Genomic DNA, 56,688 nt, shown 5'->3' with positions numbered 1-56,688 from the left:
AGGCGCTCGGTGAACTCCACCACGGAGGCGTAGTGGAAGCGCGAGTTGGTGTTGAGCCGCCGCAACTGCCGGGAGACCGCCTGCTCGACGCGGGGGTGGGCGTGGCCGAGTGGGGTGACGTTGTTGACGATGTCGAGGTACGACCGGCCGTCGGTGGACAGCAGATGGTGGCGCCAACCACGTTCGATACGTGGAGGGTTGGCGTAGTAGTGCTCCTGCACGGTGGCGAACGTGGCGTCCCGCCGGTCGAGCAGGTCCCTCTCGTGCGTACGGTCGGAGCCGGCCGGGAGTCCGAGGAGCGGGGCGGGGTCGGCGGTGAGCGCGAGCCAGCCGGCGGCGTACTCGGGACGAACCAGGCGTGGGGCAGCGGGGCCGTCGGCGTCGCGCAGCGCGACGTGGACCGAGGCACCGGAGCTGAGGTGGGTGATGTCCTCGCCCGCCTGCACCGTCGCACCGGTGGTGACCACGGGCTGGACCGCGCGGGGGAAAGACAGCGTCAGAGTCTGCGCGCCGTAGGTGAGTTCCACGTGGCCCGGCGCCGCGGCGAGGACCTTCCCCGCGGCGGGCGCCTGCACCACGGCATCCCGGCCGAGCCAGAGGTCGATTCCGGTGGGCACCGTGGCGGTGGACACCGCCGACAGCGCCGGTGTCCGAGCCAGTCGCGCATGGGCGTACCGGGTGGCGACGGCGGCGGCTCCGTCCGCGAGCGCGGAGGTCACCAGCCGGGCCTCGGTGCCGGCGTCCGTCCAGGCTCCGTGGTCCATGGAATCGGCGTCGGTGGACAGGTCGAGGAGGGTGATGTCGCCGGCGGCGAGGTCCCGTAGGAGAGGGCGCAGCGACGCATCGGCCTGCGCGGTCCGAGCGGTCTGGGCGGTCTCGGCGGTCTCGGCGGTCTGGGCGGTCTCGGCAGGCACGTCGGCCATGCCGGTCGCGTCCCTGATAAGGCGGGTCATCACCGGCAGGGGCAGCCGGGTGGCCTGTTCGAAGATGCGCCATTCGCGGTCGAGCGCGTCCTTGGCGTACGCGTTGTCCTCGTCGACGGCGGCCTGCTGCCGCCCGCTGGCCACCAGGACGGCGGCGCGCAGGACCACGAGCGGCCACACCGCCTCGGCTTCCTCGGCGGAGAGCGGCCGAACGGCGTGGAAGGCGCGGACGGCCGGCAGCACATGGTGAGGCTCGACACCGTCGTGGTGGAGCATCGAGGACAGTGACACGGCGAGTTCGCCGACCGCCCAGCTTGTGGTCACGTCACCGAAGTCGATGACCCCGTCCGGCATGGGCGGACGGCTGTCGGGACGGCGGATCAGATTGTCGTCGGTGAGGTCCAGGTGCACGGCCTGCGACGGCAGCGTGGCGCCGAGCTTCTGGACATACGCCCAGGCCTCGGCGGTCGCGGCCTGGACGGCGGTGCGCCGGTCGGTTTCGTCGATGTGCCCGGCGAGCTTGGCGACGACGCGATCGGCGTGCTGCGGGTCCCACTGAAGCACGCGGTCGAGGCCCGGGTGCCGGAAGTCGCGTAGAGCGGTGCTGGCCTGTCCGGCGAGGGTGCCCATGCCCGCCACGGTGTCGGCGGACAGGTGCCGTGGTCCCGAGAGCGTCCCGCCGGGCAGGTAGCGCAGCAGGCGCGCGACGGCCGGACCGTCCTCGGTGTCCACCGTCGTACGTCGCGGGGAGCCGTCGGGGCGGCGCAGGACCGTGGCGATACGCAGTTCCGGGCGGGCCGAGGCGATCAGGTCGGCTGCCGCGTCCTGGGCGTCGATCTCCACCGTGCCGAAGGCGGGGTTGGCGATCTTCAGAATCGCCGCGGGTGTCCCGTCGTCTGTGTGCAGCAGGAAGTTGGCGTCCTGCTGGCTGCCCAGCGCCTGCGCGCGAGCGGTGATGCCGAGGTGTTCGGCAGCGATGAGCTCAGCCTCGGCCGGCGCCATGCGGGGGGCGGGAAGGGCGTCCTTGGTGAAGAAGTCGATCGTGCGGTGCTCGTACTCGTACTCGTCGGGCTGCATGCGGGATTCCTCGGCCGGTGCGGGCAGTCAGGGGGCTGGTGCGGGCGAACAGGGCTCGGACGCTGCAAACAGGGCTCGGACGGCTCGGATGCCTCAGTCGACGTGCCACAGGAAGCGGTGCGTGTGAATCCCGAAGTAGGGGAAGCTCTCCACGGATGCGACACCCTCGACGGGCCGCACGACGTCGTTGATGAAGTCCAGAAGATCCCGGGGCTGCGCGCACACCACCTCCGCGAACAGGTCGAAGCCGCCGGCCGTCAGGACCGTGTACACGACTTCGTCGTGCCGGGACAGTTCATCGGCGACCGCCCGGGAATCGCCGTCGGTGCGCAAGCCCAGGAGTGCCATCGTCTGCCGGCCCATCGTCATCGGGTCGGTCACTCCGACGACCTGGACCGCCTTGGTGTCGATCAGCCGCTGCAGCCGGAGCCGTGCGGCCGAGGGCGACAGCCCGACCTTCGGACCCAGATCGGCGTAAGGGATCCGGCCGTCGACCTGCAGCTCCCGCAGGATGGCCCGGTCGATGTCGTCCATGCAGCACCTCTCTCCTGCGTGAACGGCAGGCATTGCGCTTGTTTCAAGCACGATGCCGGACCTGTGCGCTCGATTCAAGTGTGGGGACGATGGAATCGAGCGAATCTGGGCCAACGCAGCACGCGCCACAGTGCCAACCGCGGTGCTGCGTACAACCTGGACGTGGACGTGGACTCAGGAGTCCGCGAGGAGGCTGTCGTCCAGGAACTCCCGTACGTGGCGCAGGACTTGGGCCCGGTCCGTACCCCGTAGTCCGATCGCCACATGGACGGAGAACCCGTCGAGCAGCGCCCGCAGCCGGGCGGCGAAACGGTCCGGGTCGACCGGCCGGAACTCTCCCCTCGACACCCCCTCCGCCAGCAGGGCCACCAGGTCGCGGTGCCAGGCACCCTCGATCGCGGCCTGGCGGTCGCGGGCCGCGTCGTCGGCGTTCTGCGAGCGGTTCCAGACCTCCAGCCACAGCGTCCAGTGCGGGTCTCGGTGGCCGTCGGGCACGTACAGGTCGACGTACGCGTCAAGCCGCTCACGGGCGGACGTGGTGCGGGTCAGCAGCCGACCGCGCTCGGCACCGAGTCGGCCCTCGCTCCACTCCAGGGTCTGCAGCAGCAGCTCGTCCTTGGAGTGGAAGTAATAGAGCAGATGCCCGCTGCTCATCCCGACCTCGCGTCCGAGCGCCGCCATGGTGAGCTTCTCCAGACCGCGCTCGGCGATCATGCCCATGGCGGCGGCGAGTACGTCCTCGCGGGGCGGGGCGGGGGTGCGGCGGCGGGTGGTCACTCGGCGGCCTCAACCCGTACGGCGTCGGGCAGGAAGTGGGTCTCGTACGGGACATAGCAGTCGCTGAACAGGGTCGCGACCACCGCGCCGCAGCTGCCGCACACCTGGTTGGGCCCCTTCTGGCCGGATACCCCGCAGCAGCCGACCTCTGACAACTTGGGATTGTGGGACAGCCGCCCGGCGGTGTCCTCCGGGTGTGTCACCAGGGTGTCGCGCGGCCCGGCGGACATCAGGCATCCGTCGCCGTCGGGGTCCGACATGGACAGCCCTGGGATCGCCGCTCCCTCCCACTCAGGATCCGGATGCGGCACGAAAGGCGCCCCGGACGGCTCCGGATCCACCGCGTACGTGCCGCGCGGCACCGTCGGCGGGGCGTGCCGGGAGCCGTCCGGGCCCGGCAGCCCGTCGAAATAGGGGCGCTCCGGCAGCTCGGGCAGCCGGCGCAGCGGTTCGGTGAGGGGATGGCCGCAGGCCGTGCAGAGCAGCAGTACGTTCACCCGTACGTTCTACCTGACCACGACCTTCGGCTGCTGCTGAGTAATGCAGTGGATGCCCCCACCGCCCGCGAAGATCGGCCGCGCGTCCACCAGCGTCACCGTCCGCTGCGGGAACAGCCGGCGGAAGACGTCGGCCGCGGTCTCGTCCCGGGGGTCGTCGAAGCCACACAGGACGACGCCGCCGTTGCAGAGGTAGTGGTTGATGTAGGAGTAGTCGGCCCAGTAGCCGTCGGTCTCCAGGACGGTCGGGGCGGGCACCTCGACGACCTCCAGGCGGCGGCCGCGCGCGTCGGTCTGCGCCTTCAGCAGGCCGACGACCTCCTGCGTCACCTCGTGGTCGGGGTGGGCCGGGTCCGGCTGCACATGGGCCACGACCACACCGGGCCGGGCGAACGCGGCGACGATGTCCACATGGCCGAGGGTGCCGAAGCCGTCGTAGTCGCCGGTGAGGCCGCGCGGCAGCCAGATCGCCTTGCGGGTGCCGAGGTGGGCGTGGATCTCGGCCTCCACCTGCTCGCGGGTCCAGTGCGGGTTGCGTTCCGGCCCGAGCTGGACCGTCTCCGTCAGCAGGACCGTGCCCTCGCCGTCGACGTGGATGGCACCGCCTTCGTTGACGAGTTCCGAGGTGTACGTCTTCGCCGAGCCCGCAAGGTCGGAGACGTACTCGGCGATCTTCGCGTCGTGCTCCCAGCGCGCCCAGTCCTGGGCACCCCAGCCGTTGAACGTCCAGTCCACGGCGGCGAGTTCACCGGCGCCGTCGGTGAGGAACGTGGGCCCGATGTCGCGCATCCAGGCGTCGTCGAGGTCCCGCTCGACCGTGTCGATGCCGTGCCCGAGCAGAGCGCGCGCCTCGGCCGACTGTCCGGGGCCGCACACCACCGTCACCGGCTCGAAGCGGCGCACCGTGCGGGCGACCGAGGCCCAGGCGACGCGCGCGGCGGCGAGGCCCTCGGGGTCGTCGAAGGTCGGATTCGGGCCCGGCCACGCCATCCAGGTGCGCTCGTGCGGGGCCCACTCGGCGGGCATGCGGAAGCCGTCGGCGGCAGCAGACATGAAGCGTCCTTACGTCCTCAGAGGAAGTACAGGCGGTTGAGGGAGACAGACTCGGCCGGTTCGGAGCGCAGCGGCTCTCCGTCGAGCGTGACCAGCCCCGTGCGCTGGTCCACATCGACCGCTCCGGTACGGGAGTTGAGGCGCAGGTCGGCCGGCCCGATGCCGCGCGTGCCCCGTACGGCGACCCTGCGGCGCCGGGTTGGCATCAAGTCGTTGCCCTGGTCCACGGCCGCCTGGGCGACGAAGGCGACCGAGATGTCGGCGGGCGTGGCACCGTACGCCCCGAACTGCGGGCCGAGGACGAGGGGTTCGCAGGTCTCGGTGGCGGCGTTCGGGTCGCCGACCACGCCGTACGCCGGGAAGCCGGACTTGAGCACCAGCTGCGGCTTGGCGCCGAAGTACTCCGGCCGCCACAGCACGATGTCGGCGAGCTTGCCAACCTCGATCGACCCCACCTCGTGGGCGAGACCGTGCGCGATGGCCGGGTTGATCGTCAGCTTGGCCAGGTAGCGCAGGACACGCTCGTTGTCGTGGCCGTCGTCCGGGGCGCCGAGCTCGGCCTTCATCTTCCCTGCCATCGCGAACGTACGGCGGACGGTCTCGCCGGCCCGCCCCATCCCCTGCGCGTCCGACGAGGTGATGCCGATCGCGCCCAGGTCGTGCAGCACGTCCTCGGCGCCCATGGTGCCGGCGCGGATGCGGTCGCGGGCCATGGCGGCGTCGCCGGGCAGGTCGGTCTTGAGGCCGTGGGCGGAGACGATCATGTCGTAGTGCTCGGCGACGGCGTCCCGGCCGAAGGGGAGGGTGGGGTTGGTGGAGGAGCCGATGACGTTCGGGACGCCGGCCATCTTCAGCACGTTCGGGACGTGTCCGCCGCCGCAGCCCTCGATGTGGAAGGCGTGGATGGTCCGGCCCTCCAGCACGCGCAGGGTGTCCTCGACGGAGAGGCATTCGTTCAACCCGTCGCTGTGCAGGGCGACTTGGACGTCGTGTTCCTCGGCGACACGCAAGGCGGTGTCCAGGGCGCGCGTGTGGGCGCCCATGTCCTCGTGCACCTTGAAGCCGGACGCGCCGCCCTCGGCGAGGGCCTCGATCAGGGGCGCCTCGTGGGAGGACGAACCGCGCCCGAGGAAGCCGATGTTGACCGGCCAGGCGTCGAAGGCGTTGAACGCGTGCCGCAGCGCCCACGGCGAGTTGACCCCGACGCCCCATACGGGCCCGAACTCCTGCCCGATGATCGTGGTGACGCCGGAGGCGAGCGAGGCTTCCATGATCCGCGGCGACAGCAGGTGAACGTGGGTGTCGACGGCTCCGGCGGTCGCGATGAGCCCCTCGCCGGACACGATGGAAGTCCCGGTGCCCACGACGACGTCGACTCCGTCGAGGGTGTCGGGGTTCCCGGCCCGCCCGACCGAGCAGATCCGGCCTTCCCTGATGCCGATGGAGACCTTACGGATCCCCAGCGCCGCGTCGATCACGACGACGTTGCTGATGACGAGGTCACAGGTCTCCCGGACGGCGGCCGCCTTGAGGTGCAGTCCGTCCCGGGCGGTCTTACCGAACCCGGCGAGGAACTCGTCGCCGTAGCGCTGGGAGTCGGACTCGACGCGGATCGTCAGGCCGGAGTCGCCCAGCCGGATCCGGTCACCCGCGCGCGGGCCGTGGGTGGAGGCGTACTCGTACGGGCTGAGGCGGCGGGCCTCGGCGGGGTGGCCTCCTGGACGGCTCATCGCGCGACCTCCTGATCAGGTGTTTCCGTATCAGGTGTTTCCGGTATGCCGAGGTAGCCGCAGGCGGCGGCGCGGCGGAGTGCCTCCTCGCGGGCGCCGGGCGCGTCCAGTGCCCCGTCGACCAGACCAGCGAACCCGATGGCGATCCGGTCGCCCCCGATGGGCACCAGCCCGACCTCGAGGCTCTCCCCCGGCCCGAACCGCAGGGACGATCCGGCGGGTACGGCGAGCCGCATCCCGTAGGCCCTCTCCCGAGCGAAGTCGAGCCGCGGATTGGCCTCGAAGAAGTGGAAGTGGGAGGTGACGGAGACCGGCACGGTGGCGGTGTTGGTGACCGTCAGCCGCACGACCGCCTCGGGCTCGGCGTGCTCGGGCCCCGGCAGCAGCGCGCCCGGAGCCCGCGCACCAAGACTCCCGCCGATCGGGTCACTCACGACCGCGAGCCGCGACCCGTCGTCGAACACCGCCTCGACCTGCACCTCGGTGACGACGTCCGCGACACCCGGCAGCACATCGTCCGGGCCGAGCACGGACCTGCCGCGCTCGACGGCCTCCACAAGCCGGGCACCGTCGCGGGCGGCCTCGCAGACGGCGTCCGCGATCAACGCGGTCGCCTCCGGCACATTGAGCCGCAGACCGCGCGCGCGGCGGGCGCGAGCCAACTCGGCAGCTCCGAAGAGCAGCAGCCGATCACGCTCCGTGGGAGTCAGCCTCATGCCGCGGGCACCTCCTCGCTTCACTCACGTTAGAGCAACACTCTAAGCATGGAATGCCTGGAGGAGAAGTACTGGCTCACACCAAACGGATCCCCCACATTGCACGTCACTCTAACCCTCGGGACACCTCAGGCAGCCGAGTGGTGGGCACCCGTCGGGGTTCTGCACGCGACGTGGCTCGGCCTGGTCCTGGGGTTGCTGGTCCCGCAGCTGTTCGGCACCTTCACGGCGTACGCGACGCGGTCGCCCACATGCCGCCACGCCGTCGACTCCGACCGAACGGCCATCCGCCCCCCTTGCATGTTCTATGCCATACCTCATAAGTTACCGACAGGTAGCTCGTTACGGCGGGCTGCAATCTCGTCGGAAGGTGGTGGGCAGGTGAGCCCGCGCAAGAGTGACAGCCGTGACCGGATGGTCCTCAGCGCCGCCGCCCTGCTGCGCGAGTACGGGGCGAGCGCGACCAGCATCGACCGGGTGCTGGCACACAGCGGAGCCCCTCGGGGCTCGGTGTATCACCACTTCCCCGGCGGGCGCACGCAGCTCATCGACGAAGCGGTGGCACTGGCGGGGGACTTCATCGCGGGCCTGATCGACGCCGCCATGCAGGCGGATGATCCGGTGGAGGCCGTCGACGCGTTCTTCGCGCTGTGGCGCGACCGGCTCGTGGAGAGCGGCTTCCGGGCCGGCTGCCCGATAGTGGCGGTGGCCGTCGAGACCAACGACGACGCACCCCAGCTTGTCGTCTCGGCAGCCGCTGTCTTCGCCCGCTGGCAGGAGGCCCTCGCGGCCCTGTTCGTCCGGCACGGCCTGACCGAGGAACGCAGCCGCCGGCTGGGCGCCTTCATCATCGCGGCGGTCGAAGGCGCGGTGATCATGTGCCGGGCCGAGCAGAGTACCGCCCCGGTCGAGGCAGCCGCCGCCGAGATCCACGACCTACTTCTCCACACCTTGCGCGACCGCCCCGGTGCCGCCGAATCGGAGCCCCGGCCGTAGCCCGCAGCCACTTGACCCAGTCAGTTCAGCTCGAAGGAGTCGCCATGCCCTCGCTCGACCGCCACGACAACGTCTTCGTCCTCGACCTCGGAGTCGGTGAGAACCGTTTCCACCCCGACTGGCTCACGGCCGTCGATGCCGCGCTCGATGAGGTGGAAAAGGCGGAAGGCCCCCGCGCCCTGGTCACCGCCGCGACCGGCAAGTTCTACTCCAACGGGCTCGACCTGGACTGGCTGTCCGCGCACGCCGACCAGTACCACGACTACGTCGTCTCGGTCCATGAACTGTTCGCGCGGATGCTGTCGCTGCCGGTCATCACGGTGGCCGCGCTGCAGGGGCACACCTTCGCCGCCGGCGCGATGTTCTCCCTCGCCCACGACTTCCGTGTGATGCGCGCCGACCGCGGCTACTGGTGCCTGCCCGAAGCGGACATCAACATCCCCTTCACCCCCGGCATGGCCGCGCTGATCCAGTCCCGGCTGGCTCCGCAGACCGCGCACGAGGCCATGCTCACCGCCCGCCGTTACGGCGGCACCGACGCCGCGGCCGCAGGCATCGTCGACCAGGCGGTCAGCGAGGACGCCGTGCGCTCCACCGCGATCGAGATCGCCCAGGCACAGGTGAACAAGGCCGGCGACACCCTCGGCACCATCAAGGCCCGCATGTACTCCCCGGCCCTGTCCACCCTGCGCGACACCACCGACCCGCTGGGCTGAGCCGGCACCTCGCCGACCACACACCCCCCTACCCCGGGGACTTCGCCCGGGGAGGGCTGCCCCAGCTGCCCACCGCATAAGGAGACAGGGCCAATGACAGCCGACACCGCCTGGCACAAGAGCGCCTGCATCCTGTGCGAGAACAACTGCGGCATCCAGATCCAGACCGACGGCCGCCGCTTCGCCAAGATCCGCGGCGACAAGGAGCATGTCGCCACCGCCGGCTACACCTGCAACAAAGCCCTGCGCCTGGACCACTACCAAAACGGCGGAGCCCGCCTCACGACGCCGCTGCGCCGGGAGACCGACGGCAGCTTCACCCCCATCGACTGGGACACCGCCATCGGTGAGATCGCCACCCGACTGAAGACCGTACGCGACACCCACGGCGGCAAATCGATCTTCTTCTACGGCGGCGGCGGACAGGGCAACCACCTCGGCGGCGCCTACAGCGGCGCCCTGCTACGCGCCCTCGGCGCCCGCTATCGCTCCAACCCGCTCGCCCAGGAGAAGACCGGCGAGGGCTTCGTCGACGCCCACCTCACCGGCGGCCACACCACCGGAGACTTCCAGAACGCCGAAGTCTCCCTCTTCCTCGGCAAGAACCCCTGGCAGTCCCACGGCGTCCCGCGCGCCCGCACCATATTGAAGGACATCGCCAAGGACTCCACCCGCACCATGATCGTCATCGATCCGGTGCGCACGGAGACCGCCGACCTCGCCGACATCCACCTCCAGGTGAAACCCGGCACCGATGCCTGGTGCCTGGCCGGCCTCCTCGGCGTCCTGGTTCAGGAAGACCTCCTCGACCACGCCTTCCTCACCTCCCGCACCACCGGCGCGGAGACGGTGATCGAGCATCTCAAAGGGGTGGACGTCGCCCGCTGCGCCCGCACCTGCGGTGTGGACGAGGATCTGCTGCGTCAGGCGGCCCGCAGGATCGGCACCGCCTCCAGCGTGTCGACGTACGAGGACCTGGGCGTCCAGCAGGGTCCCAACAGCACGCTGGTGTCCTACCTCAACAAGCTGACCTGGCTGCTGACGGGCAACTTCGCCAAGCCCGGCGCCATGCAGCCGCACTCGTGGATCGCCCCGCTGGCCCGCTACTCGACAAGCCCGCATCACACCCCCGTCACCGGCGCGCGGATGCCCGGCGGCCTGGTGCCCTGCAACGTCATCGCCGAGGAGATCCTCACCGACCATCCCGACCGGTTCCGAGCGATGATCATCGAGTCGTCCAATCCGGCGCACTCGCTGGCCGACTCCGCCGCCTTCGCCAAGGCGCTCGCCGCGCTCGACCTGGTCGTCGTCATCGACATCGCCCTGACCGAGACCGGCCGCCAGGCCGACTACGTGCTGCCGGCAGCCTCACAGTTCGAGAAGTGGGAAGCGACCTTCTTCACCTTCGAGTTCCCCCACAACACCTTCCACCTGCGCGCCCCGGTCCTCGACCCGCTGCCCGGCACCCTGCCCGAACCCGAGATCTACGCCCGCCTCATCCGCGAACTGAACGCCGTCCCCCGCAGCAGGCTGACACTGCTGCACGCCGCGGCCCGCCTGGGCCGTACCCCCTTCAAGTTCGCCTTCGCCGCCCTGGCCACCGTCGACAAGAGCACCCTCGCGACGGCCCCGTACCTGCTGTACGAGACCCTCGGCCCCACCCTCCCCGCAGGCGCCCGTTCCGCCGCCGTGCTGTGGGCGCTCGCCCAGCGCATCGCCAGGGAGTACCCCGCCGCCATACGCCGGGCAGGACACCCAAGCGCCGACGCCCTGTTCGACGCCATGCTGGGAGGCCGCTCCGGCATCACGTTCACGCAGGACGAGTACGCCGACGCCTGGAACTACGTGCCCCACCCCGGCCACCGCATCCCCCTGCCCATCCCCGAACTCCTCGGCCTCCTCGCCGACCTGGACACCACTCCCGCCGTGCACACCAGCGACGACTTCCCGATCGTCCTGGCCGCAGGACAGCGCCGGGCCTTCACCGCGAACACCATCTTCCGAGACAACACCTGGCGCAAGCGCGACCAACAGGGCGCCCTGCGCATCAGCCCGCACGACGCCGAACAGCTCGGCCTGTCCGACGGCGCCCTCGCCCAGATCACCACCACCCGCGGCACCGCTCAGGCAGTCGTCGAGATCGACGACCGTCTGCAAGCAGGACACGCGGCCCTGCCCAACGGCTTCGGCCTCGACCTGCCCACCGAGGACGGCGACACCGAACGCGTCGGCGTCGCCCTGAACACGCTCACAGACCTCACCTGGCGCGACCCCATCGCCGGCACCCCCTGGCACAAACACGTCCCCGCCCGCGTAGAGCCTTATCGTTCCTGACCAACACCGACCTCCCCGTGCTGGTAGGTCTCGATGGGATGCCTCCGACCTTTCGGCCCGGGGGCATCTTGCTGCGTAACCCGCGCCGTTAAAGATCTCTAGCAGTGATAACCATCAGGGCACTCAGCGAGCAGTACTCCGAAGATCCAGAAGAAGAGGACTGGCACGCTGGACACCGCTCCCATGATGGCGAAGCGCCGGCAAGCCCGCCGTCGACGCCCGACAAGCGCCACCACGGCCCCAATTGCCGGCGCGACCGCGGCACTGCTCAGAGCAGCGAGCCCAAACATCCTGCCGAACTCGTCCCGTACTTCCGCAAACCCCATCGCAAGGGCGATCGCAGGAGTCAGCAGGATGAGGGGAGTGGTCATCCACCACCACGACAGCACCGCGATTACCCGATCCACCCCGGAAGACGTCCGGCCAACAGGCAGCACATCATCGGAACGCCGGTCCGGAGCGACACTCGGGGGTGGCATGCCCAAATCATAGGCAACGGCGGCTCAGCGGCACTCAACCGCAATCAACAGCATGCCCCGTCGCGTTCAGCGCTTGGGCCTCACGGTCATCGAGAAGCCGGCGTTCAGGAGCTCCGCCGCGAGGCTTTTCCCGCCCCGTAGGCGCTGCAGGGACACAGGGCCCTCACCGCTCGTTCACCTTTGACGCATGGGAGGAGTTCGTAGACTTCGTGAGCTGAATCAGAGACATGGAGTCAGAGCCACGGGGGTGCCTGATGGTGGTCGGGTTTGTCATCGTGGGTACGTTGCTGGTGGCTGTCGGGGGCTGGGTGGGGGCCCAGTTCCAGGCTGCTGCCGGGACGGCGCTGATCGCCATGGGCGCGGTGATGGTCGCCGGCGCCATCGCCCGGCACCGGGGACAGCGCGCCCTCGAGGCGCAGCAGCGAGCACACCAGCCGCTGCTCAACCCCCTGGGCGGGCCGCCGCCCGCACCCGCGTACGAGGACGCGGGCGAACTGAGCGGCACGATGCTGGAGTTGTACGGCGGCGACCGGCCGGACCCGGGTGTTCTGGAACGCTCATTCCCTCCCCCGCGGCCGCGTGACGGGAGCCCCGAGTACCTGGCGTACACGGACGGATTGGTGGTCGCGACCGACACCGGGCGGCTCGTGATCCCCTGCGATGCCATACGAGCCGTATGGCATCGTCGGGAGTTCACCGTCCCCGGGCGGACCCTCCCCGGCGTCGGGGCACGGACCCTACCCGCCCTCTGCGAGCTGGCCCTGGAGGGCACGGAAGACCGGCTGACGCTCAGCGGGTCACCTCGGCAGGAGGAGCTGTCGGCCCTGATCGTGGACCGCACCCGCGAGCGGATCGTGCGGCGAATCCGCGAGATGTTCGACCGGGAGGGCACGGTGCGGTTGGGTGAGCTGACGCTGACGCGCGAGGGGGTGTACGACCGGGAGGGCGGGCATCTGCCGTGGAGCGGCGACTGGCGGATCGACGGACTGCCATTCCCGACGGGCGAGGGCGAGGGCCCCTGCTACAACACGGTGTACGTACACAGCACCGACAGACGGACGTTGGCCGCGCAGGTACCAGAGCTGACCGTGGCGACCGGGGTGCTGGAGGAACTCTCAGTCTCCCTCGCCTCCTAGGCGTCTCATAGACGGCCACGGTGACGTGCACTGCCGATCCTCGCCGTTCGGCCTGGTCGAGGGCCTGGGCTCCGAGAGTGGGATGTCCTGGAGAGCCTTCCGCTCACAGCACTTGGCCCCGCGGGGCAAGCCAGGTAGTAGCTCTACCTTGGTGCAGCGTTTGTTGTCCCGTGCCGTTGAACCGCAGTGGGGACGAGTCGCTGCTGGACGGCTGTTGGAGTCCCGGTCCGACGAAGGGCAGGAGCGGGGCAAGCGGCCAACCAGGGTCACTTCCCCGGTGCGGCAGCCGGCGAGTTCCGCGTCCAGCACCGCATGGCTGCCCACCTCCACCAGGGCTGCCATCCGCACCTGCACAAAGGCGCTCTTGCCGGTCCCGCGGCCATTGCCGGGACGGCCGAAGGCGGCCTGGTTGGCTTCGGTGTCCGCGACGTCCCAGCAGGTCCCGTCGACGGCCAGCAGCCGCAATCCCCGCCAGAACGCACCGGGGGTCGACTCGGTCGCCATCGGCTTCGCGGTCGCCGCGAACAGCACCTGCAGCGGCTCGGAACCCAGCCGCTGCCTGGCCCTGAACAGCGATGATTTCGCCGGAACGTGCCAGTCACCCAGCAGCCCCAGCCCTCGCAATCCCGCCACCAGGTGTCGCATGACCTCGAGATACGGAGCAGGTGAGAACAGCGCCAGCCCCAGCACGACGTACACCATCAGCCGCGCAGGAAGCAGTCGCCTACGTTGCTCGGACCGGCCGCACGCGGCCACCACCCGGTCCACCAGCCCCGGCGGATACACCCAGGTCAACAGGCCAAGACCCGATAAGTCAGACGCACTCGCAGCCACCCGCACCACCCCCGGCACCGACTCCCAACCAGCCTACGCCCACAGCGAAAGCAACGGCGTTGACCCTAGTCGGCCTTCCGCCAGCGGGCGCGCAGACTGAACGCCGCGCCCTTCGGCCGGCGTTCGCGGGTGAACACTCCCTTCTTGTTGCCGTCGACACGGAAGACACCGGGCGCCGTGGCGAAGTCGGCGAAGTTCCAGACCTGCTCGCCGACGACCGCGTCGACACGGTCGAACACCCGGTGATACACGTCGAGCAGTTCGGTCTGGTACTCCTCGGTCCACGGGCTGGGTACGACGCTGCGCAGTCCGGGGTAGGTGTCCGCTCCGTACTCGGTGATGACGATGGGCTTGTCGTGCGCGGCCCACTGCCGGAGTTCCGCCTCCAAATCCGTCTCGGCCGCCGCCAGGTCGTCGGGGCCGAAGTACCAGCCGTAGTAACGGTTGAGGAGCACGACGTCGAACAGGTCGGTGACCACGCACTCGTCCGGTTTCCCCATGAGCGCGTTGACGTAGGCGACGGGCCGTGAGGGATCCAGTCGGCGTGCCTCGGCAGCCAGTGGTGCGAAGTAGTCGCGCGCCTCCGGTTGGACGTTGTCCGGCTCGTTGGCGATGGACCACAGCACGACACTCGGATGGTTCTTGTCGCGCGCCACGAGCTCCCTCACCGCCTGCAGGTGCGTGCGAAGTGTGCTCTCACCCACGGTGTCGGGCGAGAACGTGGACGCCTTCCGGCCGGAGCCGAAAACACCTCCCGCGATGTTCAGGTTCAGGCCGACGGCCGCCGTCTCGTCGATGACCACCACACCTTGTCGGTCCGCGTAGTCCAGCACCTCCTCGGCATAGGGGTAGTGCGAGGTGCGGAACGAGTTCGCGCCGGTCCACTCCAGCAGGGCGAAGTCATGAACCATCAGGGTGTCGTCGTGAGCCCTGCCGCGCACGGCGGCGTCCTCGTGCTTGCCGAAACCCTTGAAATAGAACGGGACTCCGTTGATCAGGAATTCCTTGCCCCGTACCTCTACAGTGCGCACCCCCACGGACTGCCGGTAACTGTCGACGAGGTCGCCGGAGGTGCTCCAGAGCGTGGCCTCGAGTTCGTAGAGGTAGCCGTCTCCGGGCGCCCAGGGGTGCACGTCCTCGATCCTGAGGGTCCCCACCGCCCCGGTGGCGGCATGGACCTCGACCCCGGAGGCATCGCGCAGCGAGACACGCACCACGTGCTCTTCGGCTTGAGCGGTGCTGTCCACGCGGTAGGCGACGAGGCCGGTCGTGTCCTTCAGGCTGGTGGTCACGGTGATGTCGGTGATGTGGACGGGGGGCGTGGTGTACAGCCACACGGGCCGGTGCAGGCCCGCGTAGTTGAAGAAGTCGAAGAAGTAGTGCTGCACCCGGCGGCCGTCCTCGCGTTCCTCCACTCGGCCGGGTGGTATCGACTCCCAGGTCAGTTCGTTGTTGACCACGACGGTGACACGGTTTTCGGCACCCGGCCGCAAGTGCGCCGTGACGTCGGCCTCGAAGGGGGTGTAACCGCCTTCGTGCCGGGCGACCTCGACATCGTTGACCCAGGCGGTGGCGCGATGCGTCGCGGCGTCGAAGCGGAGTACCGTCCGTTCCCCCGCCCACCCGGCAGGAACCCATACCTGCGTCTGGTACCAGACGTCGCCGACATGGTCACGGACGGTCGTGTCCGGGAAGATGTCGTTGTAGCTGGCCGGCACAGGGATGTCCACGGCGCCCGCGAGCTGCGAGCGCCACCAGCCCTCGGCACGGCCGGCCCCCTCCGCGTCCAGGCGGAAGCTCCACAGGCCGCCGAGAGAGCGGCGTTCACGAGTGGGGCCGTCCTGGGGACGAAGCATGGTTGGTTCTCCTGTTCTGTTTACGCCTGTCGACGCGGCGGTCGAGTAGGTCGAATAGGCGGGGATGAAGGGCGCGGCGCCCAGGGGACGGTCAGCACTCCCGGGGCCGGTCAGGGCGGGCGGCAGTCCTGTCGGGGCGGGGGCGGGCGGCGGCCCGGTCTATTTGATGCCGGTGTTGGCGATGCCCTGGATGAAGTGTCGTTGCAGGGCGAGGAAGAGCAGGATGATCGGTGTGACGACCGTGACCGCCCCGGCCAGCAGCAGGCCGTAGTTGGTGCCGTTGGCTCCCGTGGAGAAGAGGGCGAGGGCGACGGGCAGCGTGTAGTGGTCCTCGGTCTGCGCGATGACGAGCGGCCACAGGAAGTTGTTCCACTGCGCGAGGAAGGTGAGGATCGCCAGTGTCGCCAGCGCCGGCCGTGTCAACGGCAGGATCACCCTGAGGAAGATCCGGGATTCGCCCGCACCGTCGAGGCGCGCCGCCTCGACGAGGGCGTCCGGGATGTCCCGGATGAACTGCCGCATGATGAACACGCCGAACGGTGTCACGAGGAAGGGCAGGATGAGCCCGAGATAGGAGTTGCCCAGGCCCATGTTGCTGACGAGCACGAACAGTGGGACGAAGGTGGTGACGCCGGGGATGATCAGCATGGTGAGGACGAGGCCGAACAGCAGACGCTTCCCCGCGAACTCGATCTTCGCGAAGGCATATCCGGCCATCGAGCAGAACAGCAGGTTTCCCAGCACACAAGCCACCGCGACGAGTGTGCTGTTCAGGAAGTACAGTCCGAAGTTCTGCTTCGACAGCAGTTGTTCGAAATTGGCGAAGGTCGGGGACCGGGGGAGCCAGGAACTCGGGTGGGCGACGATCTCACCCGTCGGTTTCACCGAGCCGAGGAACATCCAGGCAAAGGGCGCCAGGGTCGCGAGGAGTCCGATCACGAGGGCACCGTAGAGAGCGAGACGGGCCGTGGGGACTCGCCGGGACGGACGCCGGTTCTGGAAGGCTGGTCCTGTCGTTGTGGTGGTGGCGGTCATGTCAGGCCTTCGCTCGGAAGATGCGGAACTGAAGAAGGCTCAGTAGAGCGATCGCGGTGACCAGCACATAGGACGCGGCCGATGCCAGTCCGTAGTTCCCGAAGCCGAATTGCTGGTAGGCGTAATAGCTGATCGACGTCGTGCTGTCCAAGGGGCCGCCGCTCGTCATGACGAACGGTTCCTCGAAGAACTGGAGGTAGCTGATGCTGAGCAGGATGGCGACCACCAGCGTGGTGGGCCGGAGCAGCGGCAAGGTCACGCTGCGGAAGGCCCGCCAGCGGGACGCGCCGTCCACAACGGCCGCCTCGTGCAGTTCGGGCGGTATCGACTGCAGTCCCGCCAGGAAGATCACCATGGGGATTCCGAAGTGCCGCCAGACCGCCATCAGTATGAGGGCGGGCATGGACCAGTTGGGATCGTTCAGCCAGTCCGGCCCGGAGATTCCCACTACGGACAGGACCGAGTTGATCATCCCGTCGGGCTTGTAGAGGTACCTCCACACGACCGCCACCGCCACGATGCTCGTCACGACCGGGGCGAAGTAGGCGACCCGGAAGAAGCCCTTCGCACGCTGGATCCCGGAGTTGAGTGCGACGGCGACGGCGAGAGAGAGCACCATCGTCAGTGGTATGCCCACGGCGACGAAATAGAGCGTGTTCAAAGCGGAGCGGACGAAGGTGGGATCGTCGAAGAGCGCGGTGTAGTTCTCCAGGCCGACGAAGTTGACGCTGAAGGGCGTCTGCACGTCCCTGCTCGTGATGTCCGTGACGCTCATCGACAGTGACGAGAAGACCGGCCAGATGCCGAACGTGGCGAACAGCAGGACGAAGGGTGAGCAGAAGGCCCAGGCGATCAGTGTGCGCCGCAGGTGTCCGGAACCGCGCCTCGACCGTTGAGCCGGCTGCCTGGTGGAAGACCTCTCGCGTGCGGGTTTCAGCGAGGTGGCCGTGGTCATCGGGACTGTCCCGTTCCGATCGCGGACGCTTTCGCCTGAATCCGTTCCAGGGCCGCCTTCGGTGACGAGACCCCCTTGGCCACCTTCTCGATCTCGGCATCGAGGACCGCGGATATCTGCTTCCACGTGGTGACGTTCGGGCCGGGTAGCGCAGTCTCCAGCTGGGATCGGAAGACGGCCAGTGTCGGATCCGACTTGAGCTTCCCCTCACTCCAGGCCGGCTGCACGGCGGGAAGGTCTCCGGACAGTTCGTACCAGTCCTGCTGGACGTCGGGCCGGGAGAGCCACCGGATGAACTTCCAGGCACCGTCGCGGTTCTTCGCGTTCTTGAACACCGTCCAGTGCCCTCCGCCGATGAAGCTGGCGTTGGACTTCGACCCCTTCGGGAGCGGGGCGACCCCCACCTTGTCCTTGACGAAGTCCGCTCCGCCCGCGCCCTTCAGCAGTGCCGTTTCCCAGGGGCCCGAGATGAGTGCGGCGGTGGAACCGGCGACGAACTGCGGCTCGATCTCCCCCAGACTCACCGCCCCGTTGCGGGTCGCGGTCTTCGACGTGAAGAACGACTGGTAGTACTCCAGCCCCTTGAGTGCCTCGGGTGTGTCGAAGGTGAACTTGGTGTTGTCCTCGTTCATGAGACGCGCACCGGCCTGCCACATGAAGGGCAGGACGCCCTGCCAGCTCGCCGCCACGCCGGTGGGCAGCGCCAGGCCCCACTTCGCGCCCTCCTTCTGGAGGGCCTTGAGGAACGGGCCGTACTCCTTCCAGGTCTTCGGCGCGGAGACTCCGGCAGCCTGTGCCAGGTCCTTGCGGTAGAACAGGACGCGCGTGTCCACATACCAGGGGACGCCGTACGTGCCCCCGTCGTAGGTGGTGCTCTGAGCGGCGCCTCGGTAGAAGGAGGAGGTGTCGACGAGGCCGGCCGGCACCTGCTCGAGTCCGCCCGTCGAGGCGAAGTTCGTCAGGTCGGCGGATCCGACGAGCGTGGCGTCAGGCGTGTCCTGGGAGGCGATCGCCGTTTCGACCTTCTTGGCGTAGTCCTGCCACGGGATGGCCGTGACCTTCACCTTCGCGTCCGGATTGGCCTTCCGGAAGCGCGCGACCAACTCGGGCAGGCGCTCTCCCTCGGTGCCCATGGCCCATACGTTGATCTCGCCCTTGGCAGGTGAGTTGCCGACGGGAGTGCCCGTGGCGCCCCCACCGCCTTGTGTATCGGACCGGCCGCAACCGGCCAGAACCAGTGTGGCGGCCAGACCGCCGATGAGCGCTTTCGACAAATGTGAGGTGGACATCCTTGTCCGTCTCCTCTCCACCCGGTGGATGCGTGAGCGGCTCTACCGCACGTCGTGGTGTGGGTCAGCGAGACCGTACAGCGAAAACCGAACAGGTGCCACACTTTCAGCAAGGGTGATGTTGGCGGATTATCGACCGGACGCCGCCCCGCACCGCCCGCTTAGGGTTGGGGTATGACCGAGAAGACGGCGGCCCGTCCGGCCACTCGCCGAGGCCCGTATGCCAAGAGCGCACAGCGCAGAGCCGAGATCGTCGCCTCGGCGACCGCCGTGTTCGCGGCTCGCGGTTACCGTGGAGGGTCCCTGAGGGAGATCGCCAAGCAGCTCGACCTCAGCCTTACCAGCGTCGTGCACCACTTTCCCAGCAAGAGCGCGCTCCTCGTGGCCGTCCTCGAGAACGCCGATTACGCAAGCATCGACTCCTTCGAGTCGGACAGCCGGGGAAAGGGTGTGGCCTACGCGGTCCTGCGGTACGTCCGCCGCAACCTGGAACGACAGGAGATGCTGCGGCTCCTCGCCCTGATGGCCGCGGAGGCCTCGGCTCCCGACCACCCGGCGCACGAGTGGTTCCGTGACAGGTACGAGCTGGTCATCACCGCTTTCACAACCGCGGTACGCAGGGACCAGGACCTGGGTCGCATCTCGAACCGGAGGGACCCCGAGCTGATCGCGGCGGCCCTTGTCGCGATGTGGGACGGCCTCCAGCTCCAGTGGCTCATCGACCCGCGGCGTGATCTCTTGGCCGGGATATCGGCCGGCTTGGAGGATCTGCTGGGCGATCCTGCCGTCGGCGACCGGCACCCGTAGCAGCACCAGGCGCCCTTCCCGACCAAACCGCCGCGCCCGCCCATCTTGCTTCACCGGTCGGGATCGGCACGCGACCGGCCGCTGTTCGCGACTGCGAACGAGACCGGGATACGGATGGGCGAGTGCTTCTCTCAAGCACTGCGACTGGCGCGTCGGCTACGTATCTCCGTACAGACGCATCGCTTCCCCTTGAGCGCGCAGGGTGGCGACACGTGTGCGGGACGAACAGAGGTGCACTGGATACAAGACCGTGCGTCCCCATCCGTGCTGCACCTGGTCGCCCAGCTCACCACCGCCTGGGGCACCCGCCAGACAACGGAGGGCAAAACGATCTGGGCGGAACAGACCCTCCCCCCGTGCCCATCGGGTGCGTTTCTTCCTGAGTGAGGTTGGTGTGCCGCGGGCGCCATCCCTGGCCAGAGTGGCCCGGCGGTCTTCTCGGTCCAGCTCGGCATCCGTGGCCCCGCCCTCTTACTCCAGTGCCGTTTTGCCGAGCCAGGCTGGCCTGCCTGCCAGCCCGAGTGCGGCCGCCGTGATGGAGACGAACGCAAGCACGGGGAACAGCACCGGGTAACTGCTCAGCGCCTTCAGCCAACGCCCCCGGTGACAGGCGCCAGAGCTGAGGCAAATGCGGCCACCGAAGCGCCGAGAAGTCCGGAGAGGTGGCCGGCCAAGGCAATAGGACGAAGGTACGGGCGGTGACGCCGGTGTTGCGGGCGATAGTGGCGTACAGGGTGCGACCGAGGGGCTGACCTGCGTCGCTCAGGCCGAGGGCCCAGGCAACCTCACCTACTCCCCCGAACTGTTGGAGCGGATGGTCGAGCTCGGCTTCTGTTGGGGCCGTTTCCTTGGCTCCTAGGACCCTCGCCAGACGCACTCCTCGCAGGGCTACAGCCCCAGACGGTCGCCACCTGGAGCTCCTGAGCCACACGCAGACGACTCGTCGGAGAACGCCTCTCGGGTGCTCCCCCGGTACCTCCGGCCTCAGGGTGGCCTCAATACATGGCCATGTCGCAGCAGAGCCGAGCCGAATACGTCTCACCGGCTGCAGGTCTGCACGCATCCGTGCAGGCCAGAAGGGCACCAGTCGACGCAGACGCACCTGGCGCCAAACCCACGAGCAGCGGATTCAGTCCGTTCAGGCGAAGTCGACGCCCTGACACCCAAAAGTGAACGTTTCCGCAGGTCAGAGGCCTGCGCAGGTGGGGCGGGTGGGACTCGAACCCACGGCCGACGGATTATGAGTCCTTTAGGGATCTTGGCGGCCCTTGTCGATCAACGCCAATCCGTGACGTTTTCGCTGGTCAGAAGGGGTGAGCTGTGTCGGCATCCCTTTTCGTCTTTGTCGGTCTGTTCCTGTCCTTGTGTCCCGAAGGCGTCCCGAATCCGTCGCAAAGCAAAAATGGCACCGCCCCGCGAAGCAGTCGCGCCAGCTCGGAGGGGGTTCTCGAACCCCTCCGCAGCGGATTCCCCATCCAACACATAGAGGCTCCGCTCCCGGTATTCGGTGCGGAGCCTCTGCGGTCACGGTTGCAGGTCGGCCTGACCGGCGGTCATAGCTGCCTCGCGTAGGTGTCCTGGTACGCCGCCCTCCCTCCGAACACGTTGAGGCCGATGTGTCCGCTCGTGTACGTCGCGTCCGTCACGTCGATGATCCGGGTGCCGTTGAGGAAGACCCGGATGCGGTCTCCGTCGGCCAGCACCCGCACCGCGTACGTCGTGCCGCGGCGGACCAGGGCCGGGACGCGGGCGAGGGCGGCGGCGGCGTCGAACTGGCCGTCGGCCTTGGCGACCAGGCGGATCACGCGCAGGTCGGGGTCGATGTTGAGGCAGTAGGCGTCGGCGCCGTCGGAGGAGGCCCGCCAGAGGAGGGAGAGGGCGCCGCCCGTGTCGGGGTCGGGGCCGCCGAGCCGGACCAGGGTGGTGAGGTCCAGGTCCGTCGCCGTGCGCACGGACATCGCGTTGGAGTCCTTGTCGAAGGTTCCGGCGCGGCCCGCGCTGTCCGTGGACCAGTGGCCGGCAGGCGTGACCGTCAACTTGCCGAGGTCCGAGCGGAATTCACCGCCGCGCGGGGCGGCCGGCAGCGGCTTCACGCGATCCACCAGGCGGTCGGTGCTGTCCAGCTTGTGCACCTTGAGCGACTCGATGTGCGCGGTGCCGCCCTTGGCGTAGAAGGCCATGCCGTCGGCGTCCGGCGCCGGGAAGATCAGGCTGGTCACGGCTGCCTGTCCGTCCGCGCCGCATGCCTCGACCGAGGACGAGTCGACGTACACGCGCAGGGTCACGCGTCCGTCGGTCGCCCGCATCGGCGCGGTCGTACGGCCCGCGAAGTACTGCGTGAAGTCGCTCAGGCCCGCGGCCGAGCAATCCACGAACAGTTCCTGCGCCTTGGCGTCGTATCCGACCGTCGTGTGCTGGTCGTCGTCGGCCCGGAGGCGGAAACCGATCTCCGTGGCGGTGCCGAGGGTGGCTTCGGCCTCGATCTCGTACGCGATGCCCGTGACACGTGTGAGCGGGTTAGCGGAAGTCGGGCCGACGGAGAGGTCCTTGCGGGCCGTGGTGGACGTGCGCAGGGCGGTCAGTTCGCGGACCGGGCGTTGAGCGGCCCATGTTCCTCCCGCTCGTCGCCCTGCCGGTCGCGCCCCACGCCGAGTCGCCGCGCCTGCACCCCCTGCTGCAGTCATGACCTCGGATCTGCCCGGAGACTCTTCGAAACATTCGAAGTCCAGGCCCTCGGAATTTCTCCCAAGCACCCTCTGTTCGGCGACCAAAAACCCTCTATTAAACGCTTGAAGTCTTCGAAATATTTCGTAACTGATACCGAAAGTATTGACACTTGACGAGAGCAGGCCAACACTGCGACCCACCTCCCGGAGAAGAGAGAAGGACCCCTCGCATGGACCTCGTACCCGCACACCCGACGACCCGCAGGGCCGCCTGCGCCATGCTGTTGGGCGCCGCGTCGGCGCTGGCCCTACCCGGTACCGCCCGCGCCGCCACGGTCATCAACACGAACCAGACCGGCACCCACAACGGCTTCTACTATTCGTTCTGGACCGACGCGCAGGGCACGGTCTCCATGACCCTGGACTCCGGCGGCAACTACAGCACGAGCTGGAGAAACACCGGGAACTTCGTCGCCGGCAAGGGCTGGAGCAACGGCTCACGCAGGACCGTGAGGTATTCGGGCACCTTCAATCCCTCCGGCAACGGCTACCTGTGCCTCTACGGGTGGACGTCGAACCCGCTCGTCGAGTACTACGTCGTCGACAACTGGGGCACCTACCGGCCAACGGGCACGTACAAGGGCGCTGTCAGCAGCGACGGCGGCACGTACGACATCTACCAGACGACGCGGTACAACGCGCCGTCCGTCGAAGGCATCAGGACCTTCAACCAGTACTGGAGCGTGCGGCAGTCGAAGCGGACGGGCGGCACCATCACCACCGGCAACCACTTCGACGCCTGGGCCCGCGCAGGGATGCGCCTCGGCGACTTCAGGTATTACATGATCCTTGCAACCGAGGGTTACCAGAGCAGCGGTAACTCCAACATCACGGTGGCAGGATGAGCACCGCCCGACCGCGTCCGACCACACGCCCCTTGGCGACGACCCTGGCCGCGCTGGCGCTGGCCGCCACCAGTACCCTCACCGTCCACGCCAGCCCTGCGCAGGCCGCCGGCTGCAACGGATACGTCGGACTCACCTTCGACGACGGCCCCTCCGGGAACACGCCCGCCCTGCTGGGCGCGCTGCAGCGGAACGGGCTACGGGCGACCATGTTCAACGAGGGGCGGTACGCCGCCGCCTACCCGGCCCAGGTCAAGGCCCAGGCGGCGGCCGGCATGTGGGTCGGCAACCACAGTTACACCCACCCGCATCTGACCCGGCTCGGCCAGTCGCAGATCGACTCGGAGATCTCCCGAACCCAGCAGGCCATCGCGGCCGCGGGCGGCGGCACGCCGAAACTGTTCCGGCCGCCGTACGGCGAGAGCAACTCGACGGTCAAGGCGGTGGCGGCCAAGTACGGTCTGACCGAGATCATCTGGAACGTGGACTCGCAGGACTGGAACGGCGCCAGTACGGATGCGATCGTGCAGGCCGCCGGGCGGCTTACCAACGGTCAGATCATCCTCATGCACGACTGGGCCACCAACACGCTGGCCGCGATCCCGCGCATCGCACAGGGGCTGGCCGCCCGCGGTCTGTGCGCCGGCGTGATCTCCCCGCAGACGGGCCGCGCGGTGGCGCCCTGAGCAGCCGACCAGGCGTTTACCTGAAGGCTTCGGCGCACGCAGCTTCGCCGTGGACATCACTGACCCGGAATCCACAACCCAAGCCCTCACCGCCGTCCGACGCCTACGGCACCATCGGCGTCATGGAGCCCCTTCCAACGCACAGAACCTCCGCTCGGTACTCGGGACGCCGTGCGTCCGGCACTCGGGGCAGCGCCTCCGCCGGATGTGTCAGGCCGGCTGCGCGGCGGAGTGCAGCACCTGGGTGATGGCCGGCGCCGGGGCCTCGGGAGTGTGAGGGTAGGCGGCTGAGAGCCCTGAGAGGAGCACCAGTCGGCTCGGGGTGCCGGGGCACCCACGGCGGAGCAAGCCCATGACACCGCCGAAAACGACGCCCTGACCTCCGTGGCCGGCCGTCAGCCGTTTGCCGCGGCCTTCTTGATCGCTTCGCGGATCCGGGAGTAAGTACCACAGCGGCAGACGTTCTCGATGTCGTCGATTTCGGTGTCCGTCGGTTGGGGCGTCTCCTTCAGCAGGGCCGCCGCGGCCATGATCTGGCCCGGCTGGCAGAAGCCGCACGCGACATCGCGGTCGAGCCATGCCTGCTGCACGGGGTGCAGCTTGTCGCCGTCGGCCAGGCCTTCGATCGTGGTGACCTCGCGGTCCGCACAGTTCGCGACCCGCACGACACAGGGCTGGAACTCCTCGCCGTCGAGGTGGCTCGTACAGGCACGGCAGACGCCCACGCCGCAGCCGTACTTGGGTCCCGTGACGTTCAGCATGTCCCGCAGGACCCACAGCACTGGCATGTCGGACGGGGCCTCGACAGTGACCGGCTTCCCGTTGAGGACGAAGGAGTAGGAGGGCATCAGCACCTTCTCGGAAGTCGGGTCAGAAGTTGAGAGGGAAGCGGCGGGGCTTGGACCCGGTCGCCCGGGCATAGGCGTTGGCGACTGCGCCGGCCGCGGCCGGGACGCCGAGTTCGCCCCCCGCCCGGTTCCCGCCAGGAAGGCATGATGTGTGCCTCGAAGCGCAACGGGGCGTGCCGCCGGCGGGCGTAGTGTGAAGCGGCGTAGCTGCTCTCGCGGACGGCGCCCCGGTCGATGTGTAGACCTGCCTGGAGGACGGTGGAGATGCCGTCGATCGCGGTGCCCATGAGCTGGGCCTCAAGACCGCGCAGGTTGACGGCCGTTCCGACGTCGGCCGCCATCACCACCTTGGTCACGCGGGGGTTCTTCGGGTCGGTGGCGTCGATTTCGACCAGGCATGCCACGCAGGAGCCGTACTCCTCGTGGACGGCGACGCCCTGTGCCTGGCCCTCCGGCTCCGGCGTGCGAACCCACCTACGCCGGTTCGGTGAACTGATCGAACACCATCACGGCGGCCCGGGTGGCGAGGGACCAGCCGTCTTCTCCTTCCGGGTCCTCCAGGTTGGGGTGTCCGGCGATCCAGCGCATGTGGAAGCCGTCGAGCAGGGCGGCGAGGGTGGTGGCGAGGTGTTCGACCTTGTAGGGCGCGCGCATGCGTAGCCCGTAGGCGTCCAGCAGCGCCTGGTACGCCTCGCAGGCGACCTCGGTGAACGACTCGCCGTAGTGCCCCAGGGCGTCGCGGACACGTGGGTTGGCGGCGCTGGCGTAGAAGCCGAGCAGTACGCGGTAGACCGGGTCCACGCGATGGTTCTCATGGTTGTCCGTCAGGACGTCGTTGAGAGCCTCCTGCCAGGTCGTGCCGCTGTCGACCGCCTCCTTGAAACGGCGGATGCTCTCCGGCAACCCCGGGACCAGTTCGGCCTGTCGGCTGGTGAGGTGGAAGAGGAGATCTGCCTGGAAGTCGGCCTGCGCGGGCCAGATCTGGTAGATGGATCCGGTCGTGATCGCCGGTGCCGTGTCGTCGCCCAGCCTCTCCCGCATGATGCGGGTGGCTTCCTCGGTGACCCGCTTGACGCGGATATGAGCGAGGGCTGCGGAGACGGCCGCCTCGCTCGTGTCAAAGGCGCCGGCGCAGACGAGCTTGGTGGCCGCTTCCAGCATGAGGGCCCGGGTCTCTTCGGGTGAGCGCCGAGGGAGCCTGCGTCTCACGGCGTCCGCCGTCATGTCCTTCCCCTCCCATTGCATGATCGTTAATTCGGTGTGAACCGGGGCGTTGACAGAGCGCAATCGTACACCTAGATTCCCGATCCGTAAGAAAGTTACGAAACTCGAAAGTGCCGATCACCTGGCCTTTCGAAGTTCCTCGGGCTGGTCCGAGGCACCGGTCACCCCGGTGCACCGTCCTGCCTTCCTTCTGCCTTCCGTGCTCTCCCCGCCTGCCGTCCCGGGCACCGCCCTGCCGTTTTCCGATCCTGGAGGATCCCGCATGCCCTCAACCTCACGCCCCCTAAGACTCGGCCTCGTCTCCGCCGCCATGGCGCCCCTGCTGGGCATCGCCGCATGCAGCGGATCGGGCACCAACGCATCCTCATCGACCGGCGCCTCCGGGGGTGGCTCCTCCGCGAGTGCGGACTCCCGCCCGGCGAGTGACGTCGTGACCGACTACCTCGGCTACGTCGGCGGAAAGGCGGGCAAGGCCGACGCCGGCCTCGAACCGGTCACCCTGGGTTGGGTGAACGTCGAGGGCGGCCCCGGCGGCAACCCCGAAGCCACCCTGGGTGCCCGTGCCGCCGTGAAGTACGTCAACGACAGGATGGGCGGCATCGGCGGGCACCCTCTGAAGCTGAACGTCTGCACGGTGGTGTCCGCCGAGGAGGAGGGGCAGAAGTGCGGCCAGCAACTGCTCGGCGACAAAGAAGTCTCCGCCATCGGTGCGGGCAACCTCTACCTCGGAGATGCCTCCTTCAACTCCGTGATCGCGGGGAAGAAGCCCGTGCTGGTCGGAGTGGCGACGGGCCCGACCATGCCCACCGCGAAGAACACCTTCAGCACGTTCGGCGACCTGCCGCACATCTTCGGCACCTGGGGCACGTACGCCCGTGATGTGCTGAAGGCGAAAACCGCGGCTGTGATCCACACGAACACGCCTGGCGACAAGATCGCCTCCGGGGCAGCGGTGAAGGGCCTGGAAGCCGCCGGTCTGAAGGTGAAGTCCGTCGGATTCGACGCGCAGTCCACCGATCTGATCGGCCCGGTCACCGCAGCCGGGGCGAACACCGCGGATGTCGTGGTGCCCATCTCCATCGGTGGCGGATGCGTCGGGATCGCCAAGGCACTGAAGCAGCTCAATGTCACCAAGCCGGTGGTCTCCACGCCGCTGTGCATGTCCCCCGATGTCGCCCAGGGGCTCGGAGGGGACTTGCCCACCTGGACATACGGCGTCGCCCAGACGCTGCCGATGGACTCCTCGGCCGCCGACTCCAAGGCGTTCCTGAAGGACTCGGCGCAGGCGGGGCTGGACAAGGACGACCAGTCCAAGGTCTTCGCGCCGCTGGGCTGGAGCACGGTCCTGACGTACGCGAAGGTGCTCAACGCCATCGGCCCTGACAAGATCACTCCCGCGTCGGTGACCGAGCAGCTCAAGAAGTTCACCGGGCCGGTCATCATGGGCGCCGCCGAGGTCAAGTGCGGCAAGTACCCGGACGCCCTCGCCGTCTGCAACGACCAGGCGAGGTTCTACCAGTACGAAGGCAAGGGCCAGTTCAAGCCCCTGACCGACTGGATCCGCCCGCCCCAGTGAGCCCCGCCCGCCCCCGCCACCACCGCCGTTGAGGCTGCACGCCCTCGCAGGACGCAGCCTCAGCAGCGCGGACTCGCGGACTCGCGGACCCATGACAGGAGTCATGAATTGGAACAGATCCTGCTCTTCTCCGTGCTCGGCCTCGGCCAGGGGGCACTGATCGCCGGCATCGCGCTCGGCGTCGTGGTCACCTACCGGGGCTCGGGCATCATCAACCTGTCCACCGGCGCCGTCGCCATGGCATCGGCCTATGCCTTCTGGGCCCTGACCACCGGCTTCTTCGGCTTCACGCTGCCCGTCGGGCCCGCTCTCGCCGGGGCCCTCGCGGTCGCGCTCGCCGTCGGAATGCTCACGGAGGTGGCGGTCTTCAAGCCGCTGCGAACCGTCTCACCCCTGGCCAAACTCGCGGCCTCCCTCGGCATCCTGCTCACCCTGCAGGCCACCGTGCTCCTGGTCTTCGGAGTTCAGCCGCAGCAGGCACCAAGCATCCTTCCGGCCGACACCGTCACCATCCTGGGCGTCACCACACCCTCCGACCGCTTCATCCTGGCCGGACTGGTCATCGTGATCGCCCTGGTCCTCGGAGCCCTGTACCGGTGGAGCCGCTTCGGCCTGGCCACCCGCGCGGCCTCGGAGAACGAACAGGCCGCTCTTCTGGCAGGCCTGTCACCCAACAGCGTCTCGATGGCCAACACACTCCTGGCCGCCCTGGTCGCCGGGCTGCTCGGTGTCCTGGCCGCGCCCATCGTCCAGGTCGACTCCATGACGCTGCCCCTGCAGGTGGTCCCGGCCCTGGCCGCCGCCCTCTTCGCCGGGTTCACCTCGCTGTGGATCGCCTGCACCACGGGCATCCTCATCGGAGTGCTCCAGTCGATCGTGTACTACCTGTCCACGCAGAGCTGGTTCCCGACCGACAACGGCAACGCCATGCCCGGCCTCCAGCAGCTCCTCGTCTTCGCCCTGATGGTCGTCGCCCTGTACGTGCGTGGCGCCGGCCTGCCGCGCCGCGGTGAACGCGTCGAACAGCGACTGCCCGCGGTGCCCCTGCCCGAACGGCTGCTACGTCCCGCCTTGATGGCCGCCACGGTCGCCGTCGTCGCACTGATAGTGCTGCCGTTCGACTTCCGCCAGGCACTCACGAACTCGATGATCGGCATGGTCATCGTCCTGTCCTACGTCGTCATCACCGGCTACGTGGGACAGATCTCCGTGATGCAGCTCGCGCTCTCCGGAACCGCAGGCTTCGTCCTCTCCCACCTCTCGGTCGGGTGGGGAATCCCGTTCCCGTTCTCCGCCCTCGGCTCGATGGTGCTGGCCACACTGCTCGGAGTGGCCGCGGGCGTCTCCGCCCTGCGGGTACGGGGTGTGAGCCTGGCCGTCGTCACCCTGGCCGCGGCCCTGGCCATGGAACAGGCACTGTTCAACAACACCTGGTTCGGCGGAACGGCCGGAGTGTCCGTACCCCCGCCGCGCCTGTTCGGGAACGACCTCGGACCGAAAGCGGACTTCCGCGGCCTGGACGGCAACGAACCCAGCCCCATGTTCGGCTTCCTCGTCCTGGCCGTCACTGTCGCCCTCGGGCTGTACGTCGCCCATCTCAGGCGCACCGGACTCGGCCGACGGATGCTCGCCGTCCGCTCCAACGAGCGCGCCGCCGCAGCAGCCGGTGTCGACGTGCGGGCCGTGAAGATCGCCGCGTTCGCGATCAGCTCCTTCATCGCCAGCGCCGCCGGCACCCTCTACGGCTACAACTTCGGCTCGGTCAGCGCCGCCCGGTTCACCGCGCTGGCCGCCCTCGGCCTGATCGGTTTCGCCTACATCGGCGGCATCACCATGGTGTCCGGAGCCGTGATCGCGGGGCTGATGTCCACCGAGGCGCTGCTGCCCCACGCGCTGGACAAGTGGTTCGGGATCAAGGGGACTTGGGCCCTGCTCTTCGGCGGTGTCTCCCTGATCGTGACGCTGATCGCCAACCCCGACGGCATCGCGGGCGCCGCCCACCGCCGGAGGACGGCGAAGAGGGCGAGACGCGCGGCGGCCACGACGGGACCACCGACCGACAACGCATCCGCCGTCGGCTCCCCACAGATCCACCTCGGCCGTACCGCTGCCGACGCCAAGGAGGTCGCACCGTGAACGTTCTCTCTGTCCAGCAGTTGGGTGTCAGCTACGGCGGCGTCCACGCACTCAGCGATGTCTCCCTGGAGGTCGGCGAGGGCCAACTCGTGGGGCTCATCGGCCCCAACGGGGCCGGCAAGACCACCTTCGTGGACGCGGTCACCGGCCTCGTCGCCTCCCGGGGAAGGGTGGAACTGGATGGCAAGGACCTGACCGGACGGCCGCCCCATGTACGAGCCCGCCGAGGACTCGCCCGTACCTTCCAGAGCAGCGAACTCTTCGAAGACCTCACGGTCGCGGAGAACCTCCAGGTCTCGGCGGACCCTTCGACGTGGTGGACCGCGCTCGGCGAGACCTTCGGCCGCCGTCCGTCCCCGAACCCCGCTGTCCCTCAGGCCCTTACGGCCCTGGGACTCGAGGACCTGGCCGACGCCTCGGCACACGAACTGTCGCAGGGCAGACGCAAACTCGTCGGGGTGGCACGGGCCTTGGCCGCCCGGCCCCGCATCATCTGTCTCGACGAACCCGCGGCCGGCCTGGACACAACGGAGAGCGCCGAACTCGGACGCAGACTGCGCACGGTCGCCGACGCCGGCACCGCACTGCTCCTCATCGACCACGACATGAGCCTCGTGATGGGCATCTGCGACCACGTCGTCGTCCTGGAGTTCGGCAAGGTGATCGCCTCCGGGACACCGGCACAGGTCCGAACCGACCCCGCCGTCGTCACCGCCTACCTCGGGGCATCCACCGTCCAGCCTGCCACCGCGTCCGGCACTTCGACCGGTGGCTCCGCCAAGGCCCTCACCAGCACACCGGAGACACCATGAGTACCCCAGTCCTGAAGGTGGCCGGACTCACTGCCGGATACGACGGAGCCCCCGTCATCCGCGGCATCGACCTCCAAGTGGGCGCGGGAGAGGTCGTCGCCCTCCTCGGGGCCAACGGAGCGGGGAAGACCACGACGCTCAAGGCCGTCTCCGCGCTGCTGCGCCCCCTCGCCGGCACGATCACTTTCAGCGGAACGGACCTCGGCAGGATCCCGGCAGCGACCCGCGCCCGCCTCGGCATCGCCCACGTTCCGGAAGGACGAGGCATCTTCTCCGGCCTCACGGTGGCGGAGCACCTGCGCCTCGGTCATCGGGGCGAGCGCCTCGACCAGGCGGCCGCCCAACGTTACTTCCCCGCCCTGGCCCGCCTCCAGGACCGCAAGGCAGGCCTGCTCTCTGGCGGCGAGCAACAGATGCTCGCCATGGGACGAGCCCTGGCCCGCGGCCCCAAGCTGCTCCTGCTCGACGAACTCAGCCTCGGCCTTGCACCCATCATCGTCGAGGAGTTGCTGCCCATAGTCAGGCGCTATGCCGACGACACCGGCTGCGGGGTGCTGCTCGTCGAACAGCACGTCGGCCTCGCCCTCGACATGGCCGACCGCGGCTACGTCCTGTCCCACGGCGAAATCACCGCGCACGCCACGGCCCAGGAACTGAGGGCCGACCAGTCCCGGATCATCGCCGGCTACCTCGGCGAACAACACGCCTGACCCGGCCCGGTGCCCACAACCGCCGTACACCACAACCACCGTGAACCTGAACCGCTTGGGCCGGCCACCCCCTACAACTCGGCCGGACGCTCAGGGCTGCCCGCGTACCCAGGACAAGGAGTCCGATGTTCACCTTCGACAGCAAAGACGGCGTACAGATCCACGTGCACGAATGGAATCCGGACACCCCACCGCGAGCCGTCGTCCAGATCGCCCACGGTATGGGAGAGCACGCCGGCCGTTACGCCCCACTCGCGGCAGCACTGACCGCTGAGGGCTACGCCGTCTATGCCAACGATCACCGCGGACACGGGCTGAGCAGGCACGCCGAGCCCGGTCATCTCGGGGAGGACGGCTGGAACCGACTCGTCGGTGACATGGTCACCCTCTCGGAGACCATCCGCGAGCAGCACCCCGGCCTGCCCCTGGTGCTGCTCGGACACAGCCTCGGTTCCTTCGCCTCGCAGCAGTACGTCCTGGACCACGCCCACCTGATCGACGCACTCGCCCTCGCCGGTACTACCGCGGTCGACGTCATGCTCGCGGCGCAGGCGCAGGAGGCCGCGGAGGGAGGAGACCCGTTGCTCGCGCTCAACCAGGCGTTCCAGCCCATCCGCACGCCGTTCGACTGGCTCAGCCGGGACGAACCGGCCGTCGACGCCTACCTCGCCGACCCCATGTGCGGCTTCAGCCTCGACGCCCAGGGTATGGCCGACATCACCATCGCCTCGGCGTCACTTGCCCAGCCCAGGGGCATCCCGGCGGATCTACCCGTCTGCATCCTGGTTGGGGATCACGACCCGCTGAACGCCGAGCTCTCACTCAGCAACCTGCTTGTCGAACGCTACGGCGAGGCCGGCCTCATCGACGTCACCTATCTCAGTTATCCCGAAGCCCGCCACGAACTGTTCCACGAGACCAACAAACAGGAGATCGTCAGCGACCTGCTGGCCTGGCTGAACCGCGTCCTCGCCCACTGACCCCGGCGCTGGGGACAGCGTCCCCAAGACCGCGAACGGTTATGGCGCGGGCGGCTGTTCTCGTCCGTTGTGCGCTTGGCGAGGTTGTCGATCGAGGCGATGTGGATCGTGGCTTCTGAGCTGGCGGGGAGGGGCTCATAGTCGCGGGCCAGACGCCGGCGGAGCAGGATCCATCCCAGGCTGGTCGCGGGCTTTGGTCGGTTACTGCGTCCCGGCGAGGCTGCCGCTGTCGATCTCGGTGAGGATGCGACACCAGAACCACTCACTCCCGAACCGCTCTCTCAGCCGGGCGGCGGCAGCCCAGTGATCCAGAAGTCGCCCACTATCCCGGTGGCCTGCCACCACACCGCACCGACCCCGCCGCCCACGGCCAGAGCAGCGTAGGCGTAGGTTCCCAGGCAGCCACTTCCGATTACCTGCGTCCTGCCAGAGTCCCGAATTCAGCGTCCAACCGCTCGCACAGGCCACTTGCGGCGGCTTGCCTCGGCGGTGGGCTAACACGTCTGCGCAGGTCAGAGAGGTTCTAACCAACGCCGATGGCAACACCATTGAACTCACGGGCAGCGGATTCAGTCCGTCCACCCAAAGTCCTGAATCCGCACGCCCGCTGAGATGTTTCCGCAGGTCACGGACCTGCACAGTGGGGCGGGTGGGACTCGAACCCACGGCCGACGGATTATGAGTCCTCTAAGGATCTTGGCGGCCCTTGCCGATCAACGCTCATCCATGACGTTTTCGCAGGTCAGGACAGGTAAATCTTGTCCGTGTTTCTCGGCCCTTGTCAGTCTGTTCCTGTCCTTGTGGCCCCAACGCGGCCTCAATCCGTCGCAGAGCAAAAAGGTCCGGCCGCACCAAGCGGTCACTCCAGCTCAGACGAGGGCCTCGAACCCGCCCGCAGCGGATTCCCCTTCCAACGCGCGGAGCCTCTCTGGAGCGAGCAGCGGAGTGCCTTACCGGCGAGATGGGCACCGCACGCCTCGCTCGCGGGTGGAGCCGCGCGGCTTCTTCGCTGGTCAGCCATCGCCCGGAGTGGATCAGATCGCCAGAGACCGTCTCGGCGACGGCCGCACACGGACCCTCTGACGGGGACCCAAGCGAGTCAAAGTTCAGCCGCCGAACAGACCGGGCGGCGCTACAGCGAACCTGCCGATGCCCGGGAAGTATTCACGGCAAAGTGGGCACCACTCTTGGCGCAGTGAACTCTCGCGCCCTGAAATGGCGCCGACATCGCGCGCCGCGTCACGAATGTCCTACGACCAGAACTCGTCGTACATCTTTGGGTCGGCCGTCAGCACCCAACCCTCGGTGATCTTGTCGTCCCTGATGTGGAAGACGAGGGCGTAGTCCATATCGAGCTCCTTGCCCTCACGTGACGCCGTGACGTGCAGGAGCGCGACTGTGTGGTCATCGTTGGCGAGCACATCGTGGAGCTGTGGGCGGTACGTGCCCCCTGTCAGCTGAAACTCCCGCTCGAATACCGCGAAGGTGTCCTCACGTCCTCGGTACTCTCCCGCCAGTGGGTTGCTGCCTCCGATATGCCACACCACTTCGGGGTGAAAGACCTTCGCTAGCGCATCCATGTCGCCGGCCGCGAAGGCAGCCATGGCGCGCTGGAACACAGCGATGTTCGGGTGATCGGTCATCAGCGCCTCTCTCGGCCCCCTGGGGAGCGTACGTCGCGCGACACACCGTGGCTCTGCGGCGTTAGGCCATCAGGCTGAGCGGCTCACAATCGAGCTGCGCGGCCGCGGTGACGCTCCGCCCCGGCAGCCTCCACCGGCACGGCACGCTGCCGGGAAAGGCGGTCTTCTGAATCTCACGGGGGGTCGGCGCTGCCCCGGCGCAGGTACCCGGATGGCGGCCTTCGGCTGGCTCTCCGGCGGGGACACATGGGGGCACCGAGGAAGGAGCAGTCCCATGGCGAAGAACGCGCATGTGCGTCATAGCGGTGATGGCAAGGCATTCTGGATGCTGAACGGCTTGTACGAGGTCAAGGCGTCGAGCGACGAGACCAACGGCGCGATGACCGTCATGGAGATGACCATTCCGGAAGGGATGGGCCCACCGCCCCACACCCACCCTGGCACCGAGAGTGTCTACGTCATCGAGGGGACACTCCGCTATCACATCGCCGGCGAGACGGTTGAAGGCGGTCCCGGGTCCTTCTTCCACATCCCTGAGGGCACCCTGGAGCGGTTCGAGCCCACCAGCACAGTACGGATGCTGACCACCTACACGCCGGGCGGCATCGACAAATTCTTCGCCGAGGCGGGTGAACCCGCCCAGCGACGCGAGTTGCCGCCCCAGTCGGACACACCGCCGGACGTTGACCGCCTCATCGAGATCGGCAAGCGGCACGGAGTTCAGATGCAGCCGATGCCTGAGTAGCTGTTGGTGTGCCGAACCATGACTGCGGCGTTTGCGATGGTCAGGCATAGGGTCGGTGATTCCGTGGGAGTGATGGCCTGTCGCAGACATCTTCGCCACCACCGGATAGTCGCACTTTGAGCTGTCCGATCCATTCCCGCAGGTCACAGGCCCAACCGGACTGTCGGGCAGCTGGGACCCCCTCCACGTCAGGGCATGATCTCCAGCGAGGGTCGGCCTGTGCCGGAGCAGGGGCGGCGGAAGTACGGGCGGCGTAACATCGAATGGGAGGCAGCGCACCACCGTGAGGAGGTGTCGTCCATGCCCGTGGCCCCTGGAATCGGGCACATCGCCCTGACCGTGAGCGATGTGAAGCGCAGTGCGGAGTTCTACAACCGCCTGCTGGACACCCAGACGGTTCTCGACGTGGAGGACGAATACGGCCCGTTCGTGGTCAACGCCTCCTCGTCATTCATTCTCGGTTTCCGCAAGCATGAGGCGACGAACGAAGCCGATGTGTTCGACCCGGCGCGCGTCGGGCTCGACCACTGCGGGTTCCACGTCGCCGACCGGGGGCAACTGGAGGTCTGGGAGGCCCGGCTCGACGAGCAGGGAGTGTCGCACTCCGGCATCGTCGAGGACCCGTTCGGACTCCATCTCAGCTTCAAGGATCCGGACAATATCGCTCTGGAGTTCTTCTGCCCGGCGGGACAGGGCTGACCCAGGACTGATCCGCACGGCAATGACAGCCGGTCTCCCGGCTCAACCGGGCAGCCCGGACACCTTCGCCGGGTGCGGGAGCGGTGTCCGTCTCGGATGGGCGAACCGTCTGGTGGAAGCCTGCGCGCGGCCAAGGCCCGGACGTGCTCGGCTGAAGGTAGCAGTGACGGCTTGGCGTTGCTCACCAACAGCCGTCCGCGTAGGCGCGTCTTGGCACGGCGAAAGGAGCGGCCATGACCAGCCATACAGTGCAGGATCGGCTATTCATTGGCGGGGACATGGTCACGCCTGCCTCGGAAGACGTGATCGAGGTCATCTCCCCCTTCTCGGAGGAGCGGATCGGTACCGCTCCCTCGTCGAGGCCTGCCGATATCGACCGAGCAGTACGCGCGGCGCGCGGCGCCTTCGACGATGGCCCCTGGCCCCGCATGTCTCCGCAGGAGCGCGCGGACGCGCTGGGTCCGTTCGGCGAGTACCTGCGCGCACGTGTCCCCGAGATCGCACAGCTCATCACCGCGGAGATGGGCTCACCGATCAGCTTCTCAAACCAGCTCCAGGCACCGGTTCCCGTGATGCTTTTGGACTACTACCGGGAACTTGCCGCGACGTTCCCCTTCGAACAGGATCGAGCAGGTCTCAGCGGTCCCGCACGGATCCTTCGGGAGCCGGTGGGCGTCGTGGGGCAGATCGTGCCGTGGAACGCGCCGCTCATCCTGACGATGGTGAATCTTGCTCCCGCCCTCATCGCCGGCTGCACGGTCGTGCTGAAGCCCGCGCCGGAGACCCCGCTGGACGCGTACCTGCTCGCCGACGCCGCCATGGAGGCCGGTCTGCCCCCAGGAGTCCTCAACATTGTGCCCGCCGGCCGGGAGAACAGTGAATCGCTCGTGCGGCACCCGCTGGTAGACAAGATCAGCTTCACGGGCAGCTCTGCCGTGGGGCGGCGGATCGGCGCGCTGTGCGGCGAGCAGTTCAAGCGCGTCACCCTCGAGTGCGGCGGGAAGTCGCCCGCCATCATCCTCGAGGACGCCGACATCTACAGCGTCGTACCCGCCCTCATGCCGTACGCGATCATGATGTCCGGCCAGCACTGCCTTGCACAGACCCGGATCCTCGCTCATCGCAACCGCTACCAGCAGGTCGTGGATGCGATCTCGCAATCAGCCGCTGCGCTGCGGGTCGGCGATCCGGCTGACCCCTCGACCGAGGTCGGCCCCCTGGTGGCCGAGCGCCAGCGGCGGCGGGTCGAGGACTACATCGCCGGCGGGCACAAGGACGGCGCGACGATCACGGTAGGCGGCGGCCGGCCCGCGCGCCCGTCGAAGGGCTGGTACGTCGAACCAACGATCTTCGCAGACGTCGACAGTTCCATGAGCATCGCGCAGGAGGAGATCTTTGGCCCCGTGCTCGTCGTGATCCCCTTCGACGACGACAACGACGCGGTCCGTATCGCGAACGACTCGAAGTACGGCCTGTCGGGAAGCATCTGGTCCAACGACCTGGACCGGGCCATGCGCATCGCTCGCCAGGTGCGCACGGGAAGCTTGACGCTGAACGGGTACCGGATCGAGTTCGCCGCCCCCTTCGGCGGATACAAGGAATCCGGGATCGGCCGTGAGTTCGGGCCCGAGGGCCTCAGCTCGTTCCTGGAGTACAAGACCATCAATTTGCCAGGCGATCTAGGCATCTAACGGCTCGTCAGGCAACCTTCGCCGAGTAATCGACCTGCTGCTCGTTGGACAGCAGACTGCCTCCAAGACCTGATCTTGGAGGTGGTCGTGGGACGCCGACCGAGTGTGTTCGTCCGGCCGGTAAGCATGGAGGAGAGCCGTCGGCTGCAGCGGATCAGCCGGACCGCGAAGGACCCGGCGGGATCAAGCCCCAGCCGTACGTGGCCATCGCGACCACCTCGCGGATGTCGGTCGGACTCCTCGTCTCGCACGGGGGCGGAGTAGTACGGCGACGGTCCGCGCCATTCGATCACCCGGCCGGTGAGGAGGAGCTCCACGAGGTCAGTCCCGTTCCTCGAGGACGGCCAGGTCGCGCTCGGCGTACATGCGGTGCGACCACTCCTCGCTGAGGACGATCAGCAGGCACTCGCGGATGGGGAAGGTCTCGCCCTCGTCCGGCCAGCCAGGACCCACGAGCGGCTCTGTCCGGCTGTCGAGCTGCTCGTGGGTCAGTCCGTCGGCCACCCGCCGCATCATCGCCATCGCTGCCCGTCGCAAGGTGAGCGCCTCGTCGAGGGACGGGCGCGCGTCACGGTCGTGCGGTACTCCTGGTCGGGGGTCCATCTGATCCCACGGCAGGGACAGCGGGTGCCACGGCATGGGATCGCCCAGGATGCAGCGGCCGACCCACGACTCGGTCGCGAACGCGAGGTGGCGCAGGGTTTGAATGAACGACCACTCGCCGTCGACCGACTCGTGCAGCATGTCGGGGGGCAGCCTGCGCGCCCGAGCGACGGTCGACTTCCACAGCCACTCGTTGAGGTCCCAGGCCTCCCGGAACCCCTCGGGAGTGGTCGGCCGGAACTTGGGGCGGTCAGGGTGCCGACGGTCCAACTCCGCCTCCACCAACGGCGCGACGTCGACCCCGTTGATGACCAGGTTCTGGATCTCGCCGTCGATGGTGGTGTCGACCATCTCGACGCCGCGCATCACGACCTGGTTCAGCTCACAGGCCCAGAACGTCGCCCCGTTCAGGTTCACCGTGGTGAACCGTGCCCCCGTCATGTCCGCGCGCTCCGACGCCTTGCCTCGCAGGCCCGTTGAGTCACCGTCGCTCATGGCGGTCAGACTAGGGTCTGTGAGGCGAACCCGCTCCCCTGGTTGAGCCCGCAACCAAGCGGTGAAGAAGAGCGGGACTGGGGATTTGCAAGGCTCTGGCCGCAGTTCCGTGAAGATGCCCTGTTGAGCCGTCGACGCCTCGAACCCGACTCGTTCGGCGTTCGTCTGACCTGATCCAGCATGTGATCGCAGCGATGCTGGGGCTCCTGCGCAGTCGAGACCGGACGCCTCGGAGGCTGGCTACCGCTCGTTCTCCGACGCTTGACCGGGCCAGCGGTCGGGCGGCAGGAAGAGCCGGATCCAGGCGTCGCGGAGTCTGGCGCCGAAGTGCTCGGGGCTCCACCCTCGCCCGTGGACCAGCAGCACCCAGTACTCCGCGGCGTTCATGCTCCACACCGTGTCAGCGACCTCGTCGTCGGTCAGATCCGGGCGCAGTTCCCCGGTGGCGCGCAGGTCTGCGGCGAACTCGCGCATGTTGCGCGCTCGGCGCTCGGCGATCTGCCGCCACAGGGCGGCACAGTCGGCATCGGTCACCGCGGCGTCACGAAGGGCCAGGAACACTGGTGCGAGCCGCCGCTGGAGCTCTGTGACCGCCGCGGCATAGATTGCGATCTTTTCGGCAGCGGTGCGCGCGGCCCGGATGCGCAGGACGTAGTCCCGTTGGGCGGCCGCGACCGGGTGGTCGGTGCCGGACAGCGAGGTCTCCACCAACTCGCGCAGCAAGGCCGGTTTGCGTCCGACAGCAGCGTAGACCGTGTCCACCGCGACGTCGGCCCGCCGGGCGATCTGCGCGACCGTGGTCGCGGCGTAGCCCTGCCGCACGAACAGTTCGCGGGCCGCGTCCAGCACGGCGCGGCGGGTGGCGGCGGCCTGTTCGGCTCGGCGTGGAGCGTGATAGCCGCGTTTGCCGCCCTTGACCTGATCGCTCATGGACCGTACGTTACCAACATTCGCCCGAATTGCATTCGGGTCAATTTATGCGGGAGGCTGCCATGGTCTACGCCTACATCCAGGACGTTCCGATCGGCGAGGAGCTCTACCAGCGGATCATCGACGCGCTGGGGCCCGAGCCGTTGGACGGCTCGCTGCTCCACCTGTGCGTGCGCCGCCCGGACGGCGGGCTGCGCTACATCGACGTGTGGGAATCCAAGGAACAGTGCGGCCGCGCGTTCGATGAGCGGATCCACCCCGCGGTGGACGCGGCCTTCGGCGACTCCCGCCCGGACGGCGAGCCCGAGGTGCACCATCTGGACGTCGTCCATGCAAGCGGCGCACTGCTCACCGGCGACCTGATCACCTGACGCGGCGCCAGGCCGCGGCGCGTGCCATGCCGACGACCTGGCAAAGCCCACACAACGCGCTGAGCGCACCCGGGCTCTGGCCACAGTTCCGTGAATCCCCAGGTCGGCGAGGGGAACGAGGGATCATTTCGGCAGAGTGTTTCCTGCCGTGGCAAGCAACGCGGTTGAAGATGTGCTGTTTCCCGGGATCGATGTGCGAGTGGAGTGCGTCAGCGCCTCCTCGCCGTGGTGGAACCCAGCGTCGAACTCCGGCGTGCCGTCCTGACGTCCCAGCACGGTAACTCCAGTCTGGCCAGAGCACCGTTGGGGGCGACACTCAGCCTGCGGATCACTCAATACATCCGGGAGCACCTGGCTGATCCCGATCTGTCGGCGGCACGGATAGCCGCCGCACACGGCATCTCCGTGCGTCATCTCTACGCTGTGCTGTCCCGGTCGGGCATCAGCCTCGGAGACTGGATCCGTACCCGCCGCCTGGCCGCATGCAGGAGAGAGCTGGCCGGCCGGAACGGCCGACTGCGGACCATCGCAGCGATAGGACGGAGTTGGGGCTTCGTGGACGCGACCCACTTCAGCAAGGTGTTCAAACAGGCATACGGACTCTCGCCTCGGGCCTGGCGCGACCAGAACCACCCCCGCTTCTCCGCGTGATGGTCTCCGCGCCGCCGAGTTTCGCGTGACCGACCTTGGACGCTCGGTCTGGGGATGGGGTCAGGCGACCAGTGCCAGTTCTCCGGTTGCGGTGAGCTCCGCGGTCGTGGCGCCGTCACGGGCGCGGTCGAGCGCACCCCGAGCCAGCTGACGCGCTCACGCTCGCGGCGCAGGGCGACCCCCCGGCCCTCGCGGCGTGGAGTGCTGGCCCATAAGGGCTACCGGGCGCCCGTGGCACCGTCCCGTGTTCCCTTCCCGGGGGCACCGAGAGACGCAGCAGCGCCGATGACCTGGACACCATCGTCGCCGTGGGTGACCGCGGCCGAGGCGTCGTGCCCCCATGTGGCCGCTGCCGTCAGGTCCTTCTTGACTACTTCCCAACCCTCAAGGTCATCGTCGGGACAAACGACGGCCTCCGGATGGTGCCCGTCACCGACCTGCTTCCCGAAAGCTACGTCTGGGCGGACCACCAGCTCGACGCTGAGGAGAGCGCACCACTCAGCACGAGCTGACGCCCCAGGCGGTTACAGGGCGAACGTTGCCTGATGCGGCACTAGGGCCTGTATCGAAAGTGGCTGGTTGTGACTCTGTGGCCTGTGTTTCTATGCCGGAGTGAACATCGAGCGCTCCGGGGTGCCGGACGAGAGGCCGAGCCGCTGGGTCCGGCAGAGGGCTGATGGCGATGTTGAGGAGTGCGTGCGGGTCCTCGCGGAGGTCCATGCGCGCGACGGCTATCCGGTGAACTGGCCGGATCAGCCCGGCGAGTGGCTGTCACGCGGTCCCCTGCTGGGTTCCTGGGTTGCCGAACTCGAAGGCCGCCTGGTTGGGCATGTCAGTTTGTCGCAAGGCGGCGAAGGCGATCTGGCCCCGATGTTGTGGAGCGAGCGGAACGGGGCGACGCGGGGTATGACCGCCGTGGTCAGCAGGCTATTCGTTGTCCCGCAGGCGAGGGGACATCGGATCGGTGCACTGCTGATCGGCCGGGCAGTGGAGGAAGCGCGGCGTCGTGGCCTGCATCCGGTGCTCGACGTCGTCGCATCCGATGCCGCGGCGGCAGCCTTGTATGAGCGGCTGGGCTGGGAGCTGATGGCCACAGTCGAGCAGCAGTGGTGTCCGCACCAGACGGTGGCCATCCGCTGTTACGCAGCGCCATCGTGACGTTGCCAGTCACAGCCACTCGTTGATGACCGCGACGAGGACGGTCGCCTCGTAGCGGACCGCGAGCTTGTCGTACCTCGTGGCCACGGCCCGGTGCCTCTTGAGGCGATTGATGCCGCACTCGACCGCGTGCCGAGCCTTGTAGTCCTGTGGGTCGAACTTCGGCGGCCGGCCGCCGTGCGAACCGCGTTTCTTGCGGTTGCGGGCCTGGTCGGCCTTGTCCGGGATGGTGCAGCGGATCCCGCGCCGCCGCAGGTAAGCGCGGTTCTTCCGGGAGGAGTACGCCTTGTCGGCCCGCACGCGATCGGGCCGGGTGCGCGGCCTGCCCGGCCCAAGACGCGGGACACGGATCTTGTTCAGGACAGGCTCGAACTGCGGGGAATCGCCCCGCTGCCCGGCCGTGATCACGATGGACATGGGCTTCTGGCCCTGTTCGACGGCCAGGTGCAACTTGGTGGTCAGGCCGCCGCGCGAGCGCCCGAGCCCGTGGTCGTCCGGCTCAACGGTGACGCCGCCAGGCGGCTCCTTCTGCAGCTCCCCCTTTTCCTCACCCCGGCGGCGTGCTGGTGGGCCCGGCACACCGTGGAGTCGACGTTGATGTCCCAGGTGATCAGCTCTTTCTCGTCCGCCCGTGCCTGCAGGTCGGAGAAGATCCGATGCCAGGTGCCGTCCCGCTGCCACCGGCGGAACAGGTCGTACACCCGGCCCCATGGCCCGTACTCGGCGGGCAGGTCCCGCCACGGGATGCCGGTGCGGACCCGGAACCGTATGCCGTCGATCAGCTGCCGCCTGGCCCACGTCGCAGGTCGTCCGGGCTTCTTGCCCTTCGGTAACAGCGGTGCCAGCACCGCCCATTGCGCGTCCGTCAGATTTCCACGTGCCACAAACCAAGATCATCTCACGTTTGAGGTCGTTCTCTTTCCGAAGCTCGTGTGCGACTTTTGCTGCTCAGACATGAGATCGCGGCTGTCGCGGAAGTCTCGGCTTGTTGCTGGCCGAGATGTTGTGGGGTGGCGGATGCCGTCGATGCGGGCGGTCCTGGAGGCGCGGCAGAAGGCCGCGGCGGTGCGGGTGGAGGATCTCGAGGCCGAGCTGGAGCGGGTGCGGGCGGCTCTGGCGGACGCGGAAGAGGTGCTCAGGCGCCGGGTGATCGGCCTGGAGCAGTATCTGGAGGCGCTGGCCGAGGAGGATGCGCCCGCCGTGGTGGCCGAGGGGGTGGCGCAGAGGAACCGGGTGGGGCCGCGCCGGGCGGTGCCTCATCGGCAGAACGCGGCCGGGGTCGGGGGTTTGTCGGTGGACTACCAGGCGTTGATGGCCGCCGCCCTGGAGGCGGGCGGTGACGGGCTGGGTGCCCGGCGGGCGGCGGTGGTGCTGGGCTGGGACAGCGCGTTGGCCTCCCGGGTCGAGGGAGCGCGGGCCCGGCTGAAGCGACTGGTGGAACGGGGCTGGCTGGTCGAGGAGAAACCGGGCAGGTTCACGCTGCCCGCGCCGGAGCAAGCCGCTGGTGCCGGGCGGCCAGGCGGCGGCCCATGAGCGTGGTCATCGACCACAGGATGACCGCTTCGCTGGTGTCGGTGCGCCGCTCGTAGTCACGGACCAGACGCCGGCTGCGCAGGAACCAGGCGAAGGATCTTTCCACGACCCAGCGGCGGGGCAGAACCTGAAAACCGCAGGCGTCGTCGCTGCGGCGGACGATGTCGAGAACGAGGCCGAGGTGCCGGGCGGTCCAGTCGGTGAGGTGGCCGGTGTAACCGCCGTCGGCCCAGATGCGCGCCAGCCGCCGGAAGCGATTCTTCGCCGTCGGCAGCAGGATCCGGGCGGCGTCCCGGTCGGTCGTGGAGGCCGGCGTGACCAGCACGGCCAGAAGGAGCCCGAGGGTGTCGGTGAGCAGGTGCCGCTTGCGCCCGTTGATCTTCTTGCCGGCGTCGAACCCCCGCGAGGTGTGGGCGACGGTGGCGTCCGCCTTCACCGACTGCGAGTCCACCACGCCCGCGCTCGGCTCCTCCTCACGGCCCTCAGCTGCGCGGACGGCCTCGCGCAGCCGGTCGTGCAGCTCGGCCACCAGTCCCGCGTCCCGCCAGCGGGCGAAGAAGGCGTACACGCGCGGCCAGGGCGGGAAGTCGCAGGGCATCGCCCGACACTTGATGCCGTTGTCGACGAGGTAGCGCACCGCGTCGATCATCTGCCGGTGGCAGTAGCCCTCCGGACGCCCGCCCCGGCCCGCCAGCCATCCCGGCACCGGCAGCAGATCCCGCACCAGGGCCCACTCGGCATCGCTCATGTCCGAGCCGTACCGGGGCCGGCGCTCCGGCCGGTCGGACGCGTTCCCGAACCTGTGGGCGAGACAGTCACACCCAGGAGTGGACCAACTGGACTCGGCAACCGCGACCACGCGACACTTCGACAACAGGGCCTCTTGCTCCTCGCTGGACTCGACATCCGCGAGCTACCAAGAGGCCCTTCTGTCATGCCTCCGCACCGGCCAACTCACCCGATCCAGGACCCCGTTCGAAGCGAACCGACCACGCGAACGGATAGAGAACAGGCAGTTAGAGATCCACTTTGGTGCACGCCCGGTGTGCCGTGTTCCTGCCCAGCAATCACCCCGTCAGGCCGCGTCGGCCGCCTCGGCCAGGATTCGGGCCAGCTCGGTGGGCTTGGTGGGCTTGGTGACCATGGGCCAGTGGCCCGAGTCGATGTCGATGAAGTCGACGTGCTTGGCCCGGGCGAGTTCCGGGGCGTCGCCGGCGTTGATCCACTCCTGCGCCTGGGCGGGCGTGAACTCCGGGCACACGACCACGACCGGGACGTCGAACCGCCGCTCGTCCGCCAGCCGCACCACGCCCTTGGCGACGCCCGCGGGCACGGGGATCGCGGCAGTGGCAAATTTTCGCCTGGCCTCGTCGTCGAGGTCGGCGGCGTCCGGCCCTTCGTACGGGCTCCAGCCCGGGAAGGGCATGACGCCGTCCCTCACCTCAAAGAAGTCGGCGTACAGCTGACCGTGGGGGGACGGGAAGCCGCCGATGAGGGCGACCTTGGCCAGCCGCCCCGGCCGCCGGTCGGCGGCCAGCCAGGCCAGCGAGCAGGCGGCGGAATGCCCCACCACCATGAGCTTGCCGGGCGCCGCGTCCACCGCGGCGAGCACTGCCTCCACCTGGTCGTCGAGCGTGGCGGACGCGGAGCCGTCCCCCTGGCCCGGGAGGGTGAGCGGCACCGGGCGATGGCCGAGCGCCTCCAGCGCGGACGCGACACGGCCCCACACGGATCCGTCCAGCCACAGGCCGCCGATGAGCAGGATGTTCATGGTCAGTTCCCCTTCTTCTGCTTCACGGATGTCACCGTAGGAGGAGATCCGGACAATCCACTGCCGGTTTGTCCGGCGACCACCCAAGCGCCCCGGCCGAAGCCCGGTGGCGGCCAAGTCTGGGAACCAGCCCCGGCCACCCTCGCCCCACGGGGCTGGGGAATCCCGCGGACTCTTTTGACCCTGGAGCTCAGCGGAGCGGATTAGCCTGCTCCCGTGCCGAACGATCTCAGCCCCACCGCGCGAGCACTGCGCGCCCTGGAGATCATCCAGGCCCGCCCCGGTACGACGGCCGGTGAACTTGCCATACGGCTGGGCGTCACGGAGCGAGCCGCGCGCCGATACGTCGGGATACTCCGAGAGGCCGGCATCCCCGTGGAGTCGGCCCGGGGGCCGCATGGCGGATACCGGCTGGGGCGCGGGACGAGGCTGCCCCCTGTGCATTTCACGCAGGCCGAGGCCCTCGGCCTGGTGACGGCCGTACTCAGCGGCCAGCCGAGCGCGGCCGGTGCCGAAGACCTGGTCAGCACCGCCCTGGGCAAGGTCGTCAAGGCGCTGCCGGAGAGCGTCGGCCAACAGGCGGCAATGCTGCGGGAGTACGCGTCGGCCGCACCGGACCCGTACTCGGCCCGCCCGGATCCGGCCATCACCAGCGAGCTCGTCGGTGCCGTCGCGGCCCGGCACCGCGTGTTGGTCACGTACCGCAGCGAGGTCGGCAACGAGTGGGAGGCGGAGGTGGATCCCTGGTCCCTCGTCGTCCGCTACGGGCGCTGGTACCTGCTGTGCCACTCCCATCGCGCGGACGCAATCCGCACTTACCGGGTCGACCGGGTCCGCGCGGTCCGGCGGACCGGGCACGGGTTCGAACCACCCGAAGGTCTCGACCCGGTGGCGGTGCTGGAGGAGAACCTGGGCCTCGGATGGGAGTTCTCCACCCGCGTGGTGTTCGACCTCCCCCTGACCGAGGTGGTCCCCTGGATCCGGCCGCCCATGGGACGGCTTGAACCCTTGGGGGACGGATGCGTTCTGGTCGGCAGCACTCGCAACCCAGCCATGTACGCGCAGGAATGGCTGGCGAGCCTGCCGTTCGCCTTCCGCGTCGAGGGCGGAGAAGAACTGCGTGCCGCGGTCGTGGCACTCGTGGCGCGTTTCACCGCCGCCGTGGCCGACCAGCCCTGACAGGGCCCTTAAAACCGGACCCATCTGTGCCAGCCCGGGATCATCCCGCCACGAGGCAAGCGTCCTCGTCGTCGCGGCCATCAACGAGTGGCCGTGACCAACACATTCGATACAGGCCCTAGCTTGCCTCGGTATAGAGAGCCCTGGCGCGCCGGTCGTCGGCAGCCTCTCGGCCCGCCCCGGCCACCTCCCCGTCGGATCAGACCGTGAACTCCCGGATCACCACGTTCCGGAACACCGCCTGCCCGTCGATCGTGAACAGCGCCAGTGCGGTGTCGGACGGGTCGGGGAAGGCCTCGGTCGAGTGCACGTACCGGCCGTCGCCGACGAACATCTCGACGGACGTGCGGTCGACGAGGATCCGCAGGCGGACCGTGCCGGCGGACAGGTTGAACGGCGTGCGGCTCTCCTGCCAGCGGCCGGAGGTGTCGGGGCTCACGGTGTAACCGCGGTTGACGAAGGCGTAGTCGCCGTAGACTCCCGCGTCGATGTGCCGCCCACCGTCCGACGACCGCCGCAACTGGAGGCCGGCTCCCACCAGTTGGTCCCAGGTGATCTCACAGGTCAGCTCGTACGCGGTACCCGTGTAGTCGAGCGGTCGTGTGCCGTCGACCGCGATGTCGCCGAGGTCCACCGTGCGCGACACATGGTCGTCCAGGGCCGCCACCGGCTGAGACGCCAGGTAATACGTACCCGACGCGTGCTTCAGTCGTACCTCGCGGACGATCGAGTCGGTGCCGTTGAAGCCGTCGCACTCGATGGTGGGCGTGGTGTTCGCGTAGTCCCAGTGGTTCATCCAGCCGATCGCATACCGCGCGTCCGGGTCCAGGACCCCGCTCGCGTCACGTTTGTCGAAGGTGACCGCCGCGTACCAGTCCCAGCCGTGGTCCAGCCACTGGGGATCGGACGCGTCGGCGGTGAAGGTCGTACCGTCGAAGGAACCCGTCCAGTACGCGAACGTGCTCGGCAGCCCGGAGCCCTTGCCGTTGGCGCTGACGCCCAGCACCCACTTCCAGGTCCCGTCGTCCGCCCTGATCCGGAACAGGTCGGGGCACTCCAGGACGCCGATGCCGCCCTTGACGAAGCCGCCGACGTACGTCCACGCCTTGAGGTCGGCGGAGTGGTAGAAGCCGACTTTGTCGTTCTCGGCGAGCAGCATCACCCACCGCCCGCGCTCCTCGTCGCGGATCACCTTGGGGTCGCGGAAGTCCCGTACGCCGGGGTTGGGGAGGACCGGGGCGGTGCCGTGGTTCGTGAAGGTGCGGCCGTCGTCCGTCGAGTAGTACAGGTACTGGGCCTGGGTGACCTCGTCGGGCGCCATGGTGGCGATGACGATCACCGCGCCCGCGCCGAAGCCCGCCGTGTCGACCGTGTCGACCACCGCCGAGCCGGACCAGACATCGCCGTTGGGAGTCGTGTCCTTCGGCACGGCGATGCCCCGGTCGGTGAAGGAGACGAGGTCGGTGCTGGTGGCCAGGCGCCAGGTGGTGCCGGCCGTCGTGCCGCCCGTCGAGTAGTCGGGGTTGTAGAGGTAGTAGTAGTGGTACTCGCCGTCGATCCAGATCGGGCGCTGCGGGTCGTTCATCCACTGGTCGGGGACCGTGAAGTGGTACTCGGCGCGGTAGCTGCCCGTGCACGCGGCCGTCGCCTCGCGGGGCACCGCCACCGCCGGTCTCACGAGGTCCGGCAGCAGAACACCGGCGGCGCCGACGGCCGAGGCCGTCAGCAGCGACCGCCTGGACAGTGTCTCCCCTGGGCCGAGCGAACTCCTCTTCATGCCACGCATCGTGCGGCTCCCTTCCCCGACGTCGTCGTCGGGATGCGGCTCATGTGGACCGGAACCGTATACCTAACTCGTTAAAGGTCAAGCCCTCGCGCACCGGCCGTTCGCAACTCCCCATCCGCGCACATCCCTTGACAGAGCCGCAGCGGGGTTCTCATCATCATGGAATCCAACTTCGGCTAACACGAGTTAGGCTCGCCGATGACCGACTCGCTCCTCTCCCGACGGGCCCTGATGCGCTACGGCGCATACGGCGCCGGAGCCGCCGCTCTCGCCGGTGTCGCGGCCGGCTGGGACCGCCTCACCGCCGCCGACATCCCCGGCCGCGACGACGGCTCGCTCGTCATCGCCACCCTGGGCTCCGCCTTCGACCCCGAGGCGCAGCGCGCCCTGCGCGACGGATTCCGCGAGGTCCACCCCGACATCAGGATCCGCATCAACCCCGTACAGGCCTACGACTGGTCGGACTTCTTCTCCAAGATCCTCACCCAGATCGCCGCGGGCACGGCACCCGACCTCGTGTACGTCGCCACCGAGGGCGTGCAGCTCTTCGCCCAGCGGCTCGGCGTACCACTGGACAGGTGGGCGAAGCGGGACGCGGCCGAGCTGCGCACGTACTTCGCCGACGTCCATCCCTCGCTGGTCGAGTCGATGATGTACGAGGGGAGCCTCTACCAGCTGCCGGTCGAGTTCAACGCGGCCGACATGTACCTCAACAGCCGGGTCCTCGAACGCGCGGGTGCCGACCTCCCCGACGACGACTGGACCCACGACGACTTCACAACGCTGCTGCGAGCGATGAAACGCAGCAACGGCGACCGGTTCACCCCGTACTTCTGGACCAACCGGCTGTGGGGCGGAGTGGTCCCCTGGCTCTTCGCCAACGACACCAACCTCCTCACCGAGTCCAAGGCCCCCGGCGGCGACTGGCTCTGGAACTCCTTCTATCCCGAGGCACAGCGGCGCGGCCGGGGCGGCGGCCACCGGTGGACGACACCCCTGGCCGACTCCGACCGCGTCGCGGAGGTCTACGACTACCTCTCCTCCCTCGTCCAGGAGGACCTGTGCACCCGGCCGGAGGGCGGCGACGGCCGCAACCTCGTCGGCGTCTTCTCCACCGGCCGCGTCGGTGTCACGCCCGCGGGCGGCTTCTGGGCGGGCGGCCTGCATCAGGCGGGCATGAAACCGGCCGACTACGACGTGCAGTACTTCCCGCGCTGGCGCACCCGGCGTCACCAGTTCGGCGCCGCCGGGTACGCGATGCTGCGCACGTCGAAGATGCGGGACGAGGCCTGGGAGTTCATCAAGTACACCGCCCGCAAGGACGTGATGACCCAGCTCTTCGCGGCCAACCAGACCACTCCGGCCCGCCGCTCCATGGTCGACGAGGCCCGCTACCGGGAGACCGGCCCGGCCCACTGGCAGGTCTTCTACGACACCCTCGACAAGATCCCCACCACCGGCCCGATCCCGGCCCCGCCGCAGGTCAACGAGGTCGAGCAGCTGCTGATCAAGCACACCGGAACCGCCCTTGCGAGCCCCGGCGCGGTGCGTCCCTCGCTGCGCCGGCTGCAGGGGGACCTGGAGAAGGCCATGGAGCGTGAAGTGTGACGAACACCGAGATCAGGCCCGTAGGGCCGGAGCCCGCCCGCATCCGCAAGAGCCGCAGGAACCGCAGGACCGGTCAGACCCGTAAGGCATCCGAGTCCACGGCCGCCACCACCATCCGCACCCGGGGCACCCGCCTCCTCGCCGTACTGTTCCTCGCGCCCACCGTCGTCGGCATCGTCGTCTTCACGGTCGTACCGATCGTCGGCTCGGTCGTCCTCAGCCTCTTCCAGTGGGACGTGATCGACGACCCGCGGTGGGCCGGAGCGGCCAACTACCGGGAGATCCTGACCGATTCGACGGTCCTCGTCTCCTTCCGCAACACGCTCGTCTTCATGGTGCTCGCGGTCGCACTCCAGTTGCTGATCGCGCTCGTGCTGGCGATCGTGGTGAACGGCCGGATGCCCAAGTGGCTGCGGTCCGTGTTCCGTTCGGCGTTCTTCTTCCCGCTGGTGCTGTCCGCCGCGTCCATCTCGGTGGTGATGAAGTACCTGTTCAACCAGGACTTCGGCCCCGTGAACTGGCTGCTTGCCACGGTCGGTATCCCCTCGGTCCCCTGGCTGACCTCGGAGAACGGGGCGATGGCGGCCGTGGTCCTGGCGTACGTCTGGCAGCAGTTCGGCTTCTCGTTCCTGCTGTTCGTCGGCGGCCTGAACAACATCCCGAAAGAGGTGCACGAGGCGGCTTCGCTGGACGGCGCGAGCGGGGTGCGCAAACACCTCGCCATCACCCTGCCGCTGCTGTCGCCCACGCTGCTGGTGGCGTCCGTGGTCGGCATCATCAACGCCCTCCAGGTCTTCGAGCAGCCGTACGTCCTCACGGCGGGCGGTCCCGGCGACTCGACGCGCACGGTCGTGATGGTCATCTACGAGACGGCCTTCGAGCAGCTCCGTTTCGGCGAGGCGTCCGCCGTGGGCGTCCTGCTCTTCGCCCTGATCATGGCGGTCACCGCACTCCAGTTCCGGCTCAGCCGGCGTTACGTCCACTACCAGTGAGCCGGGTGAGTCAGATGAGTACGAGTTCCCTCTCGGGTTCGGCACCGGGTTCGATGCCGGGTCCCCGCACGAGCCCCACCGCGTCACGCGTACGGCACGGCCTGGCGCCCTGGGGCCGGATCGCAGGCCTGGCGCTGTGCGCCCTGTTGACGCTCGGCCCGGTCATCTGGACGGTGTCGACGTCACTGCGCACGCCGGCGGAGTCCTTCGACCTGCCGCCGAAGATCATCCCCACCGACCCCACCGTCGACGCCTACCGCGGGGTCTTCGACCAGATCGACGTCTGGCTGTACGCGCTGAACTCCACCCTGGTGACCGCGCTGATCGCGGCCGGCCAGATGATCACCGCGGGCCTGGCGGGCTATGCCTTCGCCCGCCTCGAATTCCGCTTCAAGAAGCCGCTGTTCGCGCTGGTCCTGGCCACGATGATGGTGCCGTTGCAGGTCACGATGGTCCCGGTCTTCCTGGAACTGAAGACGATGGGTCTGACCGACACCCTGCTCGGCCTCATCATCCCGGCCTTCCCGACGGCCTTCGGCACCTTCCTGATGCGCCAGTACTTCCTGGGCATGCCGAAGGACCTGGGCGAGGCGGCGATGATCGACGGCGCGGGTCCGTGGCGCGTCTTCCGGTCGGTGTACGCCCCCTTGGCGGCCCCCGGTCTCGCCATCGTCGGCGTGCTGGCCTTCAACTACCACTGGAACGAGTTCTTCCGGCCGCTGATCCTCGAAACCTCCACCGAGAACCTCACGCTGCCCCTGGGCCTGGTCTCCCTCCAGGGCAACCTCGGCACCGGCTCGATCTCCGTCGTCCTCGCCGGAGTCGTCCTCTCCATGATCCCCGCCGTCCTCGTGTTCGTCGTCGGCCAGCGCCCTCTGCGCGAGGGCATCACATCCGCAGGAGTCAATCGTTGAGTTCCGTGAGCCGGTCGGCCGACGCCAACAGCCCGCGTTTCAGGGTCCGCCCGCCGGCCAACTGGATGAACGACCCGAATGGCCCGTTCCGCTGGGGCGATCGATACCACCTCTTCTACCAGCACAACCCCGACGCCCCCGTGCACACGAACGTTCACTGGGGCCACGCCTCCAGCCCCGACCTCGCCCACTGGGACGACCACGGGATCGCCCTGCACCCCACGCCCGACGGCCCGGACGAGGCGGGCTGCTGGTCCGGCTGCGTGGTGGACGACGGTGGTGTACCGACAGCGGTGTACTCCGGGATCGACCACGACCACCAGGGCCTGAGCGCGATCTGTCTCGCCGTGACCGAGGACGACGGCCTCCAGAAGTGGAAGCAACTGCCGGTGCCGGTGGTCGCCGGCCCACCACCCGGCCTGGACGTGACGATGTTCCGGGACCCTTTCGTCTTCCGCTTCGCCGGACGCCGCTGGGCGCTGATGGGCGCCGGCCACGCCGACGGCACCCCGTCCGTCCTGGTGTACGACTGTGAGGACCTGTACGACTGGCGGTTCGCCGGGGTCCTGCTGGACGGCCGGGACCCGGCGGCGGCCCGCGCCTTCGGCAAGCGGGCGATCGGCTGGGAGTGCCCGCAGTTGTGGGCGACCCCCGGGGGCGACTGGGTGCTGGCGGTGGCCCTGTGGGACGGCGACCCGCTGAGCACCGCGTACGTCACGGGCCGTCTGGTGGAGCGGGCGGACGGTGGACCGAGGTTCGCGGCCGGTACGGGCGGCGGCCCGCTGGACCTCGGCCGTGACTTCTACGCCCCCTCCGTCCTCCAGGACACGGAATCCGGCCGCGCCCTGCTCTGGGGCTGGTCCTGGGAATCACGCCCGCCCGAGGAGGTGGACCGCGCAGGCTGGTCCGGCGTCCTCACGGCACCCCGGGTGATGGACACCCACGAGGACGGCACGCTACGGGTCGTACCGGCTCCGGAGCTCGAACTACTGCGAGCGGCCGTCCCGTTCACGGCCGCACCAGGACCGCACCGGCCACTCCCCCTCGCGTACGACCTGCTGGTGACTGCCCGTTCAGCGGCGACCGTGAGTCTGCTGCGGGCCACGTCCGGGGCCGAACTGACCGTGCGACTCGATCCGGCGTCCGGCACGGTGACCCTGGACCGCACGGCCTGGCCACGCTCCCGCCCGGACGGCACGGCCCCCCTGGTCCTGCCGACCCCGCCGGGCGAGACCCTCACCGTACGGATCCTCGTGGACGGCTCCCTGCTGGAACTGTTCGCGGGTGACCGGGCGACGGCCACGGAACGGGTGTACCGACGGGACGACGACATCGCGGAGCTGACCGTGCAGGGGACGGACGTCGAGGTCACGGGCTGGGAGCTGGTCCCACCGAACCCCGCGTGACGACGGGGCACTCCAGCCGCCGGGTGGTGACCGGCGGCGCGGTCCCGCTGTCGATGGCGTCCAGGAGCAGGCGGACGGCCGTCTCTCCCATCGCGCGATGGGGCAGAGCGACAGTGGTGAGGGGCGGGCTGAGGAAAGCCGCCATGTGTTCCTGGTCGTCATAACCGACGACGGACAGCTCGGCGGGCACGTCGAGGCCCAGGCGCGCGGCGGCGTGGAGGACGCCCGCGGCGACCCGGTCGTTGTAACAGACGATCCCCGTGGGCCGCCGGTAGGCGGGAACACCGTCCAGCAGCCGCAGCGCGCCCTGGTACCCGGCGGCGATCTCCCCTCCCGTCCGCACGATCCAGTCCTTCCCGGCGGTCAGCCCCACCGTCCGCAGCGCGTCCCGGAAGCCGCGCAGCCGTTCCGCGGTCGCGATGTCGTCCAGACCGCCCACCAGGGCGACACGGCGGTGGCCCGCGTCGAGAAGGACGCGCGCGGCGCTGCGGCCGCCGGCCCGCTCGGCGGGGATGACGGCCGGGAGGGAGCCGTCCTCGGGGAGACAGTTGGCGAACACGGCGAACGTGCGGTGCAGCCCTTCCGGGACTCGGGCGCGGCGCAACGACAGCGCGGCGTAGATGATCCCGTCGACCCTCCGGTCGAGCAGTTCGGCGACAGCCGCGTCCTCGGCGACCGGGTCCTGCCCGGAGTCGACGGTGAGCACCAGGTGCTCACTGCTCCACGCCATGTCCATGGCCCCCCGCAGCAGCCGCCCGGCGAACGGCGAGGTGGCGATCTCGTCCGTGACCAGACCGATCACGGCGGTACGACGCCGGCGCAGGCCACGGGCGACCGCGTTCGGCCGGTAGCCGAGCTGTTCGGCCGCCTTGCGGATCTTCTCCTGCGTCTCGGCGGAGAGGTTGCCCTGGGCACGCCCGTTGAAGACGAAGGACACGGCGGTGTGCGACACCCCGGCAAGCCGGGCGACATCCCGCGAGGTCGCCCGCTCAGCCCCGCCACCCCGCGTCTTCTCGACCCCGCCCATGCCTCGTCCCCGCCGACTTTGCCTGATCAGGCAAAGCCTACCCGCGGGGAGATGTTGCGGAGCCTGCCGCCGCAGACCGAATGGGACACCGCGGTGGAACAGCCGCTGACCTCGGCACGCCGGGGTGCAGGTCGCCGTGCGACCGTGGACGTCCGACCGCCGTCCCTCGCGGCTGTCAGCACGCCTCAACGAGACTCGGCCTCGACCGCCCTCGACAACCGTCGAGGGCTCCCTGCGAGGCCGCTTTCTCTCGGGGCCGTTTCCTCACCACTTACCGGCCATGGCCAAGGCACATCCCGAGCGGTCCACAACCCAGAGGACCCCCATCGAACTCTTCGACCGCATGCTGACGCCGGACCGGCGGGCGCTCGACGTGCTGAGGGTTGAAGTGCGCACCGGAGACGGGACCGAGAAGGCACGCCCGCGCCGTCGGGGTCTACCGCCTGTGGCGCGACGGCGGCTTCGCCGTCGCGCCCTCCTCGCCGACGCCTACGGCATCACCACCGCGATCTGGACCGTCGCCGCCCTCACCGCCGTCTCCGGCCTGATCGTCGCCGTCCGCCTGTACGAGAGACACCCTCCAAGGCCCTGAGCCATACCCAGACGACTCGTCGGAGCCCAGTCTCCCGGGTACTTCCCCATACCTTCGGCCTCAGAATGGCCTCAACGCCGCAGCAGAGCCGACCAGAACACGCCTCACCAGCTACGTTTCCGGGCGCATACGTGCAGGTCAGAGCAACATCAGCCGACACAGACCAACCTGGCATCAAACTCACGCGCAGCGGATTCAGTCCGCTCAGGCAAAGTCGACGCCCCGACACCCAAAAATGAACGTTTCCACAGGTCAGAGGCCTGCGCAGGTGGGGCGGGTGGGACTCGAACCCACGGCCGACGGATTATGAGTCCTTTGAGAATCTTGGCGGTCCTTGCCAATCTTCGGCGATTCAAGGCATTTTTGCAGGTCAGGCGCGTGCATCTCTGTCCGCCCTGCACGGTCCTTGTCAGTTGTTTCCTGTCCTTGTGGTCCCTGCATGGTCCCTGCCACCCCCTGAGAGACATGCTCGACACGGAATCCTGGATGTCGCTCCAGCTCAACAGACGGGGTCGAACCTTCGTGCAGCGGATCTCCCTTCCAGCGTGAATGGACTCCGCCTGGACGCTCCCCATCAGCGCCGTGGCGCGTAGAGGACCGAACAAGACGACCCTGAGCAGGAGTGGGCAGGCGACCGGCCTGGGAAGTGGGCAGCGGCAGGCACGACGCTGAGCAGGTCGGGCCTGTGGTCCGCACGCCGCCTCGGCTCCCTGCACGGTCGGCCGATGAGCGGTGAACCAGACGCATTGGCTGGATAGTCGCGACGGCCTCGTAAGCGCATCGGCGGTATGGCGAGTGCGGTTCCGTCGGGCGGCAGCGCGGGGCAGGGTGCCCCCTGCACGCCTTTCCAGGCCCCAGAGCACGGGAACTGCCGCACGCATGCGGCAACGACATAACAGGAGGATGTTGAGTGAGTGAGCGGCGGCGAGCTGTGGTGGTCGGAGCGGGCATAGCGGGCCTGTGCACCGCGAGCGTGCTGGCGAGCAGGTTCCAGCAAGTGCACGTCGTGGAGCGGGACCAGCTTCCCGACGGGCCGGAGTTCCGCTCGGCGGTGCCTCAAGGGCGGCATGCCCACGGCCTGCTGGAAGCCGGCCAGGACGCGCTCGATGAGTTGTTCCCCTGTGTCACGGCAGAGCTTGTCGGCGCGGGAGCGGCGCGGCTGGACCACCTGGCCGACGCGAAGGTGTTCCAATACGGCCGCCCGTTCTGCAGCGTCACCTCCGGGAGCCACTTCCTCTCCGTGACACGGCCGCTCCTCGAGTGGTCGCTGCGGCAACGTATCGTCGGCCTGCCGAATGTGACGATCCGCCAAAACTCCGCTGTGGCAAGTCTGTCCGGCGACGCGCACCGGGTGAGAGGGGTAGGGCTCGACGACGGCGACACACTCGCCGCCGACCTCGTCGCGGACTGCACGGGCCCGGCGGGGCGCTCGGACCGGTGGCTCGCGGATCTGGGTGTCGCCACACCCGAGGTGTCGAAGGTGAAGATCGGCGCGGGATACTCCAGCCGGATGTTCAAGCGACTGCCCGGCGAGCGCGTGGGAGGGGCTGAGGCAGCCTACGTCCTCGCCTCTCCGCCGGGCAGCGCACGGGGCGGTAACGCCGTACCGGTGGAAGGCGACCGCTGGCTCGTCAGCCTGCACGGACTGCATGTGGGCGGGCTGCCCGACGACGACACCTCGTTCATCGATTTCGCCCGCACCCTCCCCGATCCGTCGATTGCCAAACTGGTGGCCCGTGCGGAGCCGACGAGCGGCATCTCTGTCCACCGCTTCCCGGCGAGCCGACGACGGCACTTCGAGCGGCTGTCGGAGGTCCCTGCCGGGTTTGTCACGCTCGGGGACGCGCTCTGCACGTTCAACCCCGTCTACGGTCAGGGAATGACCAGCGCCGCCCTCCAGGCACTGGCCCTCGGCAAGGCCCTTGACCGGTACGAGTCCGGCGGGACGCGGACCGCCGCCGCCTACTACGCGGTGGCGGCCAAGGTGGTCGAGGTTCCCTGGACACTGGCGGCCGGAGGCGACTTCGCGTTCCCCGGCACGAAAGGATCCAAGCCACGCGGAACCGACACGATCAACCGCTATGTACGCAGGGTCGTACTCGCCGCCCAGACATCTCCTTCGGTCGCGACGGCCTTCGCCTCCGTGGCTCACCTCACGAAGCCCCCGACGCTACTCCTCCGGCCGTCGGTCCTGGCACGCGTCGCGGCAGCGGCCTTCCGCCTCCGCGGGTAAGCGCCCTCCGCTCGCCGGGACCGGAGGGCGGGCGGGCACGGGGCGGCGTTTTCGAGACGCCGAAGCTGCTGCCTGCCCCTATCGCCTTCCGGCCACGCAGTGTGGCGCCTGTACCGCACCGTCCGCATGCGAACTGCTCAGCGAGCGTCTGCGGCAAGCATCCCGTCCCTGCCCGCGATGAAGCAGGCGCCGTACCGGCAGACCGATCACCACCACCGGCGCCGCCGAGCGCGGGATCGGCGGCGCCAGGACACGTGCCAGCCCGGAACTGCACGTCGTTCGCGGGTTCGATCAGATCACCAGCCCTGGCAGGCCCACGACCGCGTGTTCGAAAAGGTGTGGGCTATCCGCGGTGTCATCATGATCGGGCAGTC

Annotated in this window: 48 protein-coding genes and 5 pseudogenes (1 of these 53 only partly in view); 27 read left to right on the top strand and 26 right to left on the bottom strand. The window is 68.7% G+C overall.

All coding sequences use genetic code 11. The annotated features are described in order from the left end of the window. The 7 genes from ACQEVY_RS32660 to ureA form a co-directional block, all read right to left on the bottom strand. Window positions 1-2,000 carry the 5' portion of an aminotransferase gene (locus tag ACQEVY_RS32660; RefSeq protein WP_432952973.1) on the bottom strand. 1,027 nt of this gene lie to the left of the window's left edge, so 2,000 of the gene's 3,027 nt are visible here — the first part of the coding sequence; it begins with the start codon at window positions 1,998-2,000; its stop codon lies off the left edge, out of view. Between the two features lie 93 nt (window positions 2,001-2,093). Next, on the bottom strand, window positions 2,094-2,534 hold the full coding sequence (locus ACQEVY_RS32655) for an Lrp/AsnC family transcriptional regulator (RefSeq protein ID WP_432952971.1): 441 nt from the start codon (window positions 2,532-2,534) through the stop codon (window positions 2,094-2,096). A 174-nt stretch (window positions 2,535-2,708) separates the two neighbouring features. Further along, window positions 2,709-3,254, bottom strand: a complete 546-nt coding sequence (locus tag ACQEVY_RS32650; RefSeq protein ID WP_432955512.1) for a TetR/AcrR family transcriptional regulator — start codon at window positions 3,252-3,254, stop codon at window positions 2,709-2,711. A 53-nt stretch (window positions 3,255-3,307) separates the two neighbouring features. Then, the gene (locus tag ACQEVY_RS32645; RefSeq protein WP_432952969.1) at window positions 3,308-3,808 is read right to left on the bottom strand and encodes a hypothetical protein; all 501 of its coding nucleotides are present in this window, start codon (window positions 3,806-3,808) and stop codon (window positions 3,308-3,310) included. Window positions 3,809-3,817: 9 nt separating this feature from the next. Then, entirely contained in the window at window positions 3,818-4,861 is a 1,044-nt protein-coding gene (locus tag ACQEVY_RS32640) for an agmatine deiminase family protein (protein ID WP_432952968.1), read from the bottom strand. Window positions 4,862-4,878: 17 nt separating this feature from the next. After that, entirely contained in the window at window positions 4,879-6,591 is a 1,713-nt protein-coding gene (locus ACQEVY_RS32635; RefSeq protein WP_432952966.1) for an urease subunit alpha, read from the bottom strand. Further along, complete coding sequence (gene ureA / locus ACQEVY_RS32630; RefSeq protein WP_432952964.1) at window positions 6,588-7,307, bottom strand: urease subunit gamma; 720 nt, start codon at window positions 7,305-7,307, stop codon at window positions 6,588-6,590. The genes ACQEVY_RS32635 and ureA overlap by 4 nt, the downstream gene beginning before the upstream one ends. 381 nt (window positions 7,308-7,688) lie before the next feature. On the opposite strand from ureA, the gene ACQEVY_RS32625 reads away from it, so the two are divergent. From ACQEVY_RS32625 to ACQEVY_RS32610, 4 genes are all read left to right on the top strand, one after another. After that, entirely contained in the window at window positions 7,689-8,303 is a 615-nt protein-coding gene (locus ACQEVY_RS32625; RefSeq protein WP_432952962.1) for a TetR/AcrR family transcriptional regulator, read from the top strand. A 44-nt stretch (window positions 8,304-8,347) separates the two neighbouring features. Then, a complete protein-coding gene (locus tag ACQEVY_RS32620; protein WP_432952961.1) occupies window positions 8,348-9,019 on the top strand; it encodes an enoyl-CoA hydratase-related protein in 672 nt (223 codons plus the stop codon). A gap of 93 nt (window positions 9,020-9,112) precedes the next feature. Then, a complete protein-coding gene (locus ACQEVY_RS32615) occupies window positions 9,113-11,353 on the top strand; it encodes a molybdopterin-dependent oxidoreductase (RefSeq protein WP_432952959.1) in 2,241 nt (746 codons plus the stop codon). Window positions 11,354-12,059: 706 nt separating this feature from the next. Then, window positions 12,060-12,968, top strand: coding sequence for a hypothetical protein (locus ACQEVY_RS32610; RefSeq protein WP_432952958.1), 909 nt, complete (start codon window positions 12,060-12,062; stop codon window positions 12,966-12,968). Here the strand turns inward: ACQEVY_RS32610 and ACQEVY_RS32605 are convergent. The 5 genes from ACQEVY_RS32605 to ACQEVY_RS32585 all read right to left on the bottom strand — a co-directional run bounded on the left by ACQEVY_RS32605 (window position 12,948) and on the right by ACQEVY_RS32585 (window position 18,937). Continuing rightward, window positions 12,948-13,763, bottom strand: coding sequence for a transposase domain-containing protein (locus ACQEVY_RS32605; RefSeq protein WP_432952957.1), 816 nt, complete (start codon window positions 13,761-13,763; stop codon window positions 12,948-12,950). The genes ACQEVY_RS32610 and ACQEVY_RS32605 overlap by 21 nt on opposite strands. A gap of 104 nt (window positions 13,764-13,867) precedes the next feature. After that, window positions 13,868-15,658 (bottom strand): beta-glucuronidase, encoded by a 1,791-nt coding sequence (gene uidA, locus ACQEVY_RS32600; protein WP_432952956.1) that lies wholly within the window; start codon window positions 15,656-15,658, stop codon window positions 13,868-13,870. Window positions 15,659-15,817: 159 nt separating this feature from the next. Further along, complete coding sequence (locus ACQEVY_RS32595) at window positions 15,818-16,693, bottom strand: carbohydrate ABC transporter permease (protein ID WP_432952955.1); 876 nt, start codon at window positions 16,691-16,693, stop codon at window positions 15,818-15,820. Window position 16,694: 1 nt separating this feature from the next. Continuing rightward, window positions 16,695-17,648, bottom strand: coding sequence for a carbohydrate ABC transporter permease (locus ACQEVY_RS32590; RefSeq protein WP_432952954.1), 954 nt, complete (start codon window positions 17,646-17,648; stop codon window positions 16,695-16,697). After that, window positions 17,645-18,937 (bottom strand): sugar ABC transporter substrate-binding protein, encoded by a 1,293-nt coding sequence (locus ACQEVY_RS32585; RefSeq protein WP_432952953.1) that lies wholly within the window; start codon window positions 18,935-18,937, stop codon window positions 17,645-17,647. Before ACQEVY_RS32585 ends, ACQEVY_RS32590 begins: the two co-directional genes overlap by 4 nt. A gap of 174 nt (window positions 18,938-19,111) precedes the next feature. On the opposite strand from ACQEVY_RS32585, the gene ACQEVY_RS32580 reads away from it, so the two are divergent. Further along, window positions 19,112-19,744, top strand: a complete 633-nt coding sequence (locus tag ACQEVY_RS32580; protein ID WP_165343704.1) for a TetR/AcrR family transcriptional regulator — start codon at window positions 19,112-19,114, stop codon at window positions 19,742-19,744. Between the two features lie 1,553 nt (window positions 19,745-21,297). Here the strand turns inward: ACQEVY_RS32580 and ACQEVY_RS32575 are convergent. Beyond that, window positions 21,298-22,428, bottom strand: coding sequence for a GH32 C-terminal domain-containing protein (locus ACQEVY_RS32575; protein ID WP_432952952.1), 1,131 nt, complete (start codon window positions 22,426-22,428; stop codon window positions 21,298-21,300). 212 nt (window positions 22,429-22,640) lie between these two features. Here ACQEVY_RS32575 and ACQEVY_RS32570 point away from each other — a divergent pair, with 212 nt between their 5' ends. Continuing rightward, window positions 22,641-23,315, top strand: coding sequence for a glycoside hydrolase family 11 protein (locus tag ACQEVY_RS32570; protein ID WP_328771829.1), 675 nt, complete (start codon window positions 22,641-22,643; stop codon window positions 23,313-23,315). Further along, window positions 23,312-24,001 (top strand): polysaccharide deacetylase family protein, encoded by a 690-nt coding sequence (locus ACQEVY_RS32565; RefSeq protein WP_432952950.1) that lies wholly within the window; start codon window positions 23,312-23,314, stop codon window positions 23,999-24,001. Before ACQEVY_RS32570 ends, ACQEVY_RS32565 begins: the two co-directional genes overlap by 4 nt. A gap of 395 nt (window positions 24,002-24,396) precedes the next feature. Here the strand turns inward: ACQEVY_RS32565 and ACQEVY_RS32560 are convergent, their stop codons facing one another. The 3 genes and pseudogenes from ACQEVY_RS32560 to ACQEVY_RS32550 all read right to left on the bottom strand — a co-directional run bounded on the left by ACQEVY_RS32560 (window position 24,397) and on the right by ACQEVY_RS32550 (window position 26,073). After that, complete coding sequence (locus tag ACQEVY_RS32560; protein ID WP_432952948.1) at window positions 24,397-24,849, bottom strand: (2Fe-2S)-binding protein; 453 nt, start codon at window positions 24,847-24,849, stop codon at window positions 24,397-24,399. A gap of 22 nt (window positions 24,850-24,871) precedes the next feature. Beyond that, a pseudogene (locus ACQEVY_RS32555) lies at window positions 24,872-25,304 on the bottom strand (molybdopterin cofactor-binding domain-containing protein); the annotation flags it as partial. A gap of 19 nt (window positions 25,305-25,323) precedes the next feature. After that, window positions 25,324-26,073 carry a hypothetical protein gene (locus ACQEVY_RS32550; protein WP_432952947.1) on the bottom strand — a complete coding sequence of 250 codons (750 nt, stop codon included), beginning with the start codon at window positions 26,071-26,073 and terminating at the stop codon, window positions 25,324-25,326. A gap of 262 nt (window positions 26,074-26,335) precedes the next feature. On the opposite strand from ACQEVY_RS32550, the gene ACQEVY_RS32545 reads away from it, so the two are divergent. From ACQEVY_RS32545 to ACQEVY_RS32525, 5 genes are all read left to right on the top strand, one after another. Next, window positions 26,336-27,649, top strand: a complete 1,314-nt coding sequence (locus ACQEVY_RS32545) for an ABC transporter substrate-binding protein (protein ID WP_432952946.1) — start codon at window positions 26,336-26,338, stop codon at window positions 27,647-27,649. Between the two features lie 108 nt (window positions 27,650-27,757). Beyond that, window positions 27,758-29,785, top strand: coding sequence for an ABC transporter permease subunit (locus tag ACQEVY_RS32540; protein WP_432952945.1), 2,028 nt, complete (start codon window positions 27,758-27,760; stop codon window positions 29,783-29,785). Further along, complete coding sequence (locus ACQEVY_RS32535; protein WP_432952944.1) at window positions 29,782-30,597, top strand: ABC transporter ATP-binding protein; 816 nt, start codon at window positions 29,782-29,784, stop codon at window positions 30,595-30,597. The genes ACQEVY_RS32540 and ACQEVY_RS32535 overlap by 4 nt, the downstream gene beginning before the upstream one ends. Next, window positions 30,594-31,307, top strand: coding sequence for an ABC transporter ATP-binding protein (locus ACQEVY_RS32530; RefSeq protein WP_432952943.1), 714 nt, complete (start codon window positions 30,594-30,596; stop codon window positions 31,305-31,307). Before ACQEVY_RS32535 ends, ACQEVY_RS32530 begins: the two co-directional genes overlap by 4 nt. 125 nt (window positions 31,308-31,432) lie before the next feature. Beyond that, on the top strand, window positions 31,433-32,287 hold the full coding sequence (locus ACQEVY_RS32525; protein WP_432952942.1) for an alpha/beta fold hydrolase: 855 nt from the start codon (window positions 31,433-31,435) through the stop codon (window positions 32,285-32,287). Window positions 32,288-32,340: 53 nt separating this feature from the next. On the opposite strand, the pseudogene ACQEVY_RS32520 reads toward ACQEVY_RS32525, so the two are convergent. Both ACQEVY_RS32520 and ACQEVY_RS32515 read right to left on the bottom strand, forming a co-directional pair. Continuing rightward, a pseudogene (locus ACQEVY_RS32520) lies at window positions 32,341-32,469 on the bottom strand (IS5/IS1182 family transposase); the annotation flags it as partial. 1,068 nt (window positions 32,470-33,537) lie between these two features. Next, the gene (locus ACQEVY_RS32515) at window positions 33,538-33,930 is read right to left on the bottom strand and encodes a nuclear transport factor 2 family protein (protein WP_432952941.1); all 393 of its coding nucleotides are present in this window, start codon (window positions 33,928-33,930) and stop codon (window positions 33,538-33,540) included. A 274-nt stretch (window positions 33,931-34,204) separates the two neighbouring features. Between ACQEVY_RS32515 and ACQEVY_RS32510 the strand changes: the two genes are divergently transcribed. The 3 genes from ACQEVY_RS32510 to ACQEVY_RS32500 all read left to right on the top strand — a co-directional run bounded on the left by ACQEVY_RS32510 (window position 34,205) and on the right by ACQEVY_RS32500 (window position 37,065). Then, the gene (locus ACQEVY_RS32510) at window positions 34,205-34,675 is read left to right on the top strand and encodes a cupin domain-containing protein (RefSeq protein WP_432952939.1); all 471 of its coding nucleotides are present in this window, start codon (window positions 34,205-34,207) and stop codon (window positions 34,673-34,675) included. A 300-nt stretch (window positions 34,676-34,975) separates the two neighbouring features. Beyond that, window positions 34,976-35,374 (top strand): VOC family protein, encoded by a 399-nt coding sequence (locus tag ACQEVY_RS32505; RefSeq protein ID WP_432952937.1) that lies wholly within the window; start codon window positions 34,976-34,978, stop codon window positions 35,372-35,374. A gap of 233 nt (window positions 35,375-35,607) precedes the next feature. Further along, window positions 35,608-37,065, top strand: coding sequence for an aldehyde dehydrogenase (locus ACQEVY_RS32500; RefSeq protein WP_432952936.1), 1,458 nt, complete (start codon window positions 35,608-35,610; stop codon window positions 37,063-37,065). 178 nt (window positions 37,066-37,243) lie between these two features. Here the strand turns inward: ACQEVY_RS32500 and ACQEVY_RS32495 are convergent. The 3 genes and pseudogenes from ACQEVY_RS32495 to ACQEVY_RS32485 all read right to left on the bottom strand — a co-directional run. Further along, window positions 37,244-37,382: pseudogene (locus tag ACQEVY_RS32495) on the bottom strand (DUF1905 domain-containing protein); the annotation flags it as partial. Between the two features lie 4 nt (window positions 37,383-37,386). Then, on the bottom strand, window positions 37,387-38,163 hold the full coding sequence (locus ACQEVY_RS32490) for a DinB family protein (RefSeq protein WP_432952934.1): 777 nt from the start codon (window positions 38,161-38,163) through the stop codon (window positions 37,387-37,389). Window positions 38,164-38,403: 240 nt separating this feature from the next. Then, window positions 38,404-39,093, bottom strand: a complete 690-nt coding sequence (locus tag ACQEVY_RS32485; RefSeq protein WP_432952933.1) for a TetR/AcrR family transcriptional regulator — start codon at window positions 39,091-39,093, stop codon at window positions 38,404-38,406. 62 nt (window positions 39,094-39,155) lie between these two features. Here ACQEVY_RS32485 and ACQEVY_RS32480 point away from each other — a divergent pair, with 62 nt between their 5' ends. From ACQEVY_RS32480 to ACQEVY_RS32465, 4 genes and pseudogenes are all read left to right on the top strand, one after another. After that, entirely contained in the window at window positions 39,156-39,464 is a 309-nt protein-coding gene (locus ACQEVY_RS32480; RefSeq protein WP_432952932.1) for a hypothetical protein, read from the top strand. Between the two features lie 222 nt (window positions 39,465-39,686). Further along, window positions 39,687-40,115 (top strand): annotated as a pseudogene (locus ACQEVY_RS32475) (helix-turn-helix domain-containing protein); the annotation flags it as partial. A 281-nt stretch (window positions 40,116-40,396) separates the two neighbouring features. Continuing rightward, window positions 40,397-40,627: pseudogene (locus ACQEVY_RS32470) on the top strand (cytidine deaminase); the annotation flags it as partial. Window positions 40,628-40,811: 184 nt separating this feature from the next. Then, window positions 40,812-41,273: a GNAT family N-acetyltransferase gene (locus tag ACQEVY_RS32465; RefSeq protein ID WP_432955511.1), complete on the top strand. Its 462-nt coding sequence runs from the start codon at window positions 40,812-40,814 to the stop codon at window positions 41,271-41,273. A 9-nt stretch (window positions 41,274-41,282) separates the two neighbouring features. On the opposite strand, the gene ACQEVY_RS32460 is transcribed toward ACQEVY_RS32465, so the two are convergent. After that, a protein-coding gene (locus ACQEVY_RS32460; protein ID WP_432952931.1) for an IS5 family transposase occupies window positions 41,283-42,157 on the bottom strand; the annotation gives its coding sequence in 2 pieces (ribosomal slippage) (window positions 41,283-41,774 and window positions 41,777-42,157; 873 coding nt in all). A gap of 142 nt (window positions 42,158-42,299) precedes the next feature. Here ACQEVY_RS32460 and ACQEVY_RS32455 point away from each other — a divergent pair. Then, window positions 42,300-42,806, top strand: coding sequence for a hypothetical protein (locus tag ACQEVY_RS32455; protein WP_432955509.1), 507 nt, complete (start codon window positions 42,300-42,302; stop codon window positions 42,804-42,806). Here ACQEVY_RS32455 and ACQEVY_RS32450 read toward each other — a convergent pair. Continuing rightward, window positions 42,748-43,554: an IS5 family transposase gene (locus tag ACQEVY_RS32450; protein WP_432952930.1), complete on the bottom strand. Its 807-nt coding sequence runs from the start codon at window positions 43,552-43,554 to the stop codon at window positions 42,748-42,750. The genes ACQEVY_RS32455 and ACQEVY_RS32450 overlap by 59 nt on opposite strands. A gap of 327 nt (window positions 43,555-43,881) precedes the next feature. Further along, on the bottom strand, window positions 43,882-44,577 hold the full coding sequence (locus ACQEVY_RS32445; protein ID WP_432952929.1) for an alpha/beta fold hydrolase: 696 nt from the start codon (window positions 44,575-44,577) through the stop codon (window positions 43,882-43,884). A gap of 216 nt (window positions 44,578-44,793) precedes the next feature. On the opposite strand from ACQEVY_RS32445, the gene ACQEVY_RS32440 reads away from it, so the two are divergent. Continuing rightward, window positions 44,794-45,756, top strand: coding sequence for a helix-turn-helix transcriptional regulator (locus tag ACQEVY_RS32440; protein WP_432952928.1), 963 nt, complete (start codon window positions 44,794-44,796; stop codon window positions 45,754-45,756). A 199-nt stretch (window positions 45,757-45,955) separates the two neighbouring features. Here the strand turns inward: ACQEVY_RS32440 and ACQEVY_RS32435 are convergent, their stop codons facing one another. Further along, a complete protein-coding gene (locus ACQEVY_RS32435) occupies window positions 45,956-47,533 on the bottom strand; it encodes a glycoside hydrolase family 32 protein (RefSeq protein ID WP_432952927.1) in 1,578 nt (525 codons plus the stop codon). Window positions 47,534-47,740: 207 nt separating this feature from the next. Here ACQEVY_RS32435 and ACQEVY_RS32430 point away from each other — a divergent pair, with 207 nt between their 5' ends. The 4 genes from ACQEVY_RS32430 to ACQEVY_RS32415 are packed head-to-tail and all read left to right on the top strand — an operon-like array spanning window position 47,741 to window position 52,462. Further along, window positions 47,741-49,150 (top strand): extracellular solute-binding protein, encoded by a 1,410-nt coding sequence (locus ACQEVY_RS32430; protein ID WP_432952926.1) that lies wholly within the window; start codon window positions 47,741-47,743, stop codon window positions 49,148-49,150. Next, window positions 49,147-50,142, top strand: a complete 996-nt coding sequence (locus ACQEVY_RS32425; RefSeq protein ID WP_432952925.1) for a carbohydrate ABC transporter permease — start codon at window positions 49,147-49,149, stop codon at window positions 50,140-50,142. Before ACQEVY_RS32430 ends, ACQEVY_RS32425 begins: the two co-directional genes overlap by 4 nt. Window positions 50,143-50,195: 53 nt before the next feature. After that, on the top strand, window positions 50,196-51,056 hold the full coding sequence (locus ACQEVY_RS32420) for a carbohydrate ABC transporter permease (RefSeq protein WP_432955507.1): 861 nt from the start codon (window positions 50,196-50,198) through the stop codon (window positions 51,054-51,056). Between the two features lie 5 nt (window positions 51,057-51,061). Next, the gene (locus tag ACQEVY_RS32415; protein ID WP_432955505.1) at window positions 51,062-52,462 is read left to right on the top strand and encodes a glycoside hydrolase family 32 protein; all 1,401 of its coding nucleotides are present in this window, start codon (window positions 51,062-51,064) and stop codon (window positions 52,460-52,462) included. Here the strand turns inward: ACQEVY_RS32415 and ACQEVY_RS32410 are convergent. Continuing rightward, on the bottom strand, window positions 52,425-53,489 hold the full coding sequence (locus ACQEVY_RS32410; RefSeq protein WP_432952924.1) for a LacI family DNA-binding transcriptional regulator: 1,065 nt from the start codon (window positions 53,487-53,489) through the stop codon (window positions 52,425-52,427). The two genes, ACQEVY_RS32415 and ACQEVY_RS32410, sit on opposite strands and share 38 nt — an antisense overlap. 280 nt (window positions 53,490-53,769) lie before the next feature. On the opposite strand from ACQEVY_RS32410, the gene ACQEVY_RS32405 reads away from it, so the two are divergent. Then, window positions 53,770-54,081 (top strand): hypothetical protein, encoded by a 312-nt coding sequence (locus ACQEVY_RS32405; RefSeq protein WP_432952923.1) that lies wholly within the window; start codon window positions 53,770-53,772, stop codon window positions 54,079-54,081. 910 nt (window positions 54,082-54,991) lie between these two features. Further along, the gene (locus tag ACQEVY_RS32400; RefSeq protein ID WP_432952922.1) at window positions 54,992-56,314 is read left to right on the top strand and encodes an FAD-dependent oxidoreductase; all 1,323 of its coding nucleotides are present in this window, start codon (window positions 54,992-54,994) and stop codon (window positions 56,312-56,314) included. Window positions 56,315-56,688 lie beyond the last annotated feature (374 nt).

It is taken from the genome of Streptomyces sp. CA-288835 (assembly GCF_050936385.1).
Taxonomy (GTDB): Bacteria; Actinomycetota; Actinomycetes; order Streptomycetales; family Streptomycetaceae; genus Streptomyces.
This window is presented reverse-complemented; position numbering and strand designations above follow the sequence as displayed.

Bases quoted from the DNA above. Each gene is read 5' to 3' on its own strand.
- ACQEVY_RS32620 (WP_432952961.1), top strand. From the start codon at position 8,348: ATGCCCTCGCTCGACCGCCACGACAACGTCTTCGTCCTCGACCTCGGA.
- ACQEVY_RS32650 (WP_432955512.1), bottom strand. From the start codon at position 3,254: ATGGGCATGATCGCCGAGCGCGGTCTGGAGAAGCTCACCATGGCGGCG.
- ACQEVY_RS32435 (WP_432952927.1), bottom strand. From the start codon at position 47,533: ATGAAGAGGAGTTCGCTCGGCCCAGGGGAGACACTGTCCAGGCGGTCG.
- ACQEVY_RS32455 (WP_432955509.1), top strand. From the start codon at position 42,300: ATGCGGGCGGTCCTGGAGGCGCGGCAGAAGGCCGCGGCGGTGCGGGTG.
- ACQEVY_RS32500 (WP_432952936.1), top strand. From the start codon at position 35,608: ATGACCAGCCATACAGTGCAGGATCGGCTATTCATTGGCGGGGACATG.
- ACQEVY_RS32410 (WP_432952924.1), bottom strand. From the start codon at position 53,489: ATGGGCGGGGTCGAGAAGACGCGGGGTGGCGGGGCTGAGCGGGCGACC.
- ACQEVY_RS32560 (WP_432952948.1), bottom strand. From the start codon at position 24,849: ATGCCCTCCTACTCCTTCGTCCTCAACGGGAAGCCGGTCACTGTCGAG.
- ACQEVY_RS32490 (WP_432952934.1), bottom strand. From the start codon at position 38,163: ATGAGCGACGGTGACTCAACGGGCCTGCGAGGCAAGGCGTCGGAGCGC.
- ureA (WP_432952964.1), bottom strand. From the start codon at position 7,307: ATGAGGCTGACTCCCACGGAGCGTGATCGGCTGCTGCTCTTCGGAGCT.
- ACQEVY_RS32550 (WP_432952947.1), bottom strand. From the start codon at position 26,073: ATGACGGCGGACGCCGTGAGACGCAGGCTCCCTCGGCGCTCACCCGAA.
- ACQEVY_RS32405 (WP_432952923.1), top strand. From the start codon at position 53,770: ATGGCCAAGGCACATCCCGAGCGGTCCACAACCCAGAGGACCCCCATC.
- ACQEVY_RS32635 (WP_432952966.1), bottom strand. From the start codon at position 6,591: ATGAGCCGTCCAGGAGGCCACCCCGCCGAGGCCCGCCGCCTCAGCCCG.
- ACQEVY_RS32505 (WP_432952937.1), top strand. From the start codon at position 34,976: ATGCCCGTGGCCCCTGGAATCGGGCACATCGCCCTGACCGTGAGCGAT.
- ACQEVY_RS32590 (WP_432952954.1), bottom strand. From the start codon at position 17,648: ATGACCACGGCCACCTCGCTGAAACCCGCACGCGAGAGGTCTTCCACC.
- ACQEVY_RS32595 (WP_432952955.1), bottom strand. From the start codon at position 16,693: ATGACCGCCACCACCACAACGACAGGACCAGCCTTCCAGAACCGGCGT.
- ACQEVY_RS32585 (WP_432952953.1), bottom strand. From the start codon at position 18,937: ATGTCCACCTCACATTTGTCGAAAGCGCTCATCGGCGGTCTGGCCGCC.
- ACQEVY_RS32615 (WP_432952959.1), top strand. From the start codon at position 9,113: ATGACAGCCGACACCGCCTGGCACAAGAGCGCCTGCATCCTGTGCGAG.
- ACQEVY_RS32445 (WP_432952929.1), bottom strand. From the start codon at position 44,577: ATGAACATCCTGCTCATCGGCGGCCTGTGGCTGGACGGATCCGTGTGG.
- ACQEVY_RS32655 (WP_432952971.1), bottom strand. From the start codon at position 2,534: ATGGACGACATCGACCGGGCCATCCTGCGGGAGCTGCAGGTCGACGGC.
- uidA (WP_432952956.1), bottom strand. From the start codon at position 15,658: ATGCTTCGTCCCCAGGACGGCCCCACTCGTGAACGCCGCTCTCTCGGC.
- ACQEVY_RS32530 (WP_432952943.1), top strand. From the start codon at position 30,594: ATGAGTACCCCAGTCCTGAAGGTGGCCGGACTCACTGCCGGATACGAC.
- ACQEVY_RS32420 (WP_432955507.1), top strand. From the start codon at position 50,196: ATGCCGGGTCCCCGCACGAGCCCCACCGCGTCACGCGTACGGCACGGC.
- ACQEVY_RS32480 (WP_432952932.1), top strand. From the start codon at position 39,156: ATGGTCTACGCCTACATCCAGGACGTTCCGATCGGCGAGGAGCTCTAC.
- ACQEVY_RS32485 (WP_432952933.1), bottom strand. From the start codon at position 39,093: ATGAGCGATCAGGTCAAGGGCGGCAAACGCGGCTATCACGCTCCACGC.
- ACQEVY_RS32610 (WP_432952958.1), top strand. From the start codon at position 12,060: ATGGAGTCAGAGCCACGGGGGTGCCTGATGGTGGTCGGGTTTGTCATC.
- ACQEVY_RS32515 (WP_432952941.1), bottom strand. From the start codon at position 33,930: ATGACCGATCACCCGAACATCGCTGTGTTCCAGCGCGCCATGGCTGCC.
- ACQEVY_RS32565 (WP_432952950.1), top strand. From the start codon at position 23,312: ATGAGCACCGCCCGACCGCGTCCGACCACACGCCCCTTGGCGACGACC.
- ACQEVY_RS32430 (WP_432952926.1), top strand. From the start codon at position 47,741: ATGACCGACTCGCTCCTCTCCCGACGGGCCCTGATGCGCTACGGCGCA.
- ACQEVY_RS32580 (WP_165343704.1), top strand. From the start codon at position 19,112: ATGACCGAGAAGACGGCGGCCCGTCCGGCCACTCGCCGAGGCCCGTAT.
- ACQEVY_RS32575 (WP_432952952.1), bottom strand. From the start codon at position 22,428: ATGACTGCAGCAGGGGGTGCAGGCGCGGCGACTCGGCGTGGGGCGCGA.
- ACQEVY_RS32570 (WP_328771829.1), top strand. From the start codon at position 22,641: ATGGACCTCGTACCCGCACACCCGACGACCCGCAGGGCCGCCTGCGCC.
- ACQEVY_RS32450 (WP_432952930.1), bottom strand. From the start codon at position 43,554: ATGAGCGATGCCGAGTGGGCCCTGGTGCGGGATCTGCTGCCGGTGCCG.
- ACQEVY_RS32640 (WP_432952968.1), bottom strand. From the start codon at position 4,861: ATGTCTGCTGCCGCCGACGGCTTCCGCATGCCCGCCGAGTGGGCCCCG.
- ACQEVY_RS32510 (WP_432952939.1), top strand. From the start codon at position 34,205: ATGGCGAAGAACGCGCATGTGCGTCATAGCGGTGATGGCAAGGCATTC.
- ACQEVY_RS32525 (WP_432952942.1), top strand. From the start codon at position 31,433: ATGTTCACCTTCGACAGCAAAGACGGCGTACAGATCCACGTGCACGAA.
- ACQEVY_RS32545 (WP_432952946.1), top strand. From the start codon at position 26,336: ATGCCCTCAACCTCACGCCCCCTAAGACTCGGCCTCGTCTCCGCCGCC.